This is a genomic window from Nocardiopsis sp. MT53, assembly GCF_019598965.1.
Lineage (GTDB): Bacteria > Actinomycetota > Actinomycetes > Streptosporangiales > Streptosporangiaceae > Nocardiopsis > Nocardiopsis changdeensis.
Map to the genome: position 1 here is coordinate 2,176,716 of NZ_CP080599.1, position 56,847 is coordinate 2,233,562.

Annotated in this window: 48 protein-coding genes, 3 tRNA genes and 3 rRNA genes (1 of these 54 cut by a window edge); 28 read left to right on the top strand and 26 right to left on the bottom strand. The window is 71.3% G+C overall.

Features of this window, described 5'->3' with window-relative positions:
* Positions 1–19: 19 nt before the first annotated feature.
* Positions 20–346 (bottom strand): DUF6114 domain-containing protein, encoded by a 327-nt coding sequence (locus K1J57_RS09445; protein WP_255647145.1) that lies wholly within the window; start codon positions 344–346, stop codon positions 20–22.
* Between the two features lie 50 nt (positions 347–396).
* Positions 397–1,032, bottom strand: coding sequence for a DUF6230 family protein (locus tag K1J57_RS09450; RefSeq protein WP_220564068.1), 636 nt, complete (start codon positions 1,030–1,032; stop codon positions 397–399).
* A gap of 941 nt (positions 1,033–1,973) precedes the next feature.
* Between K1J57_RS09450 and K1J57_RS09455 the strand changes: the two genes are divergently transcribed.
* The 3 genes from K1J57_RS09455 (at position 1,974) to rrf (ending at position 7,177) form a co-directional block, all read left to right on the top strand.
* Positions 1,974–3,505: ribosomal RNA gene (locus tag K1J57_RS09455) — 16S ribosomal RNA — on the top strand.
* Positions 3,506–3,878: 373 nt separating this feature from the next.
* Positions 3,879–6,973, top strand: a 23S ribosomal RNA gene (locus K1J57_RS09460).
* An 88-nt stretch (positions 6,974–7,061) separates the two neighbouring features.
* Positions 7,062–7,177: ribosomal RNA gene (rrf, locus tag K1J57_RS09465) — 5S ribosomal RNA — on the top strand.
* Together the 16S, 23S and 5S rRNA genes form the textbook arrangement of a ribosomal RNA operon.
* Before the next feature lie 3,157 nt (positions 7,178–10,334).
* Here the strand turns inward: rrf and K1J57_RS09470 are convergent.
* Complete coding sequence (locus K1J57_RS09470; protein WP_220564069.1) at positions 10,335–10,643, bottom strand: hypothetical protein; 309 nt, start codon at positions 10,641–10,643, stop codon at positions 10,335–10,337.
* Between the two features lie 345 nt (positions 10,644–10,988).
* On the opposite strand from K1J57_RS09470, the gene K1J57_RS09475 reads away from it, so the two are divergent.
* The 4 genes from K1J57_RS09475 to K1J57_RS09490 all read left to right on the top strand — a co-directional run bounded on the left by K1J57_RS09475 (position 10,989) and on the right by K1J57_RS09490 (position 12,891).
* On the top strand, positions 10,989–11,738 hold the full coding sequence (locus K1J57_RS09475) for a helix-turn-helix transcriptional regulator (RefSeq protein WP_255647146.1): 750 nt from the start codon (positions 10,989–10,991) through the stop codon (positions 11,736–11,738).
* Positions 11,739–11,839: 101 nt separating this feature from the next.
* Positions 11,840–11,962, top strand: a complete 123-nt coding sequence (locus tag K1J57_RS09480) for a DLW-39 family protein (protein WP_218619584.1) — start codon at positions 11,840–11,842, stop codon at positions 11,960–11,962.
* A gap of 194 nt (positions 11,963–12,156) precedes the next feature.
* Positions 12,157–12,229: transfer RNA gene (locus K1J57_RS09485), tRNA-Ala, on the top strand.
* 287 nt (positions 12,230–12,516) lie between these two features.
* Positions 12,517–12,891, top strand: a complete 375-nt coding sequence (locus K1J57_RS09490) for a YciI family protein (protein WP_220564071.1) — start codon at positions 12,517–12,519, stop codon at positions 12,889–12,891.
* A gap of 127 nt (positions 12,892–13,018) precedes the next feature.
* Here K1J57_RS09490 and K1J57_RS09495 read toward each other — a convergent pair whose 3' ends face one another.
* Complete coding sequence (locus tag K1J57_RS09495; protein ID WP_220564072.1) at positions 13,019–13,753, bottom strand: dihydrofolate reductase family protein; 735 nt, start codon at positions 13,751–13,753, stop codon at positions 13,019–13,021.
* Between the two features lie 1,128 nt (positions 13,754–14,881).
* On the opposite strand from K1J57_RS09495, the gene K1J57_RS33960 reads away from it, so the two are divergent.
* Together K1J57_RS33960 and K1J57_RS09505 are read left to right on the top strand one after the other, a co-directional pair.
* Positions 14,882–15,214: a WhiB family transcriptional regulator gene (locus tag K1J57_RS33960; protein ID WP_220564073.1), complete on the top strand. Its 333-nt coding sequence runs from the start codon at positions 14,882–14,884 to the stop codon at positions 15,212–15,214.
* Between the two features lie 321 nt (positions 15,215–15,535).
* A complete protein-coding gene (locus K1J57_RS09505; RefSeq protein ID WP_255646930.1) occupies positions 15,536–16,129 on the top strand; it encodes a DUF1707 and DUF4870 domain-containing protein in 594 nt (197 codons plus the stop codon).
* Positions 16,130–16,222: 93 nt separating this feature from the next.
* Here K1J57_RS09505 and K1J57_RS09510 read toward each other — a convergent pair whose 3' ends face one another.
* Positions 16,223–16,819 carry a YtxH domain-containing protein gene (locus K1J57_RS09510; RefSeq protein WP_220564075.1) on the bottom strand — a complete coding sequence of 199 codons (597 nt, stop codon included), beginning with the start codon at positions 16,817–16,819 and terminating at the stop codon, positions 16,223–16,225.
* A 310-nt stretch (positions 16,820–17,129) separates the two neighbouring features.
* Here K1J57_RS09510 and K1J57_RS09515 point away from each other — a divergent pair, with 310 nt between their 5' ends.
* Positions 17,130–17,654, top strand: a complete 525-nt coding sequence (locus K1J57_RS09515) for a peptidylprolyl isomerase (protein WP_220564076.1) — start codon at positions 17,130–17,132, stop codon at positions 17,652–17,654.
* An 86-nt stretch (positions 17,655–17,740) separates the two neighbouring features.
* Positions 17,741–18,649, top strand: a complete 909-nt coding sequence (locus K1J57_RS09520; protein ID WP_220564077.1) for a rhomboid family intramembrane serine protease — start codon at positions 17,741–17,743, stop codon at positions 18,647–18,649.
* Positions 18,650–18,809: 160 nt separating this feature from the next.
* Here the strand turns inward: K1J57_RS09520 and K1J57_RS09525 are convergent, their stop codons facing one another.
* The 8 genes from K1J57_RS09525 to K1J57_RS09560 form a co-directional block, all read right to left on the bottom strand.
* Positions 18,810–19,064, bottom strand: a complete 255-nt coding sequence (locus tag K1J57_RS09525; protein WP_220564078.1) for a cell division protein CrgA — start codon at positions 19,062–19,064, stop codon at positions 18,810–18,812.
* A gap of 167 nt (positions 19,065–19,231) precedes the next feature.
* Positions 19,232–21,046 (bottom strand): Stk1 family PASTA domain-containing Ser/Thr kinase, encoded by a 1,815-nt coding sequence (pknB, locus tag K1J57_RS09530; RefSeq protein WP_220564079.1) that lies wholly within the window; start codon positions 21,044–21,046, stop codon positions 19,232–19,234.
* 62 nt (positions 21,047–21,108) lie between these two features.
* Positions 21,109–22,599: a serine/threonine-protein kinase gene (locus K1J57_RS09535; protein WP_220564080.1), complete on the bottom strand. Its 1,491-nt coding sequence runs from the start codon at positions 22,597–22,599 to the stop codon at positions 21,109–21,111.
* A complete protein-coding gene (locus K1J57_RS09540; protein ID WP_220564081.1) occupies positions 22,599–24,053 on the bottom strand; it encodes a penicillin-binding protein 2 in 1,455 nt (484 codons plus the stop codon). Before K1J57_RS09540 ends, K1J57_RS09535 begins: the two co-directional genes overlap by 1 nt.
* Positions 24,050–25,459, bottom strand: a complete 1,410-nt coding sequence (locus K1J57_RS09545) for an FtsW/RodA/SpoVE family cell cycle protein (protein ID WP_220564082.1) — start codon at positions 25,457–25,459, stop codon at positions 24,050–24,052. Before K1J57_RS09545 ends, K1J57_RS09540 begins: the two co-directional genes overlap by 4 nt.
* A gap of 6 nt (positions 25,460–25,465) precedes the next feature.
* Positions 25,466–26,863, bottom strand: a complete 1,398-nt coding sequence (locus K1J57_RS09550) for a Stp1/IreP family PP2C-type Ser/Thr phosphatase (RefSeq protein WP_220564083.1) — start codon at positions 26,861–26,863, stop codon at positions 25,466–25,468.
* Positions 26,860–27,420, bottom strand: coding sequence for an FHA domain-containing protein (locus tag K1J57_RS09555; RefSeq protein ID WP_277615496.1), 561 nt, complete (start codon positions 27,418–27,420; stop codon positions 26,860–26,862). Before K1J57_RS09555 ends, K1J57_RS09550 begins: the two co-directional genes overlap by 4 nt.
* 252 nt (positions 27,421–27,672) lie before the next feature.
* Complete coding sequence (locus tag K1J57_RS09560; protein WP_255646931.1) at positions 27,673–28,398, bottom strand: DUF3662 and FHA domain-containing protein; 726 nt, start codon at positions 28,396–28,398, stop codon at positions 27,673–27,675.
* Between the two features lie 301 nt (positions 28,399–28,699).
* On the opposite strand from K1J57_RS09560, the gene K1J57_RS09565 reads away from it, so the two are divergent.
* Positions 28,700–28,782 (top strand) — tRNA-Leu (locus K1J57_RS09565).
* Between the two features lie 208 nt (positions 28,783–28,990).
* On the opposite strand, the gene K1J57_RS09570 is transcribed toward K1J57_RS09565, so the two are convergent.
* On the bottom strand, positions 28,991–31,372 hold the full coding sequence (locus K1J57_RS09570; protein ID WP_220564085.1) for a glycoside hydrolase family 3 N-terminal domain-containing protein: 2,382 nt from the start codon (positions 31,370–31,372) through the stop codon (positions 28,991–28,993).
* 270 nt (positions 31,373–31,642) lie between these two features.
* Between K1J57_RS09570 and K1J57_RS09575 the strand changes: the two genes are divergently transcribed.
* Positions 31,643–32,257, top strand: a complete 615-nt coding sequence (locus tag K1J57_RS09575; RefSeq protein ID WP_220564086.1) for a TenA family protein — start codon at positions 31,643–31,645, stop codon at positions 32,255–32,257.
* A gap of 77 nt (positions 32,258–32,334) precedes the next feature.
* Here the strand turns inward: K1J57_RS09575 and K1J57_RS09580 are convergent, their stop codons facing one another.
* The gene (locus K1J57_RS09580; RefSeq protein ID WP_220564087.1) at positions 32,335–32,883 is read right to left on the bottom strand and encodes an SSI family serine proteinase inhibitor; all 549 of its coding nucleotides are present in this window, start codon (positions 32,881–32,883) and stop codon (positions 32,335–32,337) included.
* A gap of 95 nt (positions 32,884–32,978) precedes the next feature.
* On the opposite strand from K1J57_RS09580, the gene K1J57_RS09585 reads away from it, so the two are divergent.
* The 7 genes from K1J57_RS09585 (at position 32,979) to pheA (ending at position 39,156) form a co-directional block, all read left to right on the top strand.
* Positions 32,979–33,308: a rhodanese-like domain-containing protein gene (locus tag K1J57_RS09585; RefSeq protein WP_220564088.1), complete on the top strand. Its 330-nt coding sequence runs from the start codon at positions 32,979–32,981 to the stop codon at positions 33,306–33,308.
* 76 nt (positions 33,309–33,384) lie between these two features.
* Positions 33,385–35,433, top strand: coding sequence for an ATP-binding protein (locus K1J57_RS09590; RefSeq protein ID WP_220564089.1), 2,049 nt, complete (start codon positions 33,385–33,387; stop codon positions 35,431–35,433).
* A 123-nt stretch (positions 35,434–35,556) separates the two neighbouring features.
* Positions 35,557–36,189 carry an ATP-binding protein gene (locus K1J57_RS09595; protein ID WP_220564090.1) on the top strand — a complete coding sequence of 211 codons (633 nt, stop codon included), beginning with the start codon at positions 35,557–35,559 and terminating at the stop codon, positions 36,187–36,189.
* Positions 36,190–36,343: 154 nt separating this feature from the next.
* Positions 36,344–36,658: an STAS domain-containing protein gene (locus K1J57_RS09600; protein WP_255646932.1), complete on the top strand. Its 315-nt coding sequence runs from the start codon at positions 36,344–36,346 to the stop codon at positions 36,656–36,658.
* Between the two features lie 11 nt (positions 36,659–36,669).
* A complete protein-coding gene (locus tag K1J57_RS09605; protein WP_255646933.1) occupies positions 36,670–37,458 on the top strand; it encodes a glycosyltransferase in 789 nt (262 codons plus the stop codon).
* Positions 37,459–37,526: 68 nt separating this feature from the next.
* Positions 37,527–38,171, top strand: a complete 645-nt coding sequence (locus K1J57_RS09610; protein WP_220564092.1) for a DUF4446 family protein — start codon at positions 37,527–37,529, stop codon at positions 38,169–38,171.
* Positions 38,172–38,208: 37 nt separating this feature from the next.
* The gene (pheA, locus tag K1J57_RS09615; RefSeq protein WP_220564093.1) at positions 38,209–39,156 is read left to right on the top strand and encodes a prephenate dehydratase; all 948 of its coding nucleotides are present in this window, start codon (positions 38,209–38,211) and stop codon (positions 39,154–39,156) included.
* Between the two features lie 25 nt (positions 39,157–39,181).
* On the opposite strand, the gene K1J57_RS09620 is transcribed toward pheA, so the two are convergent.
* Positions 39,182–39,337 carry a hypothetical protein gene (locus K1J57_RS09620; protein WP_220565942.1) on the bottom strand — a complete coding sequence of 52 codons (156 nt, stop codon included), beginning with the start codon at positions 39,335–39,337 and terminating at the stop codon, positions 39,182–39,184.
* Between the two features lie 137 nt (positions 39,338–39,474).
* Between K1J57_RS09620 and serS the strand changes: the two genes are divergently transcribed.
* On the top strand, positions 39,475–40,740 hold the full coding sequence (gene serS, locus K1J57_RS09625; RefSeq protein ID WP_220564094.1) for a serine--tRNA ligase: 1,266 nt from the start codon (positions 39,475–39,477) through the stop codon (positions 40,738–40,740).
* A gap of 86 nt (positions 40,741–40,826) precedes the next feature.
* On the opposite strand, the gene K1J57_RS09630 is transcribed toward serS, so the two are convergent.
* Both K1J57_RS09630 and K1J57_RS09635 read right to left on the bottom strand, forming a co-directional pair.
* Entirely contained in the window at positions 40,827–41,366 is a 540-nt protein-coding gene (locus tag K1J57_RS09630; RefSeq protein WP_220564095.1) for a bacterial proteasome activator family protein, read from the bottom strand.
* 34 nt (positions 41,367–41,400) lie between these two features.
* Positions 41,401–42,375, bottom strand: a complete 975-nt coding sequence (locus K1J57_RS09635; protein ID WP_220564096.1) for an NAD(P)H-quinone oxidoreductase — start codon at positions 42,373–42,375, stop codon at positions 41,401–41,403.
* A 188-nt stretch (positions 42,376–42,563) separates the two neighbouring features.
* Between K1J57_RS09635 and K1J57_RS09640 the strand changes: the two genes are divergently transcribed.
* The 3 genes from K1J57_RS09640 (at position 42,564) to K1J57_RS09650 (ending at position 46,200) form a co-directional block, all read left to right on the top strand.
* A complete protein-coding gene (locus tag K1J57_RS09640) occupies positions 42,564–44,225 on the top strand; it encodes a MinD/ParA family protein (RefSeq protein ID WP_220564097.1) in 1,662 nt (553 codons plus the stop codon).
* A 60-nt stretch (positions 44,226–44,285) separates the two neighbouring features.
* Positions 44,286–45,203 carry a universal stress protein gene (locus tag K1J57_RS09645; RefSeq protein WP_220564098.1) on the top strand — a complete coding sequence of 306 codons (918 nt, stop codon included), beginning with the start codon at positions 44,286–44,288 and terminating at the stop codon, positions 45,201–45,203.
* Positions 45,204–45,276: 73 nt separating this feature from the next.
* Positions 45,277–46,200, top strand: coding sequence for a universal stress protein (locus K1J57_RS09650; RefSeq protein WP_220564099.1), 924 nt, complete (start codon positions 45,277–45,279; stop codon positions 46,198–46,200).
* A gap of 81 nt (positions 46,201–46,281) precedes the next feature.
* Here the strand turns inward: K1J57_RS09650 and K1J57_RS09655 are convergent, their stop codons facing one another.
* The 3 genes from K1J57_RS09655 to K1J57_RS09665 all read right to left on the bottom strand — a co-directional run bounded on the left by K1J57_RS09655 (position 46,282) and on the right by K1J57_RS09665 (position 47,404).
* Positions 46,282–46,656 (bottom strand): VOC family protein, encoded by a 375-nt coding sequence (locus K1J57_RS09655; protein ID WP_220564100.1) that lies wholly within the window; start codon positions 46,654–46,656, stop codon positions 46,282–46,284.
* Between the two features lie 88 nt (positions 46,657–46,744).
* Entirely contained in the window at positions 46,745–47,176 is a 432-nt protein-coding gene (locus tag K1J57_RS09660) for a hypothetical protein (RefSeq protein ID WP_220564101.1), read from the bottom strand.
* Between the two features lie 139 nt (positions 47,177–47,315).
* A tRNA-Ser gene (locus tag K1J57_RS09665) sits at positions 47,316–47,404 on the bottom strand.
* A gap of 131 nt (positions 47,405–47,535) precedes the next feature.
* On the opposite strand from K1J57_RS09665, the gene K1J57_RS09670 reads away from it, so the two are divergent.
* Entirely contained in the window at positions 47,536–47,994 is a 459-nt protein-coding gene (locus K1J57_RS09670) for a DUF4442 domain-containing protein (RefSeq protein WP_220565431.1), read from the top strand.
* A 136-nt stretch (positions 47,995–48,130) separates the two neighbouring features.
* Positions 48,131–49,276 (top strand): DNA polymerase III subunit beta, encoded by a 1,146-nt coding sequence (dnaN, locus tag K1J57_RS09675; RefSeq protein WP_255646934.1) that lies wholly within the window; start codon positions 48,131–48,133, stop codon positions 49,274–49,276.
* A gap of 277 nt (positions 49,277–49,553) precedes the next feature.
* On the opposite strand, the gene K1J57_RS09680 is transcribed toward dnaN, so the two are convergent.
* Complete coding sequence (locus tag K1J57_RS09680) at positions 49,554–50,363, bottom strand: DUF2786 domain-containing protein (RefSeq protein WP_220565433.1); 810 nt, start codon at positions 50,361–50,363, stop codon at positions 49,554–49,556.
* 88 nt (positions 50,364–50,451) lie between these two features.
* Positions 50,452–50,850, bottom strand: a complete 399-nt coding sequence (locus tag K1J57_RS09685) for a hypothetical protein (protein ID WP_220564102.1) — start codon at positions 50,848–50,850, stop codon at positions 50,452–50,454.
* Positions 50,851–51,239: 389 nt separating this feature from the next.
* Between K1J57_RS09685 and K1J57_RS09690 the strand changes: the two genes are divergently transcribed.
* Positions 51,240–52,874, top strand: a complete 1,635-nt coding sequence (locus K1J57_RS09690) for a serine hydrolase (RefSeq protein ID WP_220564103.1) — start codon at positions 51,240–51,242, stop codon at positions 52,872–52,874.
* A gap of 58 nt (positions 52,875–52,932) precedes the next feature.
* Here K1J57_RS09690 and K1J57_RS09695 read toward each other — a convergent pair whose 3' ends face one another.
* The gene (locus K1J57_RS09695; RefSeq protein WP_220564104.1) at positions 52,933–53,418 is read right to left on the bottom strand and encodes an NUDIX hydrolase; all 486 of its coding nucleotides are present in this window, start codon (positions 53,416–53,418) and stop codon (positions 52,933–52,935) included.
* A gap of 165 nt (positions 53,419–53,583) precedes the next feature.
* Here K1J57_RS09695 and K1J57_RS09700 point away from each other — a divergent pair, with 165 nt between their 5' ends.
* Positions 53,584–54,858, top strand: coding sequence for a hypothetical protein (locus K1J57_RS09700; protein WP_255647149.1), 1,275 nt, complete (start codon positions 53,584–53,586; stop codon positions 54,856–54,858).
* A gap of 9 nt (positions 54,859–54,867) precedes the next feature.
* Here the strand turns inward: K1J57_RS09700 and K1J57_RS09705 are convergent, their stop codons facing one another.
* A complete protein-coding gene (locus K1J57_RS09705; protein WP_255647287.1) occupies positions 54,868–55,653 on the bottom strand; it encodes a hypothetical protein in 786 nt (261 codons plus the stop codon).
* A gap of 730 nt (positions 55,654–56,383) precedes the next feature.
* Positions 56,384–56,847, bottom strand: the 3' portion of a protein-coding gene (locus K1J57_RS09710; protein WP_220564106.1) for a hypothetical protein. Its footprint extends 190 nt past the window's final position; only the last 464 of its 654 coding nucleotides appear in the window; its start codon lies beyond the right edge, outside the window; its stop codon occupies positions 56,384–56,386.

Here is a 56,847-nt window from a genome sequence, read left to right on the forward strand (position 1 = left end):
GGCGCCCGCCCCGGTGGTCTCAGGCCCCGGACCGGTCCCGCCGGGCCCCGCGCCGCGGCGGCCGCGCCACGGGCCGCCAGGCGAAGGCCAGGCCGCCGCCGACCAGCGCCAGCAGCGTCCCCACCACCAGACCGCCCAGGTTGGACAGGACCAGCGCGCCCAGCCCGAGGAACCCCGCGAGGGAACCCGTGATGACGTGCTGGGCGGGGGTGAACCAGGTGACCAGCCCCAGGACGACGAGCATGCCCCCGAACAGCACCGAGGAGACGGTCCCGACGCCGGTGTGCACCATCAGTTCGACCGGCATGGCGACCAGCGAGGCCATGACCACCCCGGAGGCGATGATCAGGAGCCCTCCGGCGAACGGGCGGCGCCTGCGCCAGGCCGTCCACCGGCTCAGAAGCACTCGTCCTCCCCGAGGCTGATGCCCAGGTTCAGATCGGCGAGGCGGAACGTGCCCGCGGTCGCGGCCCGGGCGGTCTGCTCCAGGTCCTCGACCACGATGACGTCCGACTGCATGCCGAACAGGTCGTTGAACCCGGCGGCGCCCCGCGGGCCCTTGTCGAGGGTCCCGGCGTCCCGGCCGATCTCGATGTTCTCGAACTCGGCGTCGCCGCCCATCTGCGACATGTCGATGACCAGGTTCTCCGCGATCACCGGCGAGCCCTGGTCGCCGGCGGTCAACCGGAGCGAGATCGCGCCGACGATGGGGAACTCGGTGAGCACCGACTGGCACAGGCCGACGATCTCGGCCTCCCGGATCCCGGCGACCGCGACGGGGACGGCCTCCCTGCGGACGGTCTGGTCGAGCCAGCCGTACTGGACGAAGCCCTCGCCGTGCAGGCTGTCCGCGGAGATCTTGAACTCCTGCCCGGACACGGAGAACGAGGCGGCCAGGGCGCCCTGCGCCATGGCGACCAGCAGCCCGCCGACGGCGACGCCCGCGGGGACGCAGAACAGCGCGAAGCGCTTCCAGCTGGTGTGGCTCCGGGGGGAGTCGGCGCCGACCTCTTCGGGGGATGTGCGGTCCATGAACGTCCTTCCGGGTGCGCCCGCACAGGGCACGGATGCGAACACGTGCGACCGCGTCGCGCCCGCCGTTCCCCCGAACCACGGCACACGGTCACCGGCCGGATGAAGGGCCGGTAATGCTGCACATCATGGAACGGGGTCAGGGTGATTTCAAGGGTGGTCCCGGAACTTTCCGGCGATTCCCGCAATTGCTCACGAAAAGGCTCTGACGTGCGGCGACCGAGAAAAAGAAGAGCGTGTGCACCGCCTCCGCCCCGGCCCGGCCGTGCCGGCCGCCCGGAGGAGCGCGCCGTTTTGTCACCCCGGTGAGCGAAGCGCCGCGCGGTCCCCGTCCACCGGTGAGCGGGGCCCGGGCGGGCCGATCGCCGAAGGGAGCCGGAAGCGCTGCGGGACGGGGGATGCGGCGTGTGAGTGGCGACACAGGCGGTTCGGTTTGCCGCGGCCCCCGGAGGGGGGTAGTGTTCTCCGAGTCGCCAACGGGACGGCGAGCGGCTCCACAGGATGTCGACTCGGAACCGGACCGGGATCAGCGACGAACTCCCTTCCGAAGTGAGCGGTTCGAAGCACTGCTTCGACCATGTAAACTCGGTCGGGTCGCCTCGAAAGAGGCACACGCCTTCACCGAAATCAGAAGGACCCGGAAAACGCCGATTTGGCGGGGAACGGGAACACTGATAAAGTGAAGACACAACAAAGCGGAAACGCAGACGCCTTCCACGGAAGAGCACACGGGACCTGAGGTTCCGGGCTTGTACGGGAAGGGCGGTTGCTTCTTGAGAACTCAACAGCGCGTGTTCGATTTTTACAGCCAAGTTTGTTTTGGCCCCGTCACACGAGAATCGGTGAGATTCGAGTGTGCGAGGTTCCTTTGATTGAGCCAGAGATGGTTCGGTCAGGATTTCTTCTAGGTTTCCGAGCCCATCGCGGCTTGGTGCAAGACCTTTATGGAGAGTTTGATCCTGGCTCAGGACGAACGCTGGCGGCGTGCTTAACACATGCAAGTCGAGCGGTAAGGCCCTTCGGGGTACACGAGCGGCGAACGGGTGAGTAACACGTGAGCAACCTGCCCCTGACTCCGGGATAAGCGGTGGAAACGCCGTCTAATACCGGATACGACCCTCCTCCGCATGGTGGGGGGTGGAAAGTTTTTCGGTCGGGGATGGGCTCGCGGCCTATCAGCTTGTTGGTGGGGTAACGGCCTACCAAGGCGATTACGGGTAGCCGGCCTGAGAGGGCGACCGGCCACACTGGGACTGAGACACGGCCCAGACTCCTGCGGGAGGCAGCAGTGGGGAATATTGCGCAATGGGCGAAAGCCTGACGCAGCGACGCCGCGTGGGGGATGACGGCCTTCGGGTTGTAAACCTCTTTTACCACTCACGCAGGCCCCACGTTTTCGTGGGGTTGACGGTAGGTGGGGAATAAGGACCGGCTAACTACGTGCCAGCAGCCGCGGTAATACGTAGGGTCCGAGCGTTGTCCGGAATTATTGGGCGTAAAGAGCTCGTAGGCGGCGTGTCGCGTCTGCTGTGAAAGACCGGGGCTTAACCCCGGTTCTGCAGTGGATACGGGCATGCTAGAGGTAGGTAGGGGAGACTGGAATTCCTGGTGTAGCGGTGAAATGCGCAGATATCAGGAGGAACACCGGTGGCGAAGGCGGGTCTCTGGGCCTTACCTGACGCTGAGGAGCGAAAGCATGGGGAGCGAACAGGATTAGATACCCTGGTAGTCCATGCCGTAAACGTTGGGCGCTAGGTGTGGGGACTTTCCACGGTTTCCGCGCCGTAGCTAACGCATTAAGCGCCCCGCCTGGGGAGTACGGCCGCAAGGCTAAAACTCAAAGGAATTGACGGGGGCCCGCACAAGCGGCGGAGCATGTTGCTTAATTCGACGCAACGCGAAGAACCTTACCAAGGTTTGACATCACCCGTGGACCTGTAGAGATACAGGGTCATTTGGTTGGCGGGTGACAGGTGGTGCATGGCTGTCGTCAGCTCGTGTCGTGAGATGTTGGGTTAAGTCCCGCAACGAGCGCAACCCTTGTTCCATGTTGCCAGCACGTAGTGGTGGGGACTCATGGGAGACTGCCGGGGTCAACTCGGAGGAAGGTGGGGACGACGTCAAGTCATCATGCCCCTTATGTCTTGGGCTGCAAACATGCTACAATGGCCGGTACAATGGGCGTGCGATACCGTGAGGTGGAGCGAATCCCTAAAAGCCGGTCTCAGTTCGGATTGGGGTCTGCAACTCGACCCCATGAAGGTGGAGTCGCTAGTAATCGCGGATCAGCAACGCCGCGGTGAATACGTTCCCGGGCCTTGTACACACCGCCCGTCACGTCATGAAAGTCGGCAACACCCGAAACTTGTGGCCTAACCCTTCGGGGAGGGAGTGAGTGAAGGTGGGGCTGGCGATTGGGACGAAGTCGTAACAAGGTAGCCGTACCGGAAGGTGCGGCTGGATCACCTCCTTTCTAAGGAGTCTTTCAAGGCCAACACTTTTCCGATGGTTGGCCGGACTCGAAAGTGGACCCGATGCTCCTGGCCCTGGTGGCCGGTGAGAGGTCGGGATGGCTGTAGAAATTCATATCGAACTTCACCTCCGGGGGTCCTAGAAGCCTCGGGGGGCGCGCTGTTGGGTGTCTGAGGAAGCAACCCTCGTCTTGGTCCGGTTTCGGGCCGGCGGGTCGGTTGGTTCCCGCGGACCGCCTCTGAGAACTCTCAGAATCTCCTGTGTGTCCTGCTCTCCTGAGGGAGGCGGGGCGGGGGTTTGTCTGAGTGGTAGCGGAGAACGCGGTTGGTGTTTTGATTTGTGAATAGTGTGCGCGAGCATCTTGTTATCTGTAGTGGCCAAGTGATAGTGGCATACGGTGGATGCCTTGGCACCAGGCGCCGATGAAGGACGTGGGAGGCCGCGATAGGCCACGGGGAGCTGTCAACCGAGCTGTGATCCGTGGGTGTCCGAATGGGGGAACCCAGCCCGAGTTGTGTCGGGTTGCCGCCGCCTGAATGTATAGGGCGGTTGGTGGTGACGCGGGGAAGTGAAACATCTCAGTACCCGTAGGAAGAGTAAACAACAGTGATTCTCCTAGTAGTGGTGAGCGAACGGGGAAGAGGCTAAACCGTGCGCGTGTGATAGACGGCAGTCGTTGCGTGTGCGGGGTTGTGGGGCGTGTCTGTTCGGGTCTGCCGGCCCGGAGCGTTGATGGTTCTTCTAGCTGAATCCGTTGGGAAGCGGTACCGGAGTGGGTGAGAGTCCCGTAGGTGAAGGAAGAGTCTAGGCGTTGACGCTGTCCCCGAGTAGCGCGGAGCCCGAGGAATTCCGTGTGAATCTGGCAGGACCACCTGCTAAGCCAAAATACGTCCTGGTGACCGATAGTGCACTAGTACCGTGAGGGAAAGGTGAAAAGTGCCCCGGTGAGGGGTCGTGAAATAGTACCTGAAACCGTGTGCTGTCAAGCCGTCAGAGCTGGGTCTTGTATCTGGTGATGGCGTGCCTTTTGAAGAATGAGCCTGCGAGTCATGGTGTGTGGCGAGGTTAACCCGGGTGGGGTAGCCGTAGGGAAACCGAGTCTGAATAGGGCGTTTGAGTCGCATGCTGTGGACCCGAAGCGGAGTGATCTACCCATGTCCAGGGTGAAGCGGGGGTAAGACCTCGTGGAGGCCCGAACCCACCAGGGTTGAAAACCTGGGGGATGAGGTGTGGGTAGGGGTGAAAGGCCAATCAAACTCCGTGATAGCTGGTTCTCCCCGAAATGCATTTAGGTGCAGCGTTGCGTGTTTCTTGCCGGAGGTAGAGCTACTGTTTGGCTGATGGGCCCGACAAGGTTACTGACGTCAGACAAACTCCGAATGCCGGTGAAGTGAAGCGTGGCAGTGAGACTGCGGGGGATAAGCTTCGTAGTCGAGAGGGAAACAGCCCAGATCATCAGCTAAGGCCCCTAAGCGTGTGCTAAGTGGGAAAGGTTGTGGAGTTGCTGAGACAACCAGGAGGTTGGCTTAGAAGCAGCCATCCTTTAAAGAGTGCGTAATAGCTCACTGGTCAAGTGGTTCTGCGCCGATAATGTAGCGGGGCTTAAGCACACCGCCGAAGCTGTGAAGCCTGAGACTTGTTCTCGGGTTGGTAGGGGAGCGTCGTGCGTTCGGTGAAGCCGCCGAGTGATCGTGTGGTGGAGGGCGTGCGAGTGAGAATGCAGGCATGAGTAGCGAAAGCAACGTGAGAAACGTTGCCGCCGATTGACTAAGGGTTCCTGGGGCAGGTTAATCCGCCCAGGGTGAGTCTGGACCTAAGGCGAGGCCGACAGGCGTAGTCGATGGATAACGGGTTGATATTCCCGTACCCGTGCACGAGCGCCCAGTATCGAATCAGGTGATGCTAACCACGCTGGCTTAGCTTTCTGTCCTTCGGGACGGGTTGCTGTGCTGGTCTGGGATCCGAGCTTGTAGTAGGTAAGTGATGGGGTGACGCAGGAGGGTAGCTCTACCCGGCGGTGGTTGTCCGGGGGTAAGCGTGTAGGCCGGGGGGTTGGCAAATCCGCCCCCCATGAAGGTTGAGACGTGATGCGGAGCCGTTTTTGGCGAAGTGAGTGATCCCATGCTGTCGAGAAAAGCCTCTAGCGAGTTCGTGAGCGGCCAGTACCCTAAACCGACGCAGGTGGTCAGGTAGAGAATACCGAGGCGTTCGGGTGAACCATGGTTAAGGAACTCGGCAAATTGTCCCCGTAACTTTGGGAGAAGGGGAGCCCTGTCTGGTGAGAGCCCTTGCGGCTGGAGCTGGGTGGGGTCGCAGATAGCGGGGGGAAGCGACTGTTTATTAAAAACACAGGTCCGTGCGAAGTCGTAAGACGCTGTATACGGACTGACGCCTGCCCGGTGCTGGAACGTTAAGAGGACCGGTTAACGGGGTTCGCCCTGTGAAGCTGGGAATCCAAGCGCCAGTAAACGGCGGTGGTAACTATAACCATCCTAAGGTAGCGAAATTCCTTGTCGGGTAAGTTCCGACCTGCACGAATGGCGTAACGACTTCCCCACTGTCTCAACCATGGGCCCGGTGAAATTGCACTACGAGTAAAGATGCTCGTTTCGCGCAGCAGGACGGAAAGACCCCGGGACCTTCACTATAGCTTGACATTGGTGTTTGGGATGGTTTGTGTAGGATAGGTGGGAGCCGGTGAAACTGCCACGCTAGTGGTGGTGGAGGCGTTGGTGAAATACCACTCTGACTGTTTCGGGCATCTAACCTTGGGCCGTGATCCGGTTCGGGGACAGTGTCTGGTGGGTAGTTTAACTGGGGCGGTTGCCTCCCAAAGAGTAACGGAGGCGCCCAAAGGTTCCCTCAGCCTGGTTGGTAATCAGGTGTTGAGTGTAAGTGCACAAGGGAGCTTGACTGTGAGACGGACGTGTCGAGCAGGAGCGAAAGCTGGGACTAGTGATCCGGCACCGGCGTGTGGAAGCGGTGTCGCTCAACGGCTAAAAGGTACCCCGGGGATAACAGGCTGATCTTCCCCAAGAGTCCATATCGACGGGATGGTTTGGCACCTCGATGTCGGCTCGTCGCATCCTGGGGCTGGAGTTGGTCCCAAGGGTTGGGCTGTTCGCCCATTAAAGCGGCACGCGAGCTGGGTTTAGAACGTCGTGAGACAGTTCGGTCCCTATCCGCTGTGCGCGTTGGAGACTTGAGAAGGGCTGTCCCTAGTACGAGAGGACCGGGACGGACGAACCTCTGGTGTGCCAGTTGTCCTGCCAAGGGCATGGCTGGTTGGCTACGTTCGGGAGGGATAACCGCTGAAAGCATCTAAGCGGGAAGCTTGCTTCGAGATGAGGTCTCCTGCCTCCTTTGAGAGGGTAAGGCTCCCTAGAGACGATGGGGTTGATAGGCCGGGTGTGGAAGCCCTGTGAGGGGTGGAGCTGACCGGTACTAATAGGCCGAGGGCTTGTCCGCTGCAGATAATTGGGTGCTCGCGCATACATGTTCACATAACTGTGGAAGCTTCCGTTCCCCGACGTGGTCGGGGTTGCGGTGTGGGTTTCCGTGGTGGTTATGGTGGGAGGGTCACACCCGGTTACTTTCCGAACCCGGTCGTTAAGTCTCCTTGCGCTGATGGTACTGCCCTGTGGTGGGGTGGGAGAGTAGGTTGCCGCCACGGTTTTCTTCGGGTCGAGAGCCCCTGCCTTCGGGTGGGGGCTTTCCCTGTTTTCGGGGTGCGGGTATTTGTGGGGGGGCGCCCTTTCGGGGGCGGCCCCCCTTTTTTTGTGCCCGGAGGGCATCGCTGGGCCCCCGCCGCAGGGGGTGAAGGCCGCGGGAGGCTTCCCGCCCCGACCCCAGGGGGTTGGCGCACCCAACCGGGGCCTTCGCCACAGCCGGAGGGTGGACCGCTTCCTGCGCTCCAGGGGGTTTCCCACCCGACTTGGGTGGCTGGCCCCAGCCGGAGGGCATCGCACCTCCTCCGCCGCAGGGGGTTTCCCACCCGACCGGGACCTCCGCCACAGCCGTGTCAGGCCAGTGGAGCCCCCGACCCCAGGGGGTCTTCGCCGAGGTAGTTGTAGGTTTCCAAAAGGCCGGCCGCTTGGGAAGGGCGGTCCGCGCCGGGTGGGCCCGGCCCCGGCCGCAGTCGGCGCACGGCAGACCGCCAGGCGGGTGCGTTGGGCTCCCGTCCGGGGTGGTGGGGGTGTGACTGCCGGAGCCGGGTGCACCCGGAGCGCGCACACCCGCACCGCCTGGAAAGGTTGGGGGCGCCGGCGGCGGTGCGGGCGCTCCACGCAGCCGCCTACTCCCGCACGTGACCGCGGTACGGACGGGAGCGGGGGTGAAACCCGCACGCACCCACGACCTCAGCCCCAGACCGGGCACAGGACCGCGCACCTCAGCCTCAGGGGGTGAGAGCTGTGGGTGCTCGCGGCATCAGCCAGAGGGGGGTTGGGGAGGAAGAACCGCGGCCTCCGCCGCAGGGGGTTCAGGGAGGCATGACCGGGACCCCGGCCCCAGGGGGTGTGGGAAGGAGCGACCGGCAGCCTCCGCCATGGGGGTGAGACCCGCACCCGGCCGTCGGCCCCGATCCACGGCACGGGAAAAGGTGTTTGCGGCATGCACCTGGTGGGGTTGGGGCCGCGGTTCTGTTTCCGGCCTGTGGTTGAGGCCGCGGGTGCGTGCGGCGAAACCCCCTGGAGTCGGGGTCGCGGTTTTTCCTTCCCACACCCCCTGTGGCTTGGGACTGTGGGTATGTACGGCCTTCACCCCGGGGGCGGAGGTGCGCGGTCCTGTGCCCGGGCTGTGGCCGGGGCCGCGAGAACGTACCGCTTTCACCCCCTGGGACGGGGGTCGCGGTCTCTCCTACCCACACCCCCTGGGGTAGAGGTCGCGGTCTGGTGCCCGGTCCGGGGCCGAGGTCGCGGGAACGTGCAGCAACACCCCCTGTGGCACAGGCTGGCGAACACCTCCAGCAACACCCCCCTGGGGCGGGGGTCGCGGTTCTTCCTCCCCAACCCCCCTCTGGCTGATGTCGCGGGTGCGTGCGGCTTTCACCCCCGGCACTGACCGGTACCGCGGTCATCCGCGGGAGTTTGCGCCAGCGTGGAGCATCCGCCCGTTTGCTTTGCGCCCTCCACTTTCCAGGCGGTGCGGGTGTGCGCGCTCCGGGTGCACCCGGCTCCGGCAGTCACACCCCCACCACCCACCACGCGCGCCCAACGATTCCCCCGGCGGTCTGCCGGGCGCCGACTGCGGCCGGGGCCGGGCCCACCCGGTGCGGACCGCCGTTCCCAAGCGGCCGGCCTTTTGGAAACCTACAACTACCTCGGCGAAGACCCCCTGGGGTCGGGGACCCCACTGGCCTGACACGGCTGGGGCGGAGGTTTCCAATCGGGTGAGAAACCCCCTGGAGCGCAGGAAGCGGTCCACCCTCCGGCTGTGGCGAAGGCCCCGGTTGGGTGCGCCAACCCCCTGGGGTCGGGGCGGGAAGCCTCCCGCGGCCTTCACCCCCTGCGGCGGGGGCCCAGCGATGCCCTCCAGCTGTGGCCAAGGGCCCCGGTTAGGTGGGAAACCCCCTGCGGCGCAGGAGGCGGTTCGCCTTCCGGCGGTGGCTGAGGATCCCAGTTAGTCGGGAAACCCCCTCGGGCTGGGGCGGGAAAGCCACCCGCGGCCTTCACCCCCTGGAGCGGAGGTAGCGGTTCACCTCCCGGCTGTGGCTGAGGGCCCCAGCCGGGAGGGCAACCCCCTGGGCCCGGGGCCCGCAGGCACGCGCGGCCCCACCCCCATGTATCCGGGACGGAGGGCACGCCCACCCCCACCCCCCCGGGGGTCGAAGGAGATGATCCACCTTCCGGCCGTGCCTCGGCCCCCGACAGACCCGCCCGTCACCCACCACAACGTTGAAAGGGCATAGGGGCACCCCTGGGGCCCGGGCGGGAAGTCACCCGCAGGCTTCACCCCCTGGGGTGGAGGCCCCGCGACGCTCTCCGGCGGGGGCTGAGGGCTCCAAGTGGGTGAGCAGCCCCTCGGGGTGGGAGGCCACCTGCGGCCCCCACCCCCACGTGTCCGGGACGGCGGGAACGCCCACCCCCACCCCTCGGCGTCGAAGGAGATGATCCGCCCTCCGACCGTGGCTCGGCCCCCAACAGACACACCCGCCACCCACCACAACGTTGAAAGACAGGGCGACACCCCCGAACGACAGGCGGCAGGTCACCCACGGCCCTCACCCTCTGCGGCGAAGGCCCAGCGACGCCCTCCGGCGGGGACTGAGGGCTCCAAGCGGGTGAACGACCCTCGGGCCGGGGTGGGGGCCACCTACGGCCTCCACCCCCTGGGGCCGAAGGAGCCGATTCTCCCTCTCCCCGCGTCTACAAGCCCCGGCAGGCGTGCCTTCACCCCACACAACGCTGGAAGGGCGTACACGAGCACTTGAGCGAAACCGGAGCAGCCCCGGCCCGGCCCAACCCCGTCACTCCCCCACCCCCGGGCAGCCCGCGGAACGGGCCGTCCCCCCGGGACCGCGGGCACTCCGATGGGGCGGGTGGCGGTCGAGGGACCCGCGTGGGGTGTCGGGGTATGAAAGGTGTGCGGCCGCGGTCCGGAATCCGGCCCGCCGGCCGTCCTGCCGGAGGGTCAGTCCTCGTCGGCCTCGGGGGTGTCGATGAGCTGCCGGAGCAGCGCAACGAAGTCGTCGTCGCTCATGGCGGACCAGTCCACGTGCTCGTTCATGCTTGCGGTGTCCCCAAACTGGCCACCGATAAGCCTGCGGTACGTGAATTGATGTGAGAAGTCTGGGTTAACTCCGCATCGTTCCAGGTCGACCTGGAGCCGACTCAGATACGCCGCTGGAGGGCGCTCCTGCATTCCGGGCAGCGGCAGCGCTTGTTGTACCCGGTGACGGTGCCGTGCGGAAGGGACGGGTCGCGCTGGGCGGTGAGGGTGGAGTCGAGCTGCTCCCCGAACGGCTGGAGGATCCTCGCGGTGGAGAACACCTGCTTGGGGCTGATGTCCAGCTCCGCGGCCGCCTCGTCGATGTGCTTCCCCATCCGGAGTTTCGCGATGAGGCGGGAGCGGGTGCTCGGCGGCATGTCCGCTTCGGCGTTCGCGATCAACTGCTCGACGTCGTCGATGGGGTGGCTCATGGGTTTCCTCTACGTGTGCGGGCGAGCCCGCCGGGGCGGGCACCCTCTGCATCGTACGCGCTTTCCGTAGTTGTGGCCCGTGGTGACGTTGGGACTGTTGTTCCTCTTGTACACCTTGTTCCCCCGTTCAGGACTCTCGTCACTGTTGGTGGTGAGCGACTTTCCCTCTTAATGCATCGAATCAGCCGCTCTTTTCTAGAAACTCATTGCTAGATGCTAGATGCCGTGTTTCGCTGGTCACATACCTTCGACACTCTCCGTCATTGGAACGGTGCCATGACCAGTCCCACGGTCCGCCGTCGGCGGTTGTCCGCCGAGCTCCGCCGCCGTCGTGTTCAAGCGGGTCTGACCCTCAGCGATGTCGCCGAAGAACTGGAATGGTCGCCGGCGAAGCTGGGCCATATCGAAACGGGGATCCGCAAGTGGCCGTCGGTCATGGAGATCTCCGCGCTGCTGCGGTTGTACGGGGTCACCGGCGGGCAGCGGGAGGCGATCCTGACGCTGGTGCGCGAGTCGCGGATGCGGCCCTGGTGGACCGAGTACGAGGACGTCCTCTCCTCCGCCTACGTCGGCAACGAGGCCGGGGCGGTCGCGCTGCGGGTGTACGGCGGGATCCTCGTGCCGGACCTGCTGCAGACCCCGGACTACACGGCGCTGGTGGGCCGCGCCCTCGGGTACGGGGACGCGGCGGTGGAGCGGATGGTCGCCGCCTACCTCAAGCGCCAGGAGCTCCTGGAGCAGGTGCACTACCACGCGATCGTGGAGGAGGACGCCCTCCAGCGGATCTCGGGCGACCGCGGGCTGCTGCGGGCGCAGGCCACCCGGATCGTCGAGTCGGCCTCCGAGCGGGTCACCGTGCAGCTGCTGCCGACCTCGGCGGGGCCGCACCCGGGGATCGCCGGGCCCTTCTCCGTGCTGGAGTTCGACGAGGACGAGGCGGACCTCGCGTACGTCGACGCCACCCAGGGAGGAACGATCGTGGAGGCGGACGAATCGGTCGCCACCTGCAAGAAGGTCTGGGCGGAACTGACCCGGATCGCCCTGCCTCCCAAGGCCACGACCGGGATCCTGCGGCGGATGGCGCTCCTCACCTGACGGCTTGCTAGTCTGCTAGGTGACAACCTCATAAAGTTCTCTACGGAGCCCCCCGACGGGGGTCTTCCATGACGAACCGGATCAACGAAAGGGTCCAGACAGTGAAGAAGATCATCGTTCTGGCGCTGGTGGCCCTCGGGGCTTTCGCCATCTACCGCAAGATCCAGGCGGACCGTGCCGAGCTCGACCTGTGGACCGAGGCCACGGCGGCCGGCGAGAACTGAGCCGGTTCGGCGCGGCGCGCGCCGTCCGATGCCAGTGCGCGGCACGAAGACGTGGGTGGGCCGGCGTTCCCGTGGTGCGGCCCACGGCTTTGTGGCGTTCGATCCCTGACTCCACGGCCCCGCGGTCGTGAACGGGGCCACGCCCTGGTGAGGGTATGCTCTGCGTAGCGACCGGGCCTGGTGCCGGGGTGCGAGGGGCCATAGCTCAGCTGGCAGAGCGCCGGTTTTGCATACCGGAGGTCAGGGGTTCGACTCCCCTTGGCTCCACAGCGGACAACAGCAGGTCGGAAGTAACGGGCGGGGACTCCTTCGGGGGTCCCCGCTTCGCGTTCCCGGGGGATCGCGGCAGGACCCGGCCGGAGCACCCGCCGTTCCCCGCCCGGCTCCCCCTGGCCCGGCTCCGCCGTCTCCTGGTGCGGGTCTTTCGATTCCCATCAAAACTGTGGCGGGCGTCATGCCTTTCGGTGGAGGGTGGGGGTCAACAGGAGGCCGGACCCACGGATCCGCGACCGGGTCCCGACCCGGCCGGCCGCCCGAAGGAAAGAGAGCCGATCATGCCGCAGTACTTCCTCACGATGCCGCACGACAGCGCCGACGAGCCGACCATGGAGTCGATGCAGGAGATGGACCCGGCCGAGCTGGAGGCCGTGATGGCCGCGGCCAACGCCCTCAACACCGAGCTCCAGGAGTCGGGCGCCCTCGTCCACGCCGGCGGCCTCCACCCGCCCTCGACCGCGGTCACCGTGGACGGCACCGGGGCCGAGGTCAAGCGCACGCCCGGTCCGTTCGTCGAGGCCGCCGAGTACGTCGGCGGGTTCTGGATCATCGACGTCCAGGACGAGGAGGCGGCGCTCGGCTGGGCCGAGAAGTGCGCCACCGCCCTGAAGGCGCGCATCGAGGTCCGCGCCTTCCAGGAGGCCCCCGAATAGGCCCGGGACGGCGCACCGGCACCGTTGACGGCTCCCCCGGCCCCGGGGGAGCCGCCGCGGCGTCGGGGCCGCGGCACCCGGTGTGCGCGCCGCCCGGCCCGCCGCCGGGGACGGCCGCCCCGATCCGCTACACGCGCCGATAGGTCAGGAACAACGTTCCCGCCGCCGACCGGGAGAGGGCGGTCAGTTCGAGCCGCTCGGCGGGGAACCCCTCCTCGAACAGCCGGCGGCCGCGTCCGGCGACGGCCGGGGCGACGACCAGTTCGAGGACGTCGACCAGCCCCTCCCGCCAGAGCGACCGGGCGAGCCGGATGCTCCCGTGGACGCCGATGTCGCCGCCCTCCTCCCGCTTGAGCCGGGCCACGTACCCGGCCGCGGGCGAGGACACGAATGTGGACCGCTCCCACCGTTGGTCGGGGGCGGCCGAGCCGAATACGACCTTCTCCGTCCGGTTCACGAACGTCGAGAACGGCTCGACGTCCGAGGTCGGCCAGTAGTCGGCCCAGTAGTCGTAGGTGCCGCGGCCCAGCAGCACCGTGTCCTGTCCGGCGATGACCCGGCCGAGGTTGTCGAAGACCTCCCGGCCGGGGTCGGAGAACCAGTCCCCCGGCTCCTCGGCCACTCCGTCGAGCGACAGCAGCTGGTAGAGCACCACGTCCCGCATCGGCGAGACTCCTTCCGTCCGTGCGCGGCCGGGGGCCGGGCCCCGGGCTCCGCCCCCGAGTATGGCGGGCCGGGCCGGCGGTGTCAGTGCCGTTCGGTCGGGTTCCCGGACATCCCGGCCGGGGTCGGAGAACCAGTCCCCCGGCTCCTCGGCCACTCCGTCGAGCGACAGCAGCTGGTAGAGCACCACGTCCCGCATCGGCGAGACTCCTTCCGTCCGTGCGCGGCCGGGGGCCGGGCCCCGGGCTCCGCCCCCGAGTATGGCGGGCCGGGCCGGCGGTGTCAGTGCCGTTCGGTCGGGTTCCCGGACATCCCGGCCGCACGGCGGCCCGGGTCGCCGGAGCACCGTCTCCCGCCGGAGCGCGCAGGCGGCCCCCGGTGCGGAACCGCGGCGACGCCCGCACGGTCGCCATCGCACCGCCTCCGCCCCTGGCGCGGCGTCCCCGGCGACCGGCCCCGGCCGCCCGCTCCGCCTCCGCTTCTCGACTTCGCGCTTTGTCGATGTGGGGAGATGTCGCCGGGTCGCCGCCGGGCCCTCCCCGGCTCCGGGCCGACCCTCCCCGGCCCCCGCTCCCGGGCCGGGCACCGGTCCGGACAGGGCGTGCGCCCCGGGTCCGTCGGGACCGGAGGGGCGCATGTTCTCCCAGGCCCGCCTTATCCGAATTCATCTCCATTGGAGTGTTCGCCTGATAGGCAAGAAAAGCGCGTGTTGAGGCTCCGTGTCAGGGTCGAATGGGGGCTTTGTGCGCCCGCCGCCGGGAATCCTTTCCGTTACCGGCCGGTAGGGATACGGGGTCTGTCGACCCCGTGCGAAATGGGTGACCTGCGGGGTTGCGGAGTGTGTGTGCCATGGCGGCCGTATAGTCCGTTCGGGGGATGCGAGGGCCGGGTAGCCCGCTTCGGTGAGCTGTGTCCGACCCGGGACGAACGCCCGTCGGGCGCGGTGAAACCGCAGGTCATCCCGCTTGTCGTGGAATGGTGCGGGTGGAGTGTTTCGCTGGGGTCACAGTAGTCCCCTTCTCTGATGTGGCGTAACTCTCCGTGTGTGTATGATGACACTCCATCTAGGTGCAATGGTCCTACTGGGCCATATGAGAAATAGGCCAGTTGGGGTCTGTTGGTGAACTGAGACGATCCGTAGTTTCGACACCAGCGACAACGAGGAAGACAGCGCGCCGAAACGATCGACCCCCGAAGTCGGCCCGGGCGGCCCCCCGCCCGGACACGTTCCCGTCCTCGGATTCGGCCCGCGTCCTCCTCCCCCGCCGGTGCTGCCGGCCGGCGGGTTTCCGATCACCACACATGCTGATCTTGGGAGTGGGGCAACATGTGGAATGAGAAGATGGCGGCCCGCGCCAAATGCCGGGAGATCGACCCGGACGCCCTGTTCGTGCAGGGAGCGGCCCAGAACCGCGCCAAGCTGATCTGCCGGGGCTGCCCGGTCCGCACCCAGTGCCTCGCCGAGGCGCTGGACAGCCGTATCGAGTTCGGTGTCTGGGGAGGCATGACCGAACGCGAGCGGCGGGCCCTGCTGCGCCGGCGCAAGGACGTCACCAGCTGGTACGACCTGCTGACCAGTGCCGAGCGCCGCTACGAGGAGAACCGGGGCCGCCAGGAGGCCCCCCGCGAGGAGACGTCCCCCGTCACCGCGCACCACTAGACCCACGGGGCCGCGGGGGAGGACGCGGCCCGTACCGGACGCGCCGGACACGGCGCGGGCGGGGCCGGGGAGGGAGAGCCCCGGCGGGGACCGTGCACGGCACGCGGCCGTGCGGAGGGACGGTGCCCACCCCCTACGAAGGTCGGGGCCCGCACCCACGAAGGTCCGCCACCGGGAGGAGCGGCGGATCAGGGGAGCATCAGGGTCGATCCCGATACCGGAGGACCCTCACGTCGCGCATCATGGAGGGAGTGCGGCCGTCGCGGTCGCACTCCCAGCGCGGGGGAGAGGGAAGTGGTCGTGCAGGAACCTCAGCACCCTGTGAGGCGCCCCTGGGAGCGCCCACAGCCTCAGATCCGGCTCACCCATGCCGACAGGGACGCCGTCACCGAGGTCCTTCGGGAGGCGTACGGCAAGGGTCAGCTCGACGAAGACGAGTTCGAGGAGCGCCTCGACCGGGCGATGCGCGCCAAGTTCGGCGCCGATCTCGAACCCCTCACCCAGGACCTGGGGCTCACCCCCCAGGGGCGTCCGGCCGCGCCGGCCGGCGCGCGCGCCGCCGGGGGCGGGGAGGCCCCCGAGAGCACGTCGGTGGAGCGGGTGGTCGCCGGGCTCGCCCACGCGGGCAACTACTTCTTCCCGCTCATCGCCCCGCTGGTCCTGTTCCTGGGGGCCGCCAACGTCTCGCCGTACGTCCGCCGCCAGGCGCTGGAGTCGCTCAACTTCCAGCTGGCCTGCATCATCGGCGCCGTCCTGAGCCTGGTGACCTTCTGGCTGGTGGTCCCCATGTTCTTCCTGGTCGCCATCATGGTCGGCTGGGCCGTCATCCCGGCCATCGGCACCATCGCCGCCCTCATGGGCAAGGACTGGCGCTACCCGCTGCCCCGCCGGCTCCGCCTCGTCAAGGACGAGTAGGAGCCGCACGGGGGCACCGGGCGCGCGGAACGCACGGCGGCGGGCGGGGGCGCGGGCGGGACCGCGTCGTCCCGGCCCGCCACCCGCGGCCGGCTAGCTTCCGGAGCGGCCGTTCTCCTTCGAGCGGTCGCCCGCGGCGGCCTTGACCGCCTCCTTGGCGTCCTTCGCCTTCCGGGCGGCGGTCCCGGCCTTCTCACCGGCCTTCTCCGCCGCCTTTCCGGCCTTGTCCTCCAGGTCCTCCCGGGTCTCCCTGACCTGCTCGCGGGCCTGGTCCAGGTGCTCCTGCCATTCGGCGTCCTGGGACGCCTGGCGCATCCGGACCAGGGAGTACACGATCACACCGCCCACCAGGGCGGCGCCTCCGATCAGGACGGCGCGGGGGACGCGGCGCCCTCCGTTGCGCAGGCCGCGCAGCCCGCGCCGTGCGGGCCTGGGGTCGACCCGCTGGGCCGCCGCCGTGAGCAGCCCTGCCACGCGGGGGGCCACGGTGTCCTCGACCCTGCTGGCCGCCGTCTCCAGTCGGGGCGCGGTCCAGCCACGGGCCTGGAGGAGCGTCCGGGCCGCCTGCTCACGGGCCTGGTCCGCGTACGGGCCGAACCGGTCGGCCTGTTCCCTGGCCAGGTCCTGCAGCCGGGTGATGGCCACCTCGGCCTCCTTGCGTGCCTTGCGACGCTTGGCAGTGATAGGCACGTCGTCAGCTCCTTCGGTCGTTCACCGATTTCATGCGGTCGCACCCGGCGCGGCCGACGGCGGTGCCGACGGCTCGCGTCCGGGCCTTCCCGTCGTCCTTCCCCGTTATCCGGGTGTTATCTCAACATACGTCCTCTCCGTCGGCGATCGGCGTTTCGACACCGCGGACGGGGTACGCCCGCAACAGGGGGCGAACCGGGCGTACCGTGACGTGGGGGACGTTCCCCCCGGTCCCGCCGGGTTCCGCCGAAGCCGGTGTGTCGGACGGGTAACGTGATCTCGTCAACGAAGTCGACCGAAAGGCACTCAGGTGTCGGACTCCAAGGCCCAGCCGACCGCACGGCTGAACACCTCCAAGGGAACCATCGTCATCCGGCTCTTCGAGGAGCAGGCGCCCGAGACGGTCGCCAACTTCATCGGCCTGGCCGACGGGTCCAAGCAGTGGATGGACCCCGCCACCGGCAAGCCCGGCAAGGGCGGCCTCTACGACGGCACGATCTTCCACCGCGTCATCGAGGGCTTCATGGTCCAGGGCGGCGACCCGCTGGGCAGCGGCCGCGGCGGCCCCGGCTACACGTTCAAGGACGAGATCCACCCGAGCCTGCGCTTCGACCGCCCCTACCTGCTGGCCATGGCCAACGCGGGTCCGGGCACCAACGGCTCCCAGTTCTTCATCACCGTGGACAAGCCCTACTGGCTCGACGGCCGCCACACCATCTTCGGCGAGGTCACCGAGGGCCAGGAGATCGTCCAGGCCATCTCCGAGGTGGAGACCGACGCCCAGGACCGTCCCCGCGAGGACATCGTGGTCAACAGCGTCGAGATCACCCGCTAGCGGCCGGAGCGCTCCCTCCGGGTGCGCCCCCTAGTCACGGGAGCACCCATGGGACCACGGCAGCGCACAGGAGGTAGACCCAGACCATGACCGCCTCTCCCCCGCCGCCCGGAGCCGATCCGGAACCGCAGCGGCCCGTCCGGCCCACCTGCTACCGGCACCCCGACCGGGTGACGGGGCTGTCGTGCACCCGGTGCGAACGGCCCATCTGCCCGGACTGCATGACGGCGGCGTCGGTGGGGCAGCACTGCCCCGAGTGCGTCGCGGAGGGCAACCGGAGGGTGCGCCGGGCCCGCACCGTCTTCGGCGGCGGGGTCGTCTCGGCCCCGTACGTCACCTGGACGATCCTGGGGCTGATGGGCGTCGGCTACGTCGCCCAGATGCTCACCTCGGGCTCGCCGCTCAGCACCTCCGGTTCGTCGCTGGTGCGGCAGTTCGGCATGTGGGGAGGCGGGGTCGCCTTCCAGGGGGAGTGGTACCGGCTCATCACCGCGGCGTTCCTGCACTCGGGCCTGTGGCACATCCTGTTCAACGGGTGGGCCATGTACGCCCTGGGACCGCAGCTGGAGCGGTGGCTGGGCCACGGGCGCTTCCTGGCGCTGTGGGTGCTGGGCGCGCTGGGCGGTTCGGTGCTGAGCCTCCTGGCGACGCCGGGCTCGCTCTCCATCGGTGCCTCGGGCGCGATCTTCGCGCTGTTCGGAGCGGTGCTCATGCTCGGCCGCAGGCTCGGGCTGGACGTCCGGATGGTGTGGATGCTGATCGGCCTCAACCTGGTCATCACGTTCGTCTTCCCGAGCATCGCCTGGACCGCCCACATCGGGGGACTGGCCGTCGGCATGCTGCTGGGGGCGGTCTTCGCCCACCTGCCCGGCAGGTCGGCCTCCCCGCGCACCAGGAACCTCGTCCACACCGCGGCGCTGGTCCTGCTGGCGGCGGTGCTGGCGGCGCTGGTGTTCGCGTCCCCGGTGCTCCTGACGGCGTTCTACGCGAGCTGAGCCCGCCCCAACGCCGAAGGCCCCCGGAGCGGTGCTCCGGGGGCCTTCGCGCGTCCGCGGCCGGCCCGACCCGGCCGCGGGCAGCATGGAGGGAGCCGCCCACCGAACGGGGCGGCCCTTCATCGCGGGGGCGCCGGCCGGGGGACCGGCGCGCGGGAGGTCAGTGCCAGCGGGTGGCCAGGATGATGGCCACGATGATGCCGGAGAAGCCGACGGCGAGGTTCCAGTTGCCGAGGTCCTGCATGTAGGGCACGTACTGTCCCGCGATGTAGAAGACCGCGATCCACAGGATGCCCAAGATGAAGAAGCCCAGCATGGTGGGGACCAGCCAGCGTGGGCTGACCTTGGGCTTCTCCTTCGAAGGAGGCGGCGTGTAGACGACCTTCTTCTTGCGATCGTTGCGGGACTTGGGCACGGTCGCTGCTCCAGTACGGGTGGGGCCGGTCATAACGGAAACACAGTCTATGCCCAGCCCGTACCCCGCCGTCACCCCCGGGGGCGGCTACGCCGGGGACGCGAACGGCGGCGGGGCCGCCCCTCCAGGGACGGCCCCGCCGTTGTCCGCGTCCGTACCGCTCCGGTCTAGTCCCGGGTCCCGTGCTCGAACACGAACCCGTCCCCCTCCGGCGGGTTCTCGCCCTCGGGGGGAGTCTCCCCGCCGTTGTCCGGCGGCTCCGGCGAGTTCGGGTCGGTGGGCGTCTCGGGCTGGCTCGGTGCGATCGCCACCGTCACGGTGACCGTGGTGCCCGGAGCCACCTCCTGGTTGGCCGCGATCGACTGGCTGACGACCGTGTTGGGCGGGTTGTTGGGGTCCTCCACCTCGTGGAAGGACGCCGTCAGGCCGCGCTCCTGGAGGGCCGCCTCGGCCTGGTCGCGGGTCATCCCCACCAGGTCCGGGACCTGGGCGTTGCCCGGGCCGCTGGAGACGTAGAGCCGGATCTCGGTGTCCGGGGCGACCGCGCTGCCCGCGGGCGGGTCGGTGTTGATCGCCGTCCCGGCCGCGACGGTGTCGTGGTTCTGCTCCTCGACCGTGACGTTCGTGAACCCCGCCTCGCTGAGCGTGTTCTGCGCGTCGGTCTGGCTCTGCCCGTCCACCGAGGGGATCTCCTGGGCGTCGGGACCGCTGGAGACGTACAGGACGATCCGTTCGTCCAGCGCGATCTCCTCGCCCGCGGGCGGGTCGGTCTCCACGACCGTCCCCTCCTCGGCCTCGGGGTCGGCGCGCTGCTCGACCGTGACCTCGGTGAACCCGGCCTCCTCCAGCTCGGCCTGGGCGTCCTCCGTCGACGCCCCGACCACGTCCGGGACCGCCGTCGTCTCGGGCTCCCCCGGCCCCCGGTTCATCAGGAAGAAGACCAGGATGATCGAGGCGACGACGCCGAGGCCGAGCAGCGACCACAACACGATCTTGCCCGTGTTGTTCTTCTTCTCGTCCCGGTAGTCGTCGTAGTCGTCGTCGTAACCGTCGTCGTAGCGGTCCCCGTACCGGTCGTCCGCGGGCGGCAGCATGGTGGTCGCACCGGCGGCGGCCATCGCCATGTTGCCCGCCTGGGTGGGCATCCCGGCCAGGCCGCGCTGGATGTCGGCGCGCATCTCGGCGGCGCTCTGGTACCGCTGGTCGCGGTCCTTGGCCATCGCGCGCAGGGTGATGTCCTCCAGCCAGGCCGGCACCTGCGGGTCCACCTGGGACGGCGGCACCGGCTCCTCGCGGACGTGCTGGTAGGCGATGGACACCGGGGAGTCGCCGGTGAACGGCGGACGGCCGGTCAGCAGCTCGTAGAGCACGCAGCCGGTCGAGTAGAGGTCGCTGCGCGGGTCCACCCGCTCGCCGCGCGCCTGCTCCGGTGAGAGGTACTGGGCGGTGCCGATGACCTGCGAGGTCTGGGTCATGGTCGCCTGGTTGTCGTCCATGGACCGGGCGATGCCGAAGTCCATGACCTTGACCTCGGCGTTGCGGGTCAGCATCACGTTCGCGGGCTTGATGTCCCGGTGGACGATCCCGTTGTCGTGGCTGTACTCCAGCGCGCGCAGGATGCCGTCGACGAGCTCCGCGGAGCGGTCCGGCAGGAGCCTGCGGTCGTCGTCGAGGAGTTCCTTGAGCGTCCGGCCGTCCACGTACTCCATGACGATGTACGGGATCGACAGTCCGTCGATCACGTCCTCGCCGGTGTCGTAGACGGCGATGATCGTCGGGTGGTTGAGGGAGGCAGCCGACTGGGCCTCCCGACGGAAGCGGGCCTGGAAGACGTGGTCGCGGGCCAGATCGTGCCTGAGCGTCTTGACGGCGACCAGGCGGTCGAGTCTCAGGTCACGCGCGCGGTAGACCTCGGCCATGCCGCCGCGCCCGACGATGCCGTCGAGTTCGTAGCGCCCGCCGAAGAGCCGGGGTTGGGACATGTCGTGTACTGATCCTTGTTCTGGGCCCGCGTGCGGACCTTCTTACTCCGAGCGTCTCTCGCTCATGGCCTCGTCACGGAATCCGTGTCACCGCCGGCCGGGGGGCCCTCACCGCCGCCACCGCCACCGCCGCCGTTCTCACCGCCACCGCCCCCTTCACCGGGGTCGGTGGTGCCGGGGTCGGTCTCGCCGTCGGTGGGCTCCTCGCCCCCCTCTCCCGGGTCGGTGGTGCCGGGGTCGGTCTCGCCGTCGGTGGGCTCCGGGGTGCTGCTCGGGGTCTCCTCGGGGGTGGTCGGCGTGTAGTCGGGTGTGTAGTCGGGGACGGCGGGCACGTCGGCGGTCTCCTCCTCCACAGGTTCGGAGGAGGGGCTCGACGAGGGCTCGTCGACGACGGCGGGGGACCGCGTGTCGCGCACGTTGTTCGCCCCCTCGGAACCGTTGCCGCTCAGGAAGAAGCCGCCCAGGACGGCGGCGACGATGAGGACCGTCGCACCGAGGGCGGCGAGGATCACCGGCAGCCCGATCCGCCGTTGGGACGCCAGCCTAGCGGAGTCGTCTTCCTGACCAGGCGTTACGGTCTGCTGTCCGGTGGTGCGCCGGGGGGTGGCCCCGGTGGTGCGCCCGGCGTCGGGGACCGCGGCCGCCACCCGGGTGGTGGCCACTCCGCCGAACCCGGCGGAGGGGGTGGGCGGGCCGGTGCCCGCGTTGGACCGGATGACCGCGGCCATGTGCGCGACCTCGCCCGCCGACGCGGGCCGGTCCTCGGGGTCCTTGCACAGCAGCAGGAACACCAGGTCGTCGAGATCGGCGGGCACGTGGTCGGGCAGGGGCGGCGGCTCGTCGCGGGTGTGCGCCAGGGCGAGCGCGACCGGGCTGTCGCCGGTGAACGGCGGCTCCCCGGCCAGGCACTCGTAGGCGACCACGCCGAGCGCGTAGAGGTCAGAGGACCCGGTGGCGGGCCGCCCCGACGCCTGCTCGGGGGAGATGTACTGGGCGGTCCCCATGACCATGCCGGTCTGGGTCAGGGTGACCGACATGTCGCCGCGGGCGATGCCGAAGTCGGTGAGCTTGAGCCTGCCGTCCCCGGTGACCAGCAGGTTGCCCGGCTTGATGTCGCGGTGCACCACCCCGCGGGCGTGCGCCGCGGCCAGCGCCTGGGCGGCCTGGCCGATGAAGTCCAGGGTCTCGTCGGGGGTGAGGCCGCCGCGCTCCTTGAGGACCTGGGAGAGGGGCTCGCCCACCACCAGCTCCATGATGAGGTAGGCCCGGCCGTCCTCCTCCCCGTAGTCGAAGACCTGGGCGATGCCCGGGTGGGACAGGCCCGCGGTGATCCGCCCCTCGGTGCGGAACCGCTGTCTCGCGGTGGGCTCGGCCATCTGCGACGGGTGCAGGAGCTTGACCGCGACGGGCCGGTTGAGCAGGGTGTCGGTGGCTCTCCAGACCGTGCCCATGCCGCCGGAGCCGATCTGCTCCTCGAGTCGGTAGCGGTCGCTCAGAACGGTCCCGGTGAGTCCACCGGGACCGTTCTGGGAAGAAGGTTCGTAGGTGCCCACTACTGAACCACTGCCTCCATCAGTGCCCGTGCGACCGGAGCCGCGAGTTCGTTGCCGCTGCCGCCGCCGAACTCCACCACCACGGCGACCGCGACCTGCGGGTCGTCCGCCGGGGCGAACCCGATGAACCAGTTGTGGGTCCGGTCGGTGCCGTTCTCCGCGGTACCGGTCTTGCCGGCCACCTCGATGCCCGGGATGGCGGCGTTGAGGCCGCTGCCCTCGGGCGGTGTGGTGACCAGGACCATCATGTCCGTGATCGTCTCCGCGGTGCTGGCCGAGATCGCCTCGGAGTGGGTCTCCGGGGAGGTCTGCGTGATCACCGACAGGTCGGAGTCGCGCACCGACTCCACCACGTAGGGTCGCATGACCTCGCCGCGGTTGGCGATACCGGCGGCGACCATCGCCATCTGCAGCGGGGTGGCCTCGACGTTGGACTGGCCGATGCCGGCGCGGCCGAGGATGCTCTCGTCGGTCTCCACCGGCGCGTAGCTGTCCACTACCGACAGCGGGACCGTGAGCTCCTCGTCCGGGTTGAACCCGAACGCCGTCGCCTGCTCGCTGAGTGCCTCTCCGCCCACCTCGATCGCCCAGTTGGCGAACGACGTGTTGCAGGAGATCTGGATGGAGTGCGCCAGGGTGTCGGGCTGGCCGCCGTTGCAGCTGCCCATGGCGTTGGGCAGCGGCGGACCGGACGCGAACTGGAGCTGGTCCGGCGCGTCCTGCGTGCTGTCCGGCCCCGCGTCCAGGTTCTCGATCGCCGCGGCGGCCGTGACCACCTTGAACGTCGAACCCGGAGGGTAGCGCTCGTTGAGCGCCCGGTTCAGCAGGGGCTTGCGCGCGTCGTTCTCCAGCTCGACGTAGTTGGCGACCGAGTCGTTGGGGTTGTTGATGTCCACGACCGTGTTGGGGTCGTAGGACGGGTAGGAGATCGCGCCCAGGATCGCCCCGGTGTTCGGGTCGAGGGCGACCGCAGCGCCGTTCATGTCGCCCAGCGACTCGAACGCGTTGAACCCGGCCTCCTGGACCTCGGGCAGCAGCGTCAGCTGCACCTGGGCTCCCTCGGGCTCGCGGCCGGTGATCATGTCGCGGAAGTTGCGCACGGCCAGCCGGTCGTCGCTGCCGTTGAGCAGGTCGTTCTCGACGGCCTCGATGCCGGAGGCGCCGTAGTTGCGGAAGGAGCCCACGATCGGCGTGTACATCGAGCCGCCCTCGTAGACCCGCTGGTAGCGGGCCGGGTCGCCCTCCTCCGCGATGTTCTCCGAGTAGGCGACGTTCTCCCCGCCCACCAGGATGGGGCCGCGGGGGGCGCTGGCCTGCTCGGCGTACTGGCGCCGGTTGAGCGGGTCCTCCTTGATCGTCGGCGCCTGGATGCCCTGGATCCAGGTGATGTTGGCCATGAGCACCAGGAACATGAGCAGGCAGAAGATGCTCAGTCTGCGGATCGTCGTGTTCATCGTCGGATCACCTGGGTCGCGCCCTCGTCCTGGATCGCCTGCGGTGCCGGCCGTCGTGCGTTGTCGCTGATGCGCAGCAGGATGCCCATCATGATCCAGCTGGTCAGCAGTGCGGTGCCGCCGGCGGACATGAACGGTGTGGTCGAGCCGGTCAGCGGGATGACCCGCGAGACCCCGCCGAGCACGATGAAGGTCTGGTACACGAGCACGAACGCGATGCCGCTGGCCAGCAGCTTGTTGAACGTGCCGGTGGAGGCCAGCGCCACCCGCATACCGCGCTCCACGAGGACGAACAGGACCATGAGCACGGCCAGCAGGCCGGTCACGCCCAGCTCCTCACCGATGGAGGCGAGGATGAAGTCGCTGTCGGCGGCGAAGATGTCGGTGGGCCGCCCGGCGCCCAGGCCGGTGCCGAACAGGCCGCCGTAGGCCATGCCCACGATGCCCTGCACCAGCTGCTGGCTGCCGCCGACCGCCTCGTAGACCTCCTGGTCGAAGGCGTTGATCCAGATGTTCACACGCGCGCGGACGTGCCAGAACAGGAAGTAGGCGATGGTCGCGCCGCCCCCGAACAGCACCAGGCCCAGGGTCACCCACGAGGAGCGCTGGGTGGCGACGTACAGCATCGCCAGGAAGGTGCCGAAGAGCAGCAGCGAGGTGCCCAGGTCGCGCAGGACGACCAGCATGCCGATGGCGATCAGCCAGCCGACCAGGATCGGGGCCAGGTCGCGGGCGCGCGGCAGCTCGATGAGGGTGAAGCGGCCGACCTTGATCGGCTTGCCCACGATCTGGAGCACCTGGCGCTTGCTCATCAGGTACGAGGCCAGGAAGATGACCAGCGCGATCTTGGCGAACTCCGAGGGCTGGAACTGGACCGGGCCGATCTTGATCCACAGCCGGGCGCCGTACACCTCGTGGCCGATGACCGGCAGGGCCGGCAGGGCCAGCAGGACCAGCGCCACCAGGGCGCTGATGTAGGTGTAGCGCTGCAGGACCCGGGGGTCCTTCAGGAAGACGATGATGAGGAAGCAGAAGATCAGGCCCAGGGCCGTCCAGACCAGCTGCATGCCCACGCCGGCGCTCTCGATGTTCTCGCTCTCGACGGCGTTGAGGCGCCAGATCATGGCGACGCCGATGCCGTTGAGGAACAGTGCGCAGGGCAGGATGAGCGGGTCGGCGTAGGGGGCCACGAACCGCATGGCCGCGTGGGCGGCGACGGCCAGGGCGCCGAACGTCAGCCCGACGGTCCAGGTGGCCGCCGGGACCCGGCCGCTGAGGTTGAGGCCGGCGATCGCGATGCCCAGCATCGTGATGACGACGGCCACCACGATGAGGACCAGCTCGGCGTTGCGCCGTTTGACGGGGGGGAGTGCGGTGGGGGCCTCGGGTGTCGACGTGTCACTCACCTGGCCTCACCCGCTTCCTTCCTCGGTCCCCGTGCCCTGCCCGCCCTCGGCGGCGGTGCTCTCGCGGAGGTCCTCCACCCGCTGCTGCGCGTCACGGAGGTCGTCGGCCGGGATGTTGTTCTCGATGGACTGGCGCTCGGCCTCGGAGAGCGTGTCCAGCGCGAGCCCGGAGTCCTCGACCTGCTCGGACAGGCTGAAGCCGGCGATGTCGGTGTTGATGCCGCGGTAGATCGCGACGTTCTGCCCCGACTCGGACGGGGCGATGAAGTACTGGGAGTCGATGTACTGGCGCCCGAAGTAGTAGCCCGCGCCGGCGACGAGGGCGACGATGACCAGGAAGCCGACGATCATCGGCCACCAGCGGCGGGTCTGGAGCTCCGGCTCGCCGCTCCCTCCGCGCGGGCGGCGGGGGGCCGGGGGCTCCTCGTACTCGGAGTAGGGCTGCTCCTCGTAGGGGGCGGCCGCGTAGGCGCCGCCCACCGGGGGGCCGCTCGGAGCCGGGGCGCCGGCGTAGGCCGGCTCGTCGACGACGGGGTCCATCTCGGCGGTGTCGCCGCCGGTGGAGCGCAGCTCCTGGGCGCGTCTGGCGGGGCTGTCCTGCCCCTGCTCCATCATGTCCCGGCGCTGGTCGGCGGCGCCGACCACCTGGGCGGCGCGGGTGGGGCCCTCGCGGTCGGCGTCGGTCTCGATCACGTCGGCGATGACCGCGGTGATGTTGTCCGGGCCGCCGCCGCGGATGGCCAGGTCGATGAGCTTCTTGGCGGCCGAGCGCAGGTCGGGCTCGGTGGCCAGGGTCTCGTGGATGGTCTTCTTGCTGACCACACCGGACAGGCCGTCGGAGCACAGCAGGTAGCGGTCGCCGACCTTGGCCTCGCTGATGGAGATGTCGGGGTCGACCGGGCTCTTGCCGTCGAGGGCGCGCAGGATCAGGGACCGCTGCGGGTGGGTCGCGACCTCCTCCTCGGTGATCTTGCCCTCGTCGACGAGGGTCTGCACCAGGGTGTGGTCGTGGGTGATCTGCTCGAAGCGCGAGCCGCGCAGCAGGTAGGCGCGGGAGTCGCCGATGTGGATGAGGGCGACCCGGGGACCCGACCACAGCATGGCGGTCAGGGTGGTGCCCATGTTCTCCAGCCGGGGCTCCTCCATGATCCGCCGGGACAGGGAGGCGTTGGCCTGCTCGACGGCCTGCTGGAGGGCCTCGGCCATCTCGTCGGCGGGGTGGTCCTCGGCGTCGAGGCGGCTGATCGAGGAGATCGCGATGGAACTGGCCACCTCGCCGCCGGCGTAGCCGCCCATGCCGTCCGCCACTGCGAGCAGGTGCTGGCCTGCGTAGCCGGAGTCTTCGTTGCCTTCGCGGAGGCATCCTACGTCGGAGTACGCCGCGTATCGGAGAGCGATTGTCATTTGCGCAGTTCCAGGACGGTCTTGCCGATACGGATGGGCTGACCCACCGTGATGGGCTGGGGGCGGTTCAGCTTCTGTTGGCCGAGGTAGGTGCCGTTGGTCGAGTTGAGATCCTCGACGAACCAGCGGCCGTTGTCGGAGTAGACGCGCGCGTGGCGGCCCGAGGCGTAGTCGTCGGTGATGACGAGCGTCGAGTCGGGCGCGCGTCCGATGAGGATGGGCTGGGACGCGAGCGGGACGGTGGTGCCCGCCAGCGGTCCCTGGGTGACGGCGAGGATGGAGGGCTCGTTCCGGCGCGGGCGCTGGGGGCGGGCGGGCGCGGCACCCGAGTGCGAGGGGGTGCCGCCGCCGCGCGGTGCCTGCCGGGGGGCGGGGCGCGGCTTCTTCTTCGGCTTGCGTTTGGAGGGACCGAAGAGGTCGGTGCGGACCACACCGATCGCCATGAGGATGAACAGCCAAAGCACCGCGAGGTACGCGATCTTGATCAGTATGAGGGTCAAGTTGGACATCGAACTGCTCTTCAGCCCCTGTCGTGCTCCGGCCGGGGTGGCGGTCATCGGCGCCGCCACCGTGTCTTCCCCACCTTCGTTCCGGTGAGTTGAGGTCGCTGGTCCGCGGACCGTCGGGTCGCGGCCATTGTGCCCGATCGGTCGGGTCTTCGCGGAGACTACCTTCCCGGCCGGATATCCGACAGCAGGTCCGAATGGACCCGACCCCGGACTTGACCTTTGTGACGCCGACGCGACGGTGTTGGTTGCGCCCGGATCGCGCCGGCCGGCCGGAGTCCTCGACTGTTGCCGGTCCTCGGCTCAGTCGCGTCGGAAGGTCATGGTGGTGCGGCCGAGGCTGATCCGCGTGCCGTCCACCAGACGGGCCTGGCGCACCTGCTGTCCGTTGACGAAGGTCCCGTTGGTGGAGCCCTTGTCGACCAGGATCGCCTCGTCGCCGTCCAGGCGGATCTCCACGTGGTGGCGCGAGACGCCGTTGTCGACCAGGCGCAGGTCGCAGTCGGTGCCGCGGCCCAGGAGCGTGACCGGGGTGGTCAGCTCGAAGGACTGCTGCATCCCGTGGCTGGCGATGCTGCCCTCGGCGGTGGCGCCGCCGGGGGAGATCAGCAGGCGGGGACGGCCGGCCTGGCGCTGCGCGCCGGGCGCCGGGTCGCCCACCGGGGTGCGGACCTCGCCCTCCTTGCTCACCATCGTTCCGCGGACCACACCGGAACGGATGCGGAAGCGGCCGGTCTTGAGGCCCTCGTCGGACCTGAAGTGGACCCGTACCGGACCGACGAAGGAGTAGCCCTGTTCGGTCGCGTAGTCGCGGGCGAGCTTGGAGAGCTCCTGGCCGAGGCTGTCCGCGTAGACCTCCAGGCGCTCCTTGTCGCTGGCCGCCAGTTCGACGATGAAGTCGTTGGGGACCAGGGTCCGGCCCTGGGCGACGATCGCCGCGCGCTCGTCCATCTCCCGCTGGACCGCACTCGCCACCTCGACCGGTTGCAACTCGGACTTGAAGGCCATCGCGAAGGTGCCTTCGATCATGCCCTCAAGCCTGCGCTCGAAGCGTTGGAGCACTCCCACGAGCTACCTCCCTTTGTACTCCACATCCGTATGTGTAGACGATCGTAACCGGGCGATGGTGCCCCTGGTTTCATACGTACCCCCGCAAGAGGGGCGGTGGGCCCCCGCGGGAGGGGCGGCCGGGGCTCCGGAGGGCTCCGGAGGGGGTCCCGGGAAACGATGTGCGACCCGCGCTCAGAGCGTGCTAGCCTTATCCATGTCGCCAGGGGGAAACGGACGAAAAGCCCGGATCACCTGGCAACACAACTGAATGCAGTCACTCGGGCGGGTGGCGGAACGGTAGACGCGCACGGTTCAGGTCCGTGTGTCCGAAAGGATGTGAGGGTTCAAATCCCTCCTCGCCCACAAGATACCCGGTGGAGATCGCGAGACGATCACCACCGGGTTCTTCTTTTGTCCGGGACCCGGTCCGACGTGGCCCGCGGGGCCGGTGGGCGCCCGCACGGGGACCCGTGGCCGTTCCCGGCCACGGGCGCGCCCCGCGTCCACCGGACGGGTCCCCCTCTTCCCCCTTGCCGCCCCGCCTCTTCTCCCGTCCGCTCCGCCGCCGCCCTCAGCGGCCCGGGCCGCCGTGCGCCGCGGCCTCACCCTCCACCGGGTCCAGCCGCACCGCGCAGGTGAGGCGACGGGTGTGGTCGACGGTGCGGGCGGGGCCCGTCAGGTCCACGGCGAAGGTGTGGCGGAGGTCCTCGGAGGACGCCGCCAGCGACAGCTCCAGCCGGCCCGGGTCGACGGCGCGCACCCCGTCCGGCCCGGTGTAGGAGGACTGGTCGGCGTGCACGGTGAAGTCGACGGCGCGCGCCTCCCCCGGCTCCAGGTCGATCCGCGCGTAGCCCACCAGCCGCCGTACCGGCAGCGCCACCCGTGCCACCGGGTCGTGCAGGTACACCTGGACCACCTCCGTCCCGGGCAGGTGGCCGGTGTTGCGGACGGTGCAGCCCACGGTCACCTCGCCGTCGGTGGGGACGGACACCGGGGCGCCGTCGAAGGGGCGGCCACCGACCCGCGGGTCCTCCCAGGAGAAGGAGGTGTAGGTCAGGCCGTGCCCGAAGGGGTGGCGCGGGGTGGGGTCGACCGAGCTGACCTCGCTGCGCCGGGCCAGGGGCGCGCCCAGGTAGGTGGCGGGCTGGCCACCGGGGGAGCGCGGGACGGAGAGGGGCAGCCGTCCCCCCGGGCCGATCCGGCCGGACAGCACCCCGGCGATGGCGGAGGCGCCCTCCTCCCCGGGCATGAAGGCCTGCACGACCGCGGCCGAGGCGTCGGCGACCGCGCCCAGGGCGTAGGGGCGGCCGGTGACCAGGACGGCGACCACGGGGGTGCCGGTGGCGACCAGCGCCTCCCACAGCTCCTGCTGGACCCCGGGCAGGCGCAGGTCCTCGGCGTCGCAGCCCTCGCCCGAGGTGCCGCGGCCGAACAGGTCGCTGCGGTCGCCGAGCACCACCACGCACACGTCGGCCTCCCGGGCCGCCGCCAGGGCGGAGTCGAACCCCTCGGTCCCGGGCCCGTCCACGGAGCACCCTTGCGCGTGGACGATCCGGGTCTCGGGCAGCTCGCCGCGCAGCGCCTCGTGCACGGTGGGGACGTCCACGCCCAGCGGGGTGCCGGGGTGGCTGCGGCCCACGTGGGCCGGGAAGGTGTAGCAGCCGAACATGGCGTCGGGGGTGTCGGCGAGCGGTCCGACCAGGGCCAGCGTGCGTGGGGCGGCCAGCGGCAGGGCCCCGCGCGGGTTGTCGAGCAGGACGATGGAGCGCTCGGCCAGCGCGCGTGCGAGGGCGCGCTGCTCCGCCGGGTCGAGGTCGACGGGGGAGTCGTCCGGGTCGGGCGACCAGCCGGGGTCCAGCATGCCCAGCGAGCACTTGTGCAGCAGGACGCGGCGGGCGGAGCGGTCGACCAGCGCCTCGTCGAGCTCTCCGGCGCGGACCAGGGCGACGAGCCGGTCGCCGTAGCAGTGCGGGTCGGGCAGCTCGACGTCCACGCCGGCCTCCAGGGCCAGGGCGCCCGCGTGCCCGGGGTCCCCGGCGACCCGGTGCACGGTGTCCAGGAAGGTGACGGCGAAGTAGTCGGAGACGAGGGTGCCCTCGAACCCCCAGCGGTCGCGCAGCAGCCCGGTGAGCAGCCGGCGGTCGGCGGCGGCCGGGAGCCCGTCGTTGTCGTTGTAGGAGTTCATGACGGACCCGGCGCCCTCGCGCACGGCCGCCTCGAACGGGGGCAGGACGACGTCGGCGAACTCGCGGGGGCCGACGGACACCGGGGCGTGGTTGCGCCCGGCCCGGGAGGCGGCGTACCCGGCGAAGTGCTTGAGGGTGGCGATGACCCCGGCCGACTGGAGCCCGCGCACGTAGGCGGCGCCGATGGTGGCCACCAGGTAGGGGTCCTCGCCGATGGTCTCCTCGACGCGGCCCCAGCGCAGGTCGCGGGCGACGTCCAGGACGGGGGCGAGTCCCTGGTGGACGCCGAGCCGGCGCATGGTCCCGCCGATGCCCGCGGCCATGCGCTCGACGAGGCCGGGGTCGAAGGCGGCGCCCCAGGCCGGCGGGACCGGGTGGATGGTGGCCCGCCAGGCGGCCAGGCCGGTCAGGCACTCCTCGTGTGCGATGGCCGGGATGCCGAACCGGTTGGCGGCCATGACCTCGCGCTGGCTGCGGGCCAGGGAGGCGCGGCCCGCGACCGGGTCCACCGGGGCGGTGCCGAAGGGCCGGGTGAGCTGGCCCAGGCCGTTCTCGATGACCTTCTCCCAGGCGAGGGGTTCGCGGGAGGCGTCGTGCTGGTGGGGGGCGACCGGGGCGCCGGAGGCGTCGGCGCTCACCCAGACGCCGTTGAGCTGGGCCGCCTTCTCCTCCAGGGTCATGGCGGCGAGCAGGTGGTCGACCCGCTCGCCGTCGGGCAGGGAGGTGTCCCGCCAGGCACCGTCCAGGGGTTCGGGGGGTGGGGTCATCGGGAGGTGCCCTTTCCGTGGTCCAGAAAGTTTCGGAAGTTTTATCGAAACCAATGGAACGAGAATGTACGTTCGGCGGGCAGTCGGGTCAAGGAGAGAAGAGAGGTGAATCACAGGGGGTGCGGCTGCCTGGTGAAAACTGCCTGTTCATCACGGTATGTAGGCGAAGGTCCCTTGGGGGGCGACGGGAGTTCGCTTCGAAAATTTCGGAACCCCGCGGCGGCGGGGGCGGCCACGCCGCCCGAACCGGACAGATGGCACACTGCGGGCGTGGGAATCACCGAACGCCTTCACGAGATCGGGCGGCCGATGGTCGCCGAACAGCTCGCGCACCCGACCGTCGCCGGCATCGCCCGCGGCGACCTCGACGACCGCGCCTTCCGCTACTGGCTGGAGCAGGACCACCTTTACCTGCTCGACTACGCCCGCGCCTTCTCCCGGCTGGCCTGGCAGGCGCCCGACGCGCACCTCGCCGACCTGGTGGGCATCGCGCACAGCACCCTCAACGAGGAGCTGGAACTGCACCGCTCCCTGTCCGGGGAGTTCGGCGCCGACCTCACCACGCGCGACAAGGGCCCGGCCTGCGCCGCCTACACCGCGTGGATCATCGACGCCGCGGCCGACTACCGCGACGGCCTCGCCGCCGTCTACCCGTGCATGTGGGGCTACAACCGATTGGGCATCGCCCTGGCCCGGAACCGGCCGGACGAACCGCGCTACCGCCGCTGGGTGGACACCTACGCCGACCCCGGGTTCACCGAGCTGACCGAGCGGTACGGGCGGATGCTGGAGGAGGCGGACCCCGACCCCGAGCGCGCCGAGCGCTTCTTCAGCGAGGGCATGCGCCACGAGCTCGCCTTCTGGGACACCCCGTACACCGGCTGACCCCGGCCCCTCCCGCCTTCGCTCCGACGGGAAAGGGGTGCGGGCCGCCGGCCCGCACCCCCCGTGAAGCCGCCCGGTCAGGGGTTGATGACGGCCTCGACGTCGGCGAAGCGGTCGATCTCGCAGCCGTTGCTCTTGTTGAACTCGGTGTCGACCTCGGTGTCGCCGATGTGGCCGGTCACCCGGACCACCTCGGGCCCGCCGATCTGCATCGTGCACATCATGTCGGTGGTGTCGAGCAGGAACGGGTCGGTCCCGACCTCCCCGATCTCCGCGCACGCGGCCTCCGGGTCGGGGTGGTCGCCGCCCTCGGGGGAGCAGGTGAGCGTCCACACCCCCTCCTCGAAGCCGGATTCGGGGGAGAGGCCGCCCTCGTCGCTGAGGGAGCGCTCGATGGTCAGTTCGGTGGCGGAGCCGCCCTCGGGCGCCTCCTGGGGGGATTCGGTACCCTCCTCCTCCGCGGAGGGGGCATCCTGGTCGGGGGCGGAGGGACTGGATTCGTCGGACCCGGGCGCCGGGGCGCCCACCTCGGCGGGCTCGTTGCCGCAGGCCGTCAGGAGCAGGCCGAGGGCCGCGAGCGCGGCGAGGCGGGTCGGCAGGGCCGTCGCGATGGTGTGCTGAGCCATGACGCTTGGACGCCGCCGCGTCACACACGGTTCCCTCCCCCCGGGAGAAATCTCCGGAGGATCTCCGGAGCGGACGGATCTGATGGAGGTCATGGATGTTCGGCAACGTGCCCGAGGTCGGCGTCACCGAGGTGCCCGAGGACGGCTACCTGCTCGACGTACGCGAGAACGACGAGTGGGAGGCGGGCCACGCGCCCACCGCCGTGCACATCCCGCTCGGCCTGCTCAACACCCGGGCCGGCGAGATCCCGCAGGACCGCAAGGTGTACGTGGTCTGCCGCGCGGGCGGCCGCTCGGCCCAGGCCGTGGCCGCGCTCAACAACGCGGGCTGGAACACGGTCAACGTCGCCGGCGGCATGCAGTCCTGGGAGCGCGCCGGACTGGACATGGAGGCCGGCTCCGACGCCGAACCGAGGGTGATCTGAGTCGCATCGGGGCCGGAAAGCGATCGGATTGCCCAAAGCCCTGCCCCGCGGGGCCCTCGGGTGGCACTATGACGTCGTGAGTTCCGAGCGCGCGCCCCTCAGCGCCGAAGCCGTGCTGGCCTCGTCGGCGGACGCGGTGGTCGGTCTCGACAGCGAACTCCGGGTGTTCCTGTGGAACCCGGCGGCCGAGCGACTGTTCGGCTGGCGGGCCCGCGAGGTGCTCGGGGGCGCGCTGCCGATCGTCCCCGCGGAGCTGAAGGCCGAACACGGCGCGGTGCTCGAACAGGTGCGCGCCGGCCCCTCCCTCACCATTCACAGCCGTCGCGTGCGCAACGACGGCACCCCGATCGACGTGCGGATCAGCACCGCTGCGCTGCCCGCCGACGGCGGCGGGCACGCCGGCTGGGTGCTCACCCTCTACCCCACGGACAACGAGGCGCAGGCGCACACCGCCGCCATGGAGCGCGCCCGCCTGGTGCGCCGCCTCACCGACGTGGTCGTCGACATCAACGCCGACCTGAGCCTGCAGTCGGTGCTCGACCGCATCTCCAGCGCCATCACCGAGCTCACCGGGGCCGATGCCGGCGGCTTCGTGCTGCTCAACGAGGACCGGGTGGAGCTGGTGAGCATCACCCGGCTCTCCGACGAGCTCCAGGGTTACAGCGCCCCGCTGGAGACCAGCCTGTTCGGCGAGCTGCTGCGCAGCGGCAAGTCGGTGCTGCTCGCCAACGAGGACACCCGCGGCCTACAGGACCTGGTCTGGGCCGACCTGCCGGGACTGCACACCATCGCCCTGTGCGCCTCCAACGTGCACGGCCGCCCCTACGGCGGCCTGTACGCGCTCTACAGCCAGCGCCGGGTCGGCCACGTCGAGCTCGAACTGCTGGAACTGCTGGCCGCCCACGCCGGGGTGGCCATCGGCAACGCCATGGCCTACGAGGAGCTCAACCACCAGCGGGTCCACGAGCAGGCGGTGGCCGACTCCAGCGCCGACGGCATCGCCGTGCTGGACTTCGGCGGCCGGGTCCGCAAGTGGAACCGCTCCGCCGTCGAGCTGACCGGCTACCCGGCCGAGGTGGTGGAGGGCCGCCACCCGCCGTTCCCGATCCCCGCCTGCCACGGCCGCCCCATCAAGCACCGGCTCAAGGACGGGCGCTGGCTGGAGATCCTCATGGCCCGCATCCCCCGCACCCACGAGTGGGTGGTGGACTTCCGCGACATCACGGCGCAGAAGGCCATGGAGGACGAGCGCGAGGCGTTCCTCGCCACCACCGGCCACGAGCTGCGCACCCCCATCACCGCGATCCACGGGTTCGCCACCACGCTGATCCGCAAGTGGTCGCGGATGAGCTCGGAGGCCCAGCGCGAGGCGGTGGGCAACATCGTGGACCGGTCCACGGCGCTGACCCTGCTGGTGGAGCGGCTCAGCCTCGGCTCCGACGCCTCCCGGGGCGAGCTGGACGTCAACCCGGTCCCGTTCGAGCTGCCCCGCGTGCTGCGCCAGGCCGTGATGACGTTCCGGTCCCTGTCGGACCGGCACGACGTGGTGCTGAGCGCGCCCGAGGGCCTGCCCACCGTGTTCGCCGACCCGCTGGCCACCGGCATCATCATGGACCAGCTGCTGGACAACTCCATCAAGTTCTCCCCCGAGGGCGGCACGGTGCACGTCGCGGTGGCGGTGGAGGGCGACGCCGTCGCGGTCTCCGTGGACGACGACGGCCCCGGCCTGCGCCCGGGAGACGAGGAGCGGGTGTTCGACCGGTTCTTCCAGGGCGGGGTGCGCGGCGACCGGCGGCGTTTCGGCGGCCTGGGATTGGGGCTGTACATCGTGCGGAAACTCGCCCAGGACCAGGGCGGGGACGTCACGGCGCGCAGGCTGGAGCGCGGCACCCGCATGTGCTTCACCCTGCCGCTGCACCGGGGCGAGGGCCCCGGCCCCCTCGGGGACGGCGACGACGGCGCGGTCGTCGAACCGCCCGGGGTGGCGGCGGTCCGGGTCGGCGTGACCGGACGGGAGGCGCCCCAGGGGCCACCCGCGCCCCAGGAGTCGCCGAAAATCTCAACCGGCCCCGAACCCCTTCCACGCCAGCGATCCACGCGCCCCAAGGCCGGCCGACCCGTGTGATTCACCGGGGCGTTGGTTTCCGTTCGAGGTGATCGGGGCATTTCCACCCCTGGCGGAATTCGCCGTCACACAACGGGCGGGTTCCGGACCGCACCAGAGCACGAACGCGCAGGGACGAAAGCCGTGTCAGGAGATCACACCCCGTTCGACCCGGGGGAGCACCCCACCAAGGTCGAACGGCACGTCATCCTCCCCTACGTCCCCACCACCGTCATGGACGCGCGCCGCCGGCTGGGCGACGACCTGCGCTCCCTGGGCGTCGCCGAGGAGTGCATCGACGACGCCGCCCTCATCATCAGCGAGCTGGTCAGCAACGCGCTGCGCCACGCCAGCCCCCTGCCCACCCCCGCCAACCCGGCCAACAGCGTCGGCGTCGCCTGGCGGGCCGAGACGGACGCCTCCGGCCCCGGCGGCTGGCTGGAGATCTCCGTCCGCGACGGCGGCTCCACCACCATGCCCCGGGTCGCCGACCCGGGTACCGCCGGCCTGGGCGGGCGCGGACTGGGGATCGTCCAGCACCTGGCCGGGCGCTGGGGCACCGAGATGGACGCGACCACCACCACGGTCTGGGCCGTCCTGGACCTGCCCGCCGAGGACGTCGGCCGCGCCGGACGGGAGGCGGGCGCCGAGGCCGGCACCGCCGCACCGTCCGCCGGGACGACCGGCCGGGCCCGGGACCCGCGCGCCGGCGGCCCCGTGGTGTCGCTGCCCTTCACGGTCCACGACGGGGGACGCGCCCGCGGCGCCCTGCTCTGAACCCGCCGCTCGCACGGCCCGCCGCCGGGGCGCAGGGAGGGAACGTGACCGATGTCGCGAAACACCGTCAACGAGGTGGCCCGGCCAGGACCTGGCCGCTACAGTCACGACTGTGGAGTTGAAGATATCGAGCCGATCTCAAGATGACCTCGCGGTGGTAACCGTCGGAGGCGAGATCGACCTGTACACGGCACCCCGATTGCGCGACGAGCTCATCACGGCCCTCGACGAGGGGGCCCGGAGACTGGTCGTCGACATGTCGTCGACCGAGTTCTGCGACTCGACCGGCATCAGCGTCCTGCTCTCGGCGATGAAGCGCTCCCGCGACAAGGGTGGCGACCTGGAACTGGTGGCCCCCAAGCCGGCCGTCATGAAGGTCCTGGAGGTCACCGGCCTGCACGAGGTCTTCGTCATCCACCCCGACACCGACGCACTGCCGGTGGCCGCGGGGACCGGAACGACCCCGTAGACCGGACCGCGGTGACACGGGGGGGAGTCGGCGGACCCGGAGCGGCGGGGGTCGCCGTGGTGATCGCGGCCAAGGACGAGGAGGCCCGCGTCGGGCGCACCGTGGCCGCCGTCCGGGCGCTGCCCGGGGTCGACCTGGTCGTCGTCGTCGACGACGGGTCCACGGACCGCACCTCGGAGGTGGCCCTGGAGGCCGGCGCCCGGGTGCTCCGGCACAACCGCAACCGGGGCAAGGGCGCGGCGATGGAGACCGGGGCCGAGGGCGTCCGGCTCATCGAGGAGCACGAGGAGGGCGCCGACGGGATCCGCCCGCCCCGGCACCTGCTCTTCCTCGACGCCGACCTGGAGGCGTCCGCAGCCGGGGCGGCACCGCTGGTGGAGCCGGTCGTCGAGGGCAAGGCCGACATGGCCATCGCGCTGTTCCCGGCCACCCGGCTGCGCCTGGGCGGCCACGGGTTCGTGGTGCGCCTGGCCCGCGGCGGCGTGCGCCGGGCGACCGGGTGGGAGCCCGAGCAGCCGCTCAACGGACAGCGCTGCATCACCCGCGCCGCGTTCGAGGCGGCCCGGCCGCTCGCCCCGGGGTTCGGGGTGGAGACCGGGCTGACCATCGACGTGCTGCGCGCCGGGCTGCGAGTGATCGAGGTCGAGGTGCCCCTGGAGCACCGGGCCACCGGCACCGACCTGCGCGCCCAGCTGCACCGGGCGCACCAGTTTGTCGACGTGCTGCGGGCGCTGGCCGCCCGCCGGGTGCGGCCCGCCGTACGGCGTGTCCTGTCCGGAGGCCGTGGCCGGCGGGGATAGAGACCCTTTCTCCGCGAAATCGCCGATAGTGACACCGCTGGCGCTCTCGGTGGCGATACGCTCACAGAATGTTCACCATGATCCTGGCCGTCACGGGCGTGCTCACGGGTCTGGGCGGGCTCGCCCTGGGCGGGTACGCGCTGGCCAGGGCCCGCGCCATCGATGCCGACACCCGTGTGCTCGCCCAACGCGCCGCCGCCTCCGCACAGGTCGGCGGCACCGACCCGCTCGCCGTGCGCGACATGGCGGTGCTCCACTACGACGCCCTGGAGGAGATGTCCGGGGCGCGCTCCTTCTCCCTCGCCCTGCTCAACGGCGACGGCGACGGAGTGGTCGTCACCTCCATCAACGGCCGGACCGAGTCGCGCACCTACGCCAAGGCCGTGGTGCGCGGCGAGTCCGAGACCCTGCTCAGCCCGGAGGAGTACCGCGTCGTGCGGGCCGCCCGGCTGGGCGAGGGCATCGGCACGACCGTGCCCGCCCCGCGGGTCTCCGGCCCGGTGGTCGCCGAGGACGCCGAGGACCCGGTCACCGTCGTCCCCGACCCCGAGGCCCCGGAGCCCGGCGGGGAGGCCGTGGAGAAGGGGGACGCCGAGCCGGCCGAGGAGAAGAGGGACATCGTCGCGGTGCCCGACATCGACGCCGACGACACCGACCCGCGGCCCCGCACGGGCCTGCGCAGGGCGCCCGCGCCGCGCAGCGGCCCCGAGTGACCGCCCCGCCGTCCCGCGTGCGTATAGCCTGAACACCATGCCCAACCGTTACGCCTACCTCGGCCCCGAGGGCACCTTCACCGAGGCCGCGCTGCGGGCCCTGCGCCCCGACGCGCCCGCCGCCGCGCGCGTCCCCTGCGAGGGGGTCGCCGCGGTCTTCGACGCCGTCCGCTCCGGCGCGGTCGAGGGCGGCGTCGTGCCCCTGGAGAACTCGGTCGAGGGTGGTGTCACCTCCACCATCGCCGAGCTCATCAACGGCGAGCCCCTGGTCATCAGCGGAGAGACCGCGGTCCCGGTGGAGTTCGCGCTGTTCGCGCGGCCCGGCGTCACGCTGCACGACGTCAAGACGGTGGCCACCCACCCGCACGCCCTGGCCCAGTGCCGGGGCTGGCTGGCGCGGCACCTGCCCGACGCCGAGACGCACACCGTCTCGTCCACGGCCGCCGCCGCCCGCAGCGTCTCCGAGCCCGGCGCGCCCTACGACGCCGCCATCTGCGCCGTCATCGCCGGCGAGCGCTACGGGCTGCACGCCCTGGCCACCGGGGTGGGCGACCGCGCCGACGCCGCGACCCGGTTCATCTACCTGTCCCGGCCGGGCCGCCCGACCGCGCCGACCGGCGCCGACCTGACATCGGTGGTCGCGTTCATCGCCGACGACCACCCGGGCGCGCTCATCGAGGTCCTCACCCAGTTCGCGGTGCGCGGGGTCAACCTCACCCGGCTGGAGTCGCGCCCCACCGGCGACGGGCTGGGCAGCTACTGCTTCTGCATCGACGCGGAGGGGCACGTGGCCGACGCGCGCGTCGGCGAGGCCCTCATGGGGCTGCGCCGGGTCTGCCGCGACGTCCGCTTCCTGGGCAGCTACCCGCGCAGCGGGCGGGCCACCGAGCTCGACCCGCCGCTGCGCCCCCGCCCCGCCACCGAGGCCGACTACGCCGAGTCGGAGCGGTGGCTGGCGCGGATCCGCTCCGGCGGCGTCGACTGACCTCCCCCCGGAGGGCCGTCCGGACTCAGTCGTCCAGGACGTCGCCGCCCTCGGCCTCGAACACCCACTCCTCCGCCGCGGCCCGGCGCAGCTCCAGGTAGAGCGCCAGCCGCAGCGCGGTGTCGCGCGGCCGCTCGGTGTCGAGGGCCTCCAGCGCGGCGCTCAGTTCCTCGGTGCTCATCTCGCTCAACGGTTTCACTGCCGTCCCCTCCCCGGAACCGGTGATGTCTCATCGTGAGGACGTGGTGACACCGCGTTCATGACGCGAACCCGGAAAAGATGTCGGCGGGGGCCGGACCGAACGGTAATCTGCAAGACGTGATCGACCTTCGAGCTCTCCGAGAAGACCCCGAACGACTCCGCGCCTCGCAGCGCGCACGCGGGGAGGACCCCTCCGCCGCCGACCGGCTGCTCGAACTGGACTCCGAGCGGCGCTCCGCGCTCACCCGGTTCGAGACCCTGCGGGCCGAGCAGAAGAGCGTGGGCAAGTCGGTCTCCAAGGCGTCCCCCCAGGAGCGCGAGGCGCTGCTGGCCCGTGCCAAGGGGCTGGCCGCCGAGGTCAAGGCCGCCGAGGCCGAGGCCGACCGCCTCGCCGCCGAACTCGACCGGGCCGTGGCCGCCGTGCCCAACCTCGTCGAGGAGGGCGCCCCCGAGGGCGGTGTCGATGACTTCCGGGTCCTGGAGACCGTGGGCACCCCGCGCACGTTCGACTTCACCCCGCGCGACCACCTGGAGCTGGGCGAGAAGCTCGGCGCCATCGACATGGAGCGCGGCGCCAAGGTGTCCGGGGCGCGCTTCTACTTCCTCACCGGGGTCGGCGCCCAGCTGGAGCTGGCGCTGCTGAACATGGCCATGAACCAGGCCGTCGCGGCCGGGTTCGTCCCGATGATCCCGCCCGTCCTGGTCAAGCCCGAGACCATGGAGGGCACCGGCTTCCTGGGGGCCCACGCCGACGAGGTGTACCGGCTGCCCGCCGACGACCTCTACCTGGTGGGCACCTCCGAGGTGCCGCTGGCCGGGTACCACGCCGGGGAGATCCTGCCCGCCGACGCCCTGCCCAACCGGTACATCGGCTGGTCGCCGTGCTTCCGCCGGGAGGCGGGCTCCTACGGCAAGGACACCCGCGGCATCATCCGGGTGCACCAGTTCAACAAGGTGGAGATGTTCGTCTACACCCACCCCGACAACGCCCACGAGGAGCACAAGCGGCTGCTCGCCTGGGAGCGGGAGATGCTCGACAAGCTGGAGCTGCCCTACCGGGTCGTGGACATCGCCGCCGGCGACCTGGGCACCAGCGCCGCCCGCAAGTACGACTGCGAGGCGTGGGTCCCGACCCAGGGGACCTACCGCGAGCTGACCTCCACCTCGAACTGCACCGAGTTCCAGGCCCGCCGCCTCAACGTGCGGTTCCGGGACGAGGACGGCAAGCCGCGCTTCGCCGCCACCCTCAACGGCACGCTCGCCACCACCCGGTGGATCGTCGCCATCCTGGAGAACCACCAGCAGGAGGACGGCTCGGTCGTGGTCCCCGAGGCGCTGCGCCCCTTCCTGGGCCGCGACGTCCTGGAGCCGGTCGGGAGGTAGGCCGCCCGCGGACACACGAGGAGCCCGTCCCCGAGGATGAGGGGGCGGGCTCCTCGCGTGTGCGGGGCGTTTCCCGGAGGGGTCCCCTACAGGTAGAGCCCGGAGCTGCCGTCCTCGCGGCCCGGCGCCCGGCCCTGGCCCTGCTCGGCCTGCAGGCCCGCGACGCCCGGGGGCAGGGCCTTGCGCATGTTCTCCAGCTGGGCGCGGGCCGCCATCTGCTGGGCGAACAGGGTGGTCTGGATCCCGTGGAACAGGCCCTCCAGCCAGCCCACCAGCTGGGCCTGCGCGATGCGCAGCTCGGCCTCACTGGGGGCGCTGCCGTCCGCGAACGGCAGGGTGAGGCGGTCCAGCTCCTCGATCAGCTCCGGCGCCAGGCCGTCCTCCAGCTCCTTGATGGAGGACGTGTGGATCTCCTTGAGGCGGGTGCGGCTGGCCTCGTCGAGGGGCGCCGCCTTGACCTCCTCCAGGAGCTGGCGGATCATGCTGCCGATCCGCATCACCTTGGCGGGCTGCTCCACCATGTCCGCGAGCGTGCGGGGCTCCTCGTTCCCGTCGTCGTCCGCGTGCGGGTCCGCACCCATGACCAGGACCTTGGGCTGCTCGTTCGGATCGTCCGTATTGCTCATGTGTCCCCTTACCGAATGTCGTCGACCGCGCCCGTCAGCGGGTGAGCAGGATCTTGCCGGTGTGCGCGCTCGATTCCATGACGTCGTGCGCCTCCGCCGCGTTCCGCATCGGTAGGACGCGGTCCACGACGGGGCGGATGGCTCCTTGTTCTACCAACGGCCATACCTGCTCCAGTACTCCCGCGACGATGGCCGACTTCTCGTCCCGGGGGCGCGAGCGCAGGGTCGTGGCGTGCACGGAGAGGCGCTTGGCGAGCATGCGGCCCAGGTCGGCCTCGCCGGAGCGGCCGCCCATCAGCCCGATGATCACGAGGCGGCCGCCGGTGGTCAGGGAGCGCAGGTTGGCGTCGAGGTAGGAGCCGCCGATGATGTCGAGGATCAGGTCGGCGCCCCCGGCCTCGCGCATCCGGGCGGCGAAGTCCTCGGTGCGGTGGTCGATGGTGATCTCCGCGCCCAGCTCCCGGCAGGCCGCCAGCTTCTCCGGGCTGCCCGCGGTGACGGCCACCCGGGCCCCCAGGGTGCGGGCGAACTGGATCGCGAACGTGCCGATGCCGCTGCCGCCGCCGTGCAGGAGCACGGTCTCGCCGCTGCGCAGGCCGCCCACCATGACCAGGTTCGACCACACGGTGCAGGCGACCTCGGGCAGGGCCGCGGCCTCGACCAGGTCCACGCCCGCGGGGATCGGGAGCAGCTGGCCGACCGGCACGGCCACCTTCTCGGCGTAGCCGCCGCCGGACAGCAGGGCGCACACCCGGTCGCCCACCGCCCATCCGGAGCCCTCGGTGCCCGGGCCCAGTTCCAGGATGGTTCCGGAGCACTCCAGCCCCGGGTATTCGGACGCCCCCGGCGGCGGCGGGTAGGTGCCCTGCCGTTGGGCGACGTCGGCGCGGTTGACCGCGGTGGCGGCCACGTCGACGAGGACCTCCCCGTCGCCGGGAACGGGATCGGGGACCTGGGACCAGGCCAGGACCTCGGGTCCGCCCGGTTCGGTGATAAGGATCGCGTGCATGGGAACGACCGTATCCGCTGTGGCGGCCGGTTCCCGGCGGTGGCCGGAAGTGGATCGTGTTCGAGAAGGGATGGGGGATGCTTCGGCGGGCCGCGGCGGGTAAGAGTGAACCCAGGGAGCGACCCCCGCTCCCCGGCGGGGTACCCCTCTCCCTCCGCAGTACACCCCCTTCACGCAGGAGAACTCCGGTGTCACACCAGGATCAGAACGGGACGGACGCAGGCTCGGTGTCCGAGGAGTCGGAGGTGTCCCCGTGGCGGCGTGCGGAGGACGGGCCCGACGAGGACGGGGCCCCCGTCACCGAGATCGGCTCGCGCAGGCCCGCCGCGCCCTCGCCGCGGGAGCAGTGGTTCGGCGGCGACGCGCCGCCTCCGCCGCCCTACGCGGCCCCGATCCCGCTGGAGACCCCGATGGCCCCGGCGCCGCCCCCTCCCGTGGAGGCGGACGCGGCCACCGGGGCGGACCGGGCCTTCGGGGCGGCTGCGGCGGACGCGGCGGACGACGATGACGACGGCGAGGACGAGGTGCGGTCCGACACCGTCCGGCTGATGCCGCGGATACGCGAGCGTCCGGCCCGCCCGCTGCGACGGCCCGCGCGCCCCGGACCGGACGGCGGGGCCGACCCGCTGGCCCCGCGCGACCTGCGCCGCGACGCCGACGTCCCCGAACCCGAACAGCTGCCGCCGCTGGAGGCGGGCGCCGCCGCGGACCCGGAGCCGCCCGCTCCGCCGGCGCCGCACGCGGGGCCCGCAGGGCCCGCGGAGGGCCGGGGCCCGGCCGCCGCTCCCCCCGTCGCGGCGTCCCCCTTCTCCGGACCCGGGGTCCCGGAGCCCCCGGCCGTCCCGGGGCCTGCGGCGCAGGCGTCCCCGCTGCCCGGGGTGCCGCCGACCCCGCCGGTGCCGGGGATGACCGGGGAGCGGCAGACCTCCGACTCCCTCAACGCCGCCACCCTGGTCCGCAACCGGCACCAGGGCCCCAGCGGCGGCTGGCGGCGCGCCGTGCACACCGCCACCCTGGGGCTCATCAACCCCGGCGAGTCGCCCAAGGTGCTGCGCCGGCGCGAACTCATCGCCCGCGCCTGCACCCCCGTCGCCACCGGCCACCACCGGGTCGCCGTCCTCAGCCTCAAGGGCGGGGTCGGCAAGACCACCACCACGGTCGCCCTCGGCGCCACCCTGGCCTCCCTGCGCGGCGACCGGGTGCTGGCCGTGGACGCCAACCCCGACCGGGGGACCCTCTCCGACAAGGTGCGCCTGGAGACCGCGGCGACCATCCGCGACCTCCTCAACGAGCGCCACCTCGTGTCCCGCTACGCCGACATCCGCGGGTTCACCTCCCAGGCGCCCAGCCGCCTGGAGATCCTCGCCTCCGACCGCGACCCGGCAGTGTCCGAGGCGTTCGGCGACGAGGACTACCGGGAGGTCGCCCGGATCGTCGAGCACTTCTACTCCATCTGCATCACCGACTGCGGGACCGGGCTGCTGCACGCCGCCATGCGCGGCGTCCTGGGCCTGGCCGACCAGGTCGTCCTGGTGAGCTCCGCGTCCGTGGACGGGGCGCGCAGCGCCAGCGCCACCCTCGACTGGCTGGAGGCGCACGGCCACGAGGGGCTGGTGCGCGACGCGACCGTCGTACTGTCCATGGTCCGCTCCGACAGCAAGAGCAGCGTGGACCTCGACCGCCTCGAAGGCCACTTCGCCGCCCGCTGCCGCGCCGTCGTCCGCGTCCCCTGGGACGGCCACCTGGAGGAGGGCGCCGAGGTGGACCTCGACCGGCTCGCACCCGCCACCCGCGACGCCTACCTGCGGCTCGCCGCCACCGTCGGGGAGGGATTCGCCCGCCACGGGTGACGGTCCGAGGATTGACGGCCCCCCTTACCGACAATGAACCGGGAAGAGGGGGGTCGAAGGATGAGCGAACGGAAGCGTCCGCCGGCGGTGGTCGTGGGGGTGGACGGCACGCCCGGTGCCCGTGCCGCACTGGCGTGGGCGGTCGGGGCGGCCGCGCGGCGCCGGGTCCAGCTGCGCATCGTGCACGGGCTGGGCCCGGAGGCGGTCGTCGGCGCCGTCGCCGTGGGCCGCGGGACCGCGGGGCGCGGGTCGGCTGGCGAGGCGCGCGCCTCGGCGCACGAGCTGCTCACCGAGAGCGCCGAGTACGCCCGCCGCGCCCGCCCCGACGTTGAGGTGATCACCGTTTTGGCGGTCGCGGACGCCCCGGCCGTCCTATTGGAGGAGGCCCGCCGCGGCGACGTCATCGCGGTCGGGTCGCGGGGGCTCGGCTCGGTGCGCGCCATCATGCTCGGCTCCATCGGCGTGCGCACCTCCGCGCGCGCGCCCTGCCCGGTCGTGGTCGTCCCCGACGCCGAGCCCCGCGGGTACCGCGGGCGCGTCGTGGTCGGGGTGGACGGTTCGCCGTCCTCCCGGCGGGCCCTGCGCTTCGCCCTGGAGGAGGCGCTGGCCACCGACGCCTCCGTGGTCCTGGTCCACGCGCTGGGGGAGGACGCGCCCGCCGACGACGCGGCGACCGGCGACGCGGTGCCCGACCGGCGGTCGGAGGAGGTCGTCGACGGGGTGCTCGCCGACGTCGTGGACGAGCGCACCGGGCACCTCGACATCAGCGCCGTGCGCGTGCGGGCCGACCCGGTCCGGGCGCTGCTCGACGCGGGCGCGGACGCCGACATGGTCGTCGTCGGCTCGCGCGGCCGCGGCGGGGTGCGCGGCCTGGTCCTGGGCTCGGTCAGCCAGGGGGTGCTCCACCACGCGGGGATCCCGGTGGCCGTCCTGCCCCCGGGGTCGGACGGGGCCGACGGACGTCCCCCGAACCGGTGACCTTGCGCCCTGTGCCGTTCCGGGGCCCATGGGGTGTACTCGGTGATGATGGGTGCCTAGAGGGGGTTGTCACATGGTGAACGAGGACCGCACACCGCGCGTGGTGGTGGGCATCGACGGATCGGACAACGGGCAGGCCGCCCTGGAGTGGGCCGCGGCCGAGGCGGCCCGCCGGGGGGTGCCGCTGCGGATCGTGCACGCCCTGGGCATGCCGCTGATCGTGTCCGCGTACGGGGGCCCCGCCCGGTTCGAACCGACCGAGGAGATCCAGGGGCAGGCCACCGAGGTGCTCCAGGACGCGGTGGCGCACGTGGCCAAGGGGTGGCCGGACGTGCGTACCGAGACCGTCACCGCCCTGGAGGAGGCGCCGCTGGCGCTGCTGCGCCAGAGTCGGCAGCACGACCTCCTGGTGGTGGGCACCCGGGGGATGGGCACCGTCAAGTCGATGTTCGTCGGCTCCGTGAGCATCCGGGTGGCCGCCCAGGCGCCCTGCCCGGTCGTAGTGGTGCCCTCGCACGGGGGCAGGCCCGCGACCACGGGGCTGAAGCGGATCGTGGTCGGCGTCGACGGGTCCCGCAACGGCCGCCGCGCCCTGGGCCTGGCGGTCGCCCTGACCGCCGAGACCGAGGGCGAACTGGTCGTGGTGCACAGCTGGGAGGTGCCCTACCCGTACGACCCGGTGGCGATGACCGCGGCGGGCTACCAGCCCCAGGAGGACCTGTTCGAGAAGCAGTCCGAGGAGCTGGTCGCCGAACTGCTCGCGGAGGCCATCGACGAGCAGCGCGACGACGTGAACATCGACGTCACCGTGGTGCGCACCCAGAACGGGCCGGTGAACGCCATCCTGGAGGCCGCCGAGGGCGCGGACGCGATCGTCGTCGGCTCGCGCGGCCGCGGCACCGTCCGGGGCCTGCTCCTGGGCTCGGTCAGCCAGGGGGTGCTCCACCACTCCAAGGTCCCGGTGGTCGTGCTCCCCAGGCACGCCGACGAGGACTGAGCGCACGCCCCGGCGGGGACGCCCCGCCGGGGCCGCCGCCTCCGCGCGGCGGCCGGCGCTTCGCGCCCCGCGGGCCCGGCGCTACCGTGCCTCGTACTCCAGGCAGAAGGGGTGCCCGGCGGGGTCCGAGTACACCCGGAACCACACGCCGGTCCCGTTCTCCTCGGTGCGCAGCAGCGTCGCGCCCATCTCCAGCACCCGCTGCTCCGCCGTGTCGATGTCCTCCACCCAGATGTCCATGTGCGCCTGCTGCGGCCGCTCCGGATCCGGCCACCGGGGCTCCCTGAGCCCCTCCGCGGGCTGGAACGCGAGCACCGGCCACTCGTCCCGGTCGCCGATGACCACCCACCCCTCGTCCCGCAGGGTGACGGGCCGCCCCAGCAGCTCCGAGTAGAACCCCGCCAGCCTCTCGGGGTCGGGGCAGTCGTAGACGAAGGTGTGCAGCCGTCCGATCATGACGGCAGCCTTTCACGGGCCCCCTCGGGGGTCCAAGCCCTTTCCGCGGCGCGGCCGGGGACCGGGCGCCCGCCGTGGGAGACCGGCCTCAGTCGTCGATCTCGATCCCGCGGGCCCGCAGGACCTCCTGCAGCTCCTCGCTGAGAGCCTCGGCGAACTCCACGCGCTTGAGGTTCGGCAGCAGGTCGAGGTCCTCCAGCGAGGCGATGGCGAACAGGTCGTCCTCGCCGTCCCAGACGGGGGCGCACTCCTGGTAGACCTGGTTCCCGCCGTCCAGGCACAGCTCCTCCACGCCGGCGAGGAGCTCGTCACTGATCTCCAGCCGCTCGAAGAACTCCCGTGACTGCGGGACGACCTTGTAGGCGAGGCCGTTGTCGGACGCCCAGCCCCAGGGATCGTCGCCCAGCCCCTGTTCCTTGAGGACGGCGGCGAGGCTGTAGGCGGGCGTCAGCGCCTCGTCGGTGTACATGAGCTGCTCGACGACGGCGAGCTTGAAGTTGAAGTCCTTGAACCTGGTCATGGCGCGACCCTAGCCGGTCCCCCCGACACCCCCGCCGCCCGCCCGGCCCCCGGCCGGCAGGGCGCCGCCGGTCCGCGCACCCGGCCCCGCCGAACACGAAGGGCCGCCCGCTCGACGAGCGGGCGGCCCTTCGCGACCGCGGAGGGTGTGGGATTTGAACCCACGAAGCCCCGTCAAGGACTTGGTGCTTTTCAAGAGCACTGCACTCGGCCGCTATGCGAACCCTCCCGGCGACCCCGCGGGTCTCCGCGAGTCATCGTAGCCGACATGCCCCGCCGGTACGCGCGGGCCGGGGAAGTCGCCGTGCGATGGGTGGCGCATTTCGGTTACTCGCGAGTAACATTCGGGGCATGGCAAACATGAACGCCGAGACGGCGGAGATGGTCAAGTCCGGTTTCCTGGCCGCGGTGCCCTTCGCCCGCACGCTCGGCCTGTCGTTCGAGTCCCTCGACTTCGGCCGGGCGGTGATGAACCTGCCGGACAGGCCCGAGCACCACAACCACATCGGCGGCGCGCACGCCGGGGCGATGTTCACCCTGGCCGAGTCCGCCTCGGGCGCCATCATCATCGGCACCTTCGGCGACACCATGGACCGCGCGCTGCCGCTGCCCACCAAGGCCGAGATCCACTTCCTCAAGATGGCCACCGGTGACATGACCGCCGAGGCCGTGCTGGGCCGTCCGCGGGACGAGGTCGTCGCCGAGCTCGACGGCGGTCAGCGCCCCGAGTTCCCCATCGACGTCGAGATCCGCATGGCCGACGGCACCGTCACCGGCAAGATGACCATCACCTGGACCCTGAAGCCGAACCGTCGGTGACACCCGCCCCCACAGCCACATCCTGAACACGATCGGCCCTGGTCGCGCCCCGTTCCGCGGGTCCGCCCGGGGCCGTCGATTTGTCGGCACCGCTGGGTAGGTTGACCCTGACCACGCCGACGAGGAGGCAGAGATCGTGAAACTCCGTGTGGACCGCGACGCGTTCGCCGAGGCCGTCGCCTGGACGGCGCGCGCCCTGCCGAACCGCCCGGCGGTGCCGGTGCTGGCCGGGATGCGCCTGGAGGTCCCCGACGGCGGTTCCGCCCTGCACCTGTCCGGGTTCGACTACGAGGTCTCGGCCCGTTCCTCGGTCGAGGTGCTGGCGGAGGAGGCCGGCGCGGTGCTGGTGCCCGGCCGACTGCTCGCCGAGATCGTGCGCAACCTGCCCGGCGGCTCGGTGCACATCGACACCGACGGCGCCAAGGTGCGGATCAGCGGCGGCGCCGCCCGGTTCACCCTCATCACCATGCCGCTGGAGGACTACCCCACCCTGCCCGGCATGCCCGAGCGCATCGGCTCGGTGCCCGCGGACACCTTCGCCGAGGCGGTCCGCCAGGTCACCCCCGCGGCCAGCCGCGACGACACGCTGCCGATGCTGACCGGCGCCTACCTGGACTTCACCGGCGACACGCTGAGCGTGGTGGCGACCGACCGCTACCGCATCGCGGTGCGCGACCTGTGGTGGAAGCCGCAGGACCCGGCGGTCGACACCTCCGCGCTGGTGCCCGCGCGCACCCTGCACGACATGGTGCGGGGCGTCATCGGCGGTTCCAATGTGGAGGTCGCGCTGTCGCCGGGCGGGGCCGGCGGCCTGGCGCCGGGGGAGGGCGCGATCGGCTTCGAGAACGGGGACCGGCGCAGCACCACCCGGCTGATCGACAGCGACTTCGTCAAGTACGCCTCTTGGTTCCCCGCGGAGTTCGCCTCGCGGGCCGAGGTGGCGGTGGCGCCGCTGACGGAGGCGGTGAAGCGGGTGGCGCTGGTGGCCGACCGGCACACCCCGCTGCGGCTGGTGTTCACCGAGGGCGAGGTGACGCTGGAGGCGGGCTCGGGCGAGGACGCCCAGGCGGTGGAGGCGATCGCCGTGGACTACCAGGGCGACCCGCTGCGGGTGGCGTTCCGCCCCGACTACCTGATGGACGGCCTGTCGGCGATCGCGACCGACTCCGCCCACCTGAACTTCACGGAGCCGACGAAACCCGCCGTGTTCACCGATGTCCCGGCGAAGGAGGGCGAGGCCCCGTCCTTCCGGTATCTGGTACAGCCGTTGCGGGTGTCCTGATCAGGGGATTCGGGCCTTATCCACAGCTTGCCGCCGAGTTATCCACAAGGTTTTCCACAGGATGGCGCCCAGCCTGTGGATAACCCGGGGTGATCGGTCCCGGGAGGACCCGAATCGCCCCTGATGTGCTCTCGCATTTCCGCTTTGACGTGCAAGAACGACTCCGGCGGCGATTCTGTGCACAGCCTGTGGAAAACTTCGCGGGATCGGCCTCTTTTTGAGGTCGGAAAACGTACAAAACGGGACAATTTACTTGATCCGGTTGGACCGGGTTCTGTCACTCACCGGCGGGCAGAGTGGACGAACCCCCACCGGTTACGGACGTCTCCAGGCCGAGCTGCGCCTGCCGTCCCCGCTGGTACCCCGCCCGGGCCCCGGCCGCGCTGTGCGTCCGTTCGGGCCGGTGCTTGCGCAGCTGCGGGAACTGCTTCTGGAACTCCTCCTGGACCCGGTGCACATCGGCGCGCAGCACCAGCTCCGCACCCCGGGAGGACGCCACCCCGCCCTCGGCGGAACCGCCGCCCGCGCCGGTCGGGCGCGACATCTCCTGCAGCCGGCGCCGGAACTCGCGGATGCGCTCGGCCACCGCCTGCCCGTAGGCCCGCACGAACGACCGGTAGTACCGCTTGCGCTCGGTCTCCAGCTCGGACCGCGTGTAGTTGCGCAGCTCCCGGATGTCGGACACGTGCCCCGAGCTCATGAACTTCGCCGACGACTCCATCTGCATGGAGATCGACGGCATGAGCATGCGCAGCGCGTCCAGCGCGCTCGCGGTCCCCACCAGGATGAGGATCCGGTCGGTGTTCTCCGAGGAGTTGCCCCGGACCGCCGACTGGCACCCGTAGGCGGCGGCGATGTCGGCCAGCGCCCGTACCCGGGCCTTGCCGTGGCCGCCCACCCCGGACACCGTGTAGTCCATGCGCCCGATCGCGTCGGGTTCCTCGCCCCGCTCGGCGCGGGCCTCGGCCTCCGCGATCGCATGGCGGGTCATCAGCTCGGCGGCCTTGGCGGTGAACGCCTGGCTCTCGGCATCGGTGACCGAGGGGTCCTCCGCCATGCGGAGGAGCCCTCGGACCCGCTCGACCATTTTCTGACGAGCTGCTTCAGTCATCGGCGCCCGGTTGCTCCCGTAGGTGTGTTCTCCTTCTTCCGCGCCTGGGCGGAAAACACCGAGCCTACTTCTTGTCGCCGAGTACCATCGCGATCACGCCGACCGTCGCCCAGATCGCCAGGGCGGCGAACAGGCCGCCGAACAGGCTCAGGGAGAGGATCCCGTAGCCCACACCGCCCACGACGGCCGGCACGGCCGCGTAGCGGAAGGGGTAGTTGGCCGCGTAGCGGCGGCCGCGCCGGTCGGACTTCTTGCTGATCACGCCGCCGACGCCGCCGACGAGGGAGAAGAAGATCACGGCCGCGCCCAGGCCCGACATGACGGCGGGGAGCAGCCCGCCGCCCAGGTTGAGCAGGAAGAAGAGGGCGCCGCCCGCGGCGCCGCCCAGCACAGACGTCGTCCAGGGCCAGATCATCGTCGCCGAGGCGACGGGAGTGAATGCGTTACCGCGCTCCAGCGTCATGTCCACCGCTCCAGTCCGTTCGCGTGACGACCGCTCCGGACGGGCCGTCTCCACCAGCATGCATTGCCCCGGTCCGCGCGCACATCAGGGCACATCCCTGACTTACCCCGGAGTGTCCGCGGCCGCACCCCGCGGGTGCCGCCTGTGGACGGCCGGGAGAGCGCGGACCACGAACGGTCAACGAACGGCCGGCCCCGGGAGTGCCCGGCCCGGCACGGCCGGTCCGCCCTCGCGCCGCCTCCGCGCAGACCGCCCGCCGCCTCCTACGGATCCCGCCCACCGGGCGGCCTCCCGCCGCGGCCCGGACCGCGCACCCTGAGGAGTACCCCAGGAGGACCGGGTGGAGCGCACCATGGGCGGGAGCGCGCCGGGTGCCTAGCGTTCTCCGTATGACCCTCCCCGCGACCGCCCGCCCCGCCCGGCCCGTCGCCCCGGCCCGCCGGAGCGGCCCCGCCCGCGCTCTCCGCGGCGTGTCGGCGCTGCTCGGGGCCTGTGCGCTGCTGCTCCTGTCCGCCGCCCCCTCTGCGGCCGCGGCGGTCGCCTCCGCCCCGCCTCCCACTGCCGGGGCGGGCCCGGCCACCCCGTCCCCGGAGGCCGTCGACGCCTTGGTGGAGGACTACCGGGAGGCGACCGGCCTGCCCGGGGCGGCGGTGGTGCTGACCCACGGCACGGACATCGTGCACGTCGGCGGTTACGGCACCACCCCGGACGGCGCCCCGGTCACCGGCGGCACGCCCATGGCCATGGCGTCGGTCAGCAAGTCGTTCACCGCGCTGGCGGTCCTTCAACTGGCCGAAGCGGGGGAACTGGACCTGGACGACCCGGTGCGCGAGCACCTGCCCGAGTTCACGATGGCCGACCCCCGCGCGGAGCGGATCACCGTGCGCCAGTTGCTCGACCAGACCTCCGGCATGTCCGACGCCGAGTTCGCCTCCTACAGCCGGGGCCGGGAGACCCTCACCCTGCGCGAGTCGGTGGCCGACCTGCGCGGCGCCCGCCTGGCGGCCGAGCCCGGCACCCGCTGGGAGTACCACAACCCGAACTACCAGGTCGCCGCCCGGCTGGTCGAGGTGGTCGGCGGACGGCCCTTCGCCGACCACCTGGGGGAGGAGGTGTTCGCCCCGCTCGGCATGGACGCCACCACGACGATCGACACGGACCTGGACCTGCCCGCCGATGCCCGGGGCCACGTCGTCGTGCTCGGCCTGGCCCTGCCCGCGGACGAGCCGCCCGGGTTCGGGAACGGCTCCGGCGGGGTCGTCAGCACCGCCGAGGACATGGGGGCCTGGCTCACCGCCCACACGGCAGGGGGCCGTGGTCCGGACGGGGAGGAGACGGGACTGCTGTCGCCCGAGGGCTTCGAGGAGCTGTACACCCCCTCCGAGGCGTCCGGCTCCTACGCGCTGGGGTGGTCGCTGGGGCGGACCGCGTCGGGCGCGCGGATCGTGGAGCACAGCGGACAGATCATGACCGCCACCTCCCACCAGGCCCTGCTGCCCGAAAGCGGGCACGGCATCGCCGTCATGGCCAACACCGGCACCTCCGGCGCGGGGGCGAGCGCGCTGGCCGCCGCGCTCGTCGAACTCGTGGACTCCGGCGCGGCCCCGGAGCGGCCGGGGGCCGAGGGGGCGTGGGCGGTATGGACCGACGCTGTCCTGCTCGCCCTGGCCGCCGCGACCGTCCCGCTCGGAGTCCGCGGGGTGCGCCGGGCGGGCGGATGGGCGCTCGCGCGTTCGGGCCGGGCGCGGTGGGCGACGGCGGCGCGCCTGCTGCCGTACGCCCTGCCGCCGGTCTCGGCCGTGACCCTGCACGAGGTGCTCGGATGGCTGTACCAGGGGCGCGACATGGCCTGGTTCCAGCCGCCCTACCTGTTCCCCGCGTTCTGGGCGGCGCTGGTCGTGTGCTCCCTGGGCTGCTGCGCGGTGCTCGCGGCCCGGCTCGCGCGCCTCGCCGCGCTGACGAGGCCGGGCCGACCCGGGGGCCCGGAGCGGTCGTCGGCCGCGGGCGTGCGCACCGACGGCTAAGGACGGCCTCGAAAGCCCCCGGCCCGGAATCCCCGCACGGGGACCGGCGCCGCCGGCGTCAGCCCGCCGTCTCCACCGACCTCTCCAGGTCCGCCACCAGGGCCGGCCACGCCGTCCGGAACGCGGGCAGCAGCGGCAGCGCCTCCGCCGCCGTCACCGGGACCCACCGGACCTCGATGCTCTCCGAGTTGGCGGGGGAGAAGGGGGCCAGTTCCGGCACGCTCAACAGGAACGTGTCGTACCGCCACACCGCCAGGTCGTGCTCGTGCGTTCCCACCACCGTGTACCCGCCCAGGTCGCCGGAGATCTCCTCGCGGAACTCCCGTACCGCGGCCTCCAGCGGCGTCTCGTCCCGGTTGCGCGCACCGCCGGGGATCCCCCACATGCCGCCCATGTGCGTCCACTCGGCCCGGTGCTGGAGCAGCACGTGTCCGGTTCCGGCCATGTCGGTTCCGTACAACAACAGCCCCGCGGCACCGTAGACTCCCCAGCGCCTGGACCCGTCCGGCAGGTGCACCCAGCCGTTGCCGTCGCCGTCCTCCATCAAGCCCTCCTGATTCCCACGCGTCCCGCCCCCGCGCGCCGACCACCGTCCGCGACCGGGGTCCGGACACGGAAAGCCGCACCTCGTCGCGGTCCCTCCGTTCCCTACCCTCTACCCTTCTGAGAACCGATGGCCCGCTCGACGACTTCCGCAGCCCTGTTGCCCGTGTACGCGCTCGGCCTGGCCGCACGCTACTGGGTCCCCCTCCTGTGCGTCCACACCGTCGGCATGCTCGTGCACGCGGTGCTGATGCGCGGCCTGGTGCGCCTGGCCGACGTCGAGCAGACGCTCTCCCTGACGGGCCTGGGCCTGACCCTGCTGGTCACCCTCGTGACGTTCGTGATCATGTTCCAGCTGCTGCGCCCGGGGCTGCCCGTGATCGACTCCGAGCTGCGCTCGGAGGTGGTCCGGGAGGACCGGCAGCGCGGGTTCGTCGAACGCGAGCGCCGCGTGGTGGACGGGGTCGCCCTGGCGATCCTGCCGTTCCTGCTGTTCTACGCCGCCTGGGGCCTGATCCGCGAGCAGTACGACATGTACAGCATCGCCCTGCTCAACACCGGCGGCCTGGAGGCGTTCCAGGCTCCCGTCAACGTGCCCTGGTACGGGCTGCCGCTCATCGTCGCCGTCTCCGCGTGGCTGCTGCGCAAGCTCTGCTCGCACTTCTACCGCAAGGGGCACAGCGCCCTCCTGGGCATGCTCACCGCCCTGTTCGAGGGCGTGTGGGTGTTCATGTTCCTGTTCTCCCTGGGCATGGCGATCACCCAGGCGGAGGCCTGGCTGACCGGCCGGGTCTTCTGGGTGGAGATGCAGACCGGGGCCAAGGATCTGCTGAACGGGGCCGGCGCACTGGTCGGCCAGCCCGAGCTCTACGCCCGCATCCCGGTGTGGTGGGCCAAGGCGTGGAAGGCGGTCTCGACGGGGTTCGTGGGCCCGCTGCTGTGGCTGACGATCGCCGCGGTCGTCTACCGCGCCCAGGTCGACGACTATGACAGCGTCTTCGAGGAGCACCGCGTCCGCAACGGCCTGGACCGGGCGGTCAACCGGCTGGCCGGCACCGGCCGCTTCCTCGACCGGTTCGTCCGCAACGACCTCAAGGAGCAGATCTACCCCTGCCTGCACGCGCTGCGCTTCGTCCTGCGCGTGGGCCCGGTGTTCTACCTGTCGTACTCCCTGTGCTTCGTGCTGCTGGAGGTCGCGTTCACACAGCTGCACCGGCTGGTGTTCGTCCTGGCGGGCCCCGGCCCGCTGCACGCCGAGTGGTGGCCGCTGCTCCAGCCGATCGACTTCGTGATCGGCTCCCTGCACATGCTGCTGCGGGTGTGCCTGCTGGCGGCGGCCTTCGAGGTCGCGCTGCGCAAGGCGGAGGAGGACAGCGTCGGCCGCCGGGTGCGCCGGGTGGCGACGCACGCCCCCTCCGGGGGTTCCCGCCACGCCGGCTGACCCGTCCGGCTACTCCTCCAGCTCCTCGGCCTCGAAGACCAGGGCGTCGGGCCGGGGCCGTTCGGGGTCCGCGGAGGTGTCGACGGTGACCTCGTAGCGGAGGTCCCCGACCACGTCCTCGGGCACCAGGAACGACAGGATGATGGACTGCTCCTGCCCGGGGGCGATGGTCTCGCCCTCACCCGTGGTGCAGCCGTAGGCCCCGTCGCCCGCCTCCTCGCCGAAGTCGCGCATGGAGAACAGGTGCGTGCGCTCCCAGGAGCGGCCCTGCCCGTCCACGGCGCGGAACGCGCAGCTGTTCCGCAGCAGTTCGGCGGCCTCCGCGTCACCGGGGGTGACGCGGAAGCCGACGTCGAGGATCTCCAGCCCCTCGGGCGGCGGCTCGGAACCGCCCAGGAACCCGGTGATGTACCCGGTGACCCGCCACCGGCTGCCCGCGAGGTCCGCGGTGTCGCCGACGTCCACGGGCCTCGGCTCGGGCGGGATCAGCCCGGCCTCGGTCCCGTCGCGCACCTCGGTCGTGTAGGGCCAGACCAGCATGACCGGGAACAGCAGCACCAGCACCGCCGCGTAGGGCAGGTGCAGGCGCTTCCACAGCGGCCGGGCGTGCCGGACGGTCTTGCCCCTGGCCCCGGTGGGCGGGGGGTCGGGCTCGCCGAAGGCGCCCGGGGGCCCGCCGTGGGCCCCCGCGAACGCCTCCGGGCCCCGGAACGGTCCGGGGCGGGGGCCGTCGAACGGCCCGCCGACGGGGCCCCGGGGCGGCGGACCGCCGACCGGGGGCCGTGCGCCGTCCACGGGCCCCGGGGGAGTCCGGCGGCCGGGCGGGCCCGGCGGGTACGCCTCGGCGGGCGGCCCGTCCCCGGGACGCCGCGGTGCCCGGCGGTGCCCGCCGCGCGGTTCCTGAGGAGGGTGCCCTCCGGCGGGGCGGGGCGCGGGAGCCGGCGCGTCCGGCGGGCCCGGCGCCCTGCGTCGCCCGGCCCGCGGGCCCTGCCGCGGGTACGCCTCGGCGGGCGGTCCGCCTCCCGGGTACCCGTCGGCTCCGGTTCCGGGCCCCTGCGGCGCCCGGCGGCGTCCCGCCCGCGCGTCCTGCGGAGGCTGTCCCCCGCCGGGCTGCGTTCCGGACCCGGGGCCGTCCGGGGGCCCCGGAGCCCGGCGGCGGCCCGGGCGCGGACCCTGCCGGGGGTCCTGTGGCGGCTCCTGACGCCGGTACGCCCCGCCGTTCGCGGGGCCGCGCGGGTCCTGGGGCGGCCGCCCCGGAGCGCCGCCGAACCCCTCGGAGCCCGCGGACCGGTCCACCGGCCCCGGCCGCTGACGCACGGGGCGCCGGGGGATCCGCTGCTCCGGTGTTCCGGGAGGCTCCCCGGGGTAGCGGCCGTATCCGTCGGCCCGGCCCGCCGGGGGCGGGCCGGACGGCGGTCCGGGCACGCGGTACGGCGACGCCGGCGGCCCGCCCTCCCGCGGCGCGTCACCGTGTCGGGGCCCGCCGGGCCTGTCGGACCCGCGGGGGTCCCGGGGGTCCCGGGGCTCATTCGGACGCATCCGCGGCCTCCCCTGCGCCGTCTCCGCCCGGGGCGTCCCCGGACATGTCGATCTCGGGCCCGGTCAGCACCACCGCTTCGGGGCCCGGTTCGGCGCCGACCCCGTCCAGGGCGACCTCCACCCGCGAGGACAGCCGCTCCTCGTACCCGGGCCGGTGCGTGAGCACCAGCGTCGGCCCGTCCAGGCGGTCCGGGGGCACCTCGAACACGAACGCGCCCCGCTGCGGGATCGCGGGGGAGAAGGTCCCCCGGTCCAGCGACGCCCAGAACCAGCCCCGCTCCTCGTACACCACGCCGTCGGCCATCCGCAGTTCCGCCGAGACCCCGTGCATCGTGTGCTCCAGGGCGGTCACCCGCGCCCACACGACCACCCACACGCCGTTGGCGGGGATCTTCTCGGCGTCGCCGAGGACGCTGCCGGTCACCTCGATCTCGGAGGTGACGTCCACCC

Coding starts and splice junctions, on each gene's coding strand:
- K1J57_RS09450 (WP_220564068.1), bottom strand. CDS start 1,032: ATGGACCGCACATCCCCCGAAGAGGTCGGCGCCGACTCCCCCCGGAGC.
- K1J57_RS09470 (WP_220564069.1), bottom strand. CDS start 10,643: ATGAGCCACCCCATCGACGACGTCGAGCAGTTGATCGCGAACGCCGAA.
- K1J57_RS09490 (WP_220564071.1), top strand. CDS start 12,517: ATGCCGCAGTACTTCCTCACGATGCCGCACGACAGCGCCGACGAGCCG.
- K1J57_RS09495 (WP_220564072.1), bottom strand. CDS start 13,753: ATGCGGGACGTGGTGCTCTACCAGCTGCTGTCGCTCGACGGAGTGGCC.
- K1J57_RS33960 (WP_220564073.1), top strand. CDS start 14,882: ATGTGGAATGAGAAGATGGCGGCCCGCGCCAAATGCCGGGAGATCGAC.
- K1J57_RS09520 (WP_220564077.1), top strand. CDS start 17,741: ATGACCGCCTCTCCCCCGCCGCCCGGAGCCGATCCGGAACCGCAGCGG.
- pknB (WP_220564079.1), bottom strand. CDS start 21,046: ATGTCCCAACCCCGGCTCTTCGGCGGGCGCTACGAACTCGACGGCATC.
- K1J57_RS09540 (WP_220564081.1), bottom strand. CDS start 24,053: ATGAACACGACGATCCGCAGACTGAGCATCTTCTGCCTGCTCATGTTC.
- K1J57_RS09550 (WP_220564083.1), bottom strand. CDS start 26,863: ATGACAATCGCTCTCCGATACGCGGCGTACTCCGACGTAGGATGCCTC.
- K1J57_RS09555 (WP_277615496.1), bottom strand. CDS start 27,420: ATGACCGCCACCCCGGCCGGAGCACGACAGGGGCTGAAGAGCAGTTCG.
- K1J57_RS09560 (WP_255646931.1), bottom strand. CDS start 28,398: ATGATCGAAGGCACCTTCGCGATGGCCTTCAAGTCCGAGTTGCAACCG.
- K1J57_RS09570 (WP_220564085.1), bottom strand. CDS start 31,372: ATGACCCCACCCCCCGAACCCCTGGACGGTGCCTGGCGGGACACCTCC.
- K1J57_RS09580 (WP_220564087.1), bottom strand. CDS start 32,883: ATGGCTCAGCACACCATCGCGACGGCCCTGCCGACCCGCCTCGCCGCG.
- K1J57_RS09585 (WP_220564088.1), top strand. CDS start 32,979: ATGTTCGGCAACGTGCCCGAGGTCGGCGTCACCGAGGTGCCCGAGGAC.
- K1J57_RS09610 (WP_220564092.1), top strand. CDS start 37,527: ATGTTCACCATGATCCTGGCCGTCACGGGCGTGCTCACGGGTCTGGGC.
- pheA (WP_220564093.1), top strand. CDS start 38,209: ATGCCCAACCGTTACGCCTACCTCGGCCCCGAGGGCACCTTCACCGAG.
- K1J57_RS09620 (WP_220565942.1), bottom strand. CDS start 39,337: ATGAGCACCGAGGAACTGAGCGCCGCGCTGGAGGCCCTCGACACCGAG.
- K1J57_RS09630 (WP_220564095.1), bottom strand. CDS start 41,366: ATGAGCAATACGGACGATCCGAACGAGCAGCCCAAGGTCCTGGTCATG.
- K1J57_RS09635 (WP_220564096.1), bottom strand. CDS start 42,375: ATGCACGCGATCCTTATCACCGAACCGGGCGGACCCGAGGTCCTGGCC.
- K1J57_RS09645 (WP_220564098.1), top strand. CDS start 44,286: ATGAGCGAACGGAAGCGTCCGCCGGCGGTGGTCGTGGGGGTGGACGGC.
- K1J57_RS09650 (WP_220564099.1), top strand. CDS start 45,277: ATGGTGAACGAGGACCGCACACCGCGCGTGGTGGTGGGCATCGACGGA.
- K1J57_RS09655 (WP_220564100.1), bottom strand. CDS start 46,656: ATGATCGGACGGCTGCACACCTTCGTCTACGACTGCCCCGACCCCGAG.
- K1J57_RS09660 (WP_220564101.1), bottom strand. CDS start 47,176: ATGACCAGGTTCAAGGACTTCAACTTCAAGCTCGCCGTCGTCGAGCAG.
- K1J57_RS09670 (WP_220565431.1), top strand. CDS start 47,536: ATGAACGCCGAGACGGCGGAGATGGTCAAGTCCGGTTTCCTGGCCGCG.
- K1J57_RS09680 (WP_220565433.1), bottom strand. CDS start 50,363: ATGGTCGAGCGGGTCCGAGGGCTCCTCCGCATGGCGGAGGACCCCTCG.
- K1J57_RS09685 (WP_220564102.1), bottom strand. CDS start 50,850: ATGACGCTGGAGCGCGGTAACGCATTCACTCCCGTCGCCTCGGCGACG.
- K1J57_RS09690 (WP_220564103.1), top strand. CDS start 51,240: ATGACCCTCCCCGCGACCGCCCGCCCCGCCCGGCCCGTCGCCCCGGCC.
- K1J57_RS09695 (WP_220564104.1), bottom strand. CDS start 53,418: ATGGAGGACGGCGACGGCAACGGCTGGGTGCACCTGCCGGACGGGTCC.